The sequence below is a fragment of the Alkalibacterium olivapovliticus genome (assembly GCF_003003275.1).
GTDB classification, from domain to species: domain Bacteria; phylum Bacillota; class Bacilli; order Lactobacillales; family Carnobacteriaceae_A; genus Alkalibacterium; species Alkalibacterium olivapovliticum.
The window spans coordinates 1-57,671 of sequence record NZ_PVTO01000003.1 but is presented as its reverse complement, the minus strand read 5'-3'; the positions used below and the strand labels follow the sequence as shown (position 1 = coordinate 57,671).

The window sequence follows — 57,671 nt, the reverse complement described above, 5'->3', positions numbered from 1 at the left end:
TGAAGTAGTATCACGAGGAGCACACAGTATGATCATCTCAATGGAAGGCCTCGATCGTAAAGGAGACGCATACGTCCTTCCGAAGGTACATGATTTGATGACGCCGCTTATCAGTGTGATTCCAACTCAGCTTATCGCTTATTACACAGCTCTTCACCGTGGAAATGATGTCGACAAGCCAAGAAACTTAGCTAAATCCGTTACCGTTGAATAAATCCCTTTACTTCACTGTTCAATTTACTAGTGGGGCGTTGATTACCTTTTAAACAGGCGTGCTGGATGGCAACCCCATTCAGTACGCCTGTTCTTTTGGTGCACGAGTGAAGCGGCTGAAAGTTGACTCTCTTTTAAACTTTGCGTATTCTGAAAGAGACAGGAAAATTGGAAAGGAGCTTATCAATGGGATTATTTGATTTTTTTAAAGGCCAAAAGAATGAAGAGACGCATAATGACCCCGTCACCAACGAAAAGAGTGACCAGATTACAATTCAGTATGAAACTAAATTGACTGCTCGCGAGCTGAAAGCTGATAAAACCCAGATTACTGAAATCGTTGACAAGATGGTTGAAGAAGACCCCTTCAAACACTACTACAAAGGGAAAACACTTGAGGATATGACGCCACTTGCCCAGCGTTTGTATAAGTATGAAGCCATTACGACGGTTAACGTTGATTTTCATACAAAAGAGAAGGACCGTATCCTAGTTGTAGTTGAAGGGAAACCGGTGGGGTTCATTCCTGAAGATAAGGCAAGAACCATTCAGGAAAACCAGTCCCGTTTTCTATTGACAGCTTTTGTATACGTTACTGGCGGTCCCTATATAGAATACGATAAAGAACAGGACAAACCGGTTGCCGGTGAGTCCCCACTCGGGCTCGATATATTTATCCAGTTCACATAAATTCATAATGCATAAAAACTGACCTGCCTATCAGACATTATCTGAATAGGCAGGTCAGTTTTTCTACTGTAATGCTTTTCGTTTAAAAACGATACCGCCCACGATGCTAAACACTACGATCAGCAGGACCGTGATGATTAGTCCGCGATCAAATGCAGCATCTGAGCTGAGTGTCATCAACACTTCAATATTACGTGTACTTAACTGGAGTGGGCTCCATCTTTCGATAACAGGGAAAATGTTACCCATAAACAGCAAGGCGACGCTCCCGCCCACTACCAATAAAGGGGCAAATGTGCTCTTGAACAAGACTCCCGATACCATCAGCAAACTGATGAGCAGCAGGCCAAACAGATAGAAACTCCCCGCTGAAAGCAGCAGACCTTCTGTCGTTCCATTCGGAAAATAAAAAGCGGTGTAGCCTAAAGTAATCAGAAAACTGAACCAGTATAAAACTGTCCAGCTCAGCGCCAGTACGCTCAGCTTAGCTCCGTATATAGTGAGGCGGGGCAGACCTTTTGTCACCATATGCACCAATGTCCCCTTTTCATACTCTTTGGACATCACCGAACTGAAGACTAGTACAAAAGCTACAAGTGCAATCTGACTGATATTCGAATAAAACTGCAGCCATGAATCAACATAGGTTGGTTCTCCAACTATAATAGTGATATTCTCATCCATTACATTTTCCAAAAGTTCCGGCAGAAACTTCGCACTCAAAGGACTCAGTAAGCCAACAATGGCGAACACAATACCTAAAATAAAAAACTTATAGTTCCTCATATTTTCTTTCAGTTCTTTACTGACAAATGCGCTATAGCCCCTCATCTGATCGCCTCCAAAAAGACTTCTTCCATTGTCGCTTCTTTTCTCTCTACTTTTACCGGCACGACTTTAAGACGATTCATATTGTCAAGAAGAGCAGCCATTGCTGCTTTTGCATCAGCTGCAGAGCCTTCAACTGAGGATGTCGTCCTCACAACAGCTTTAAGTGTTTTATCTGTGATTAGGGATTCATACAGCATATCAGCATCTTCTTCTGATTCAAACAGGACACTCCACTTTTCAGAAGACATTTCTGCTTTCAGCTGCTTTACCGTTCCCTGTTTCACAATTCTGCCGTCATTCAAAATAGCCACTTCATCACAAATAGCTTCAACATCACTTAAAATGTGTGTTGAGAAAATAACAGTCGTCTGTTCTTTAACTTTCTGAAGAACGGATAACAGCTGTTGTCTGCCAATCGGGTCGAGTGCTGAAGTCGGTTCATCACAGATCAGTAGAAGCGGTTCATTGATCAGCGCCTGCGCAATGCCTAACCGCTGTTTCATTCCCCGTGAGTAATGTTTGATTCTTTTTTTATTGTCTTCCAGTCCCACCATTTCAAGCAGCTCCAGAACTTTTTTTCGGCCTCGCTTCTTCTCTAATCCGCTGATTTCCACACACAGTTCCATGTATTCACGTGCTGTCAGAAACGAATAAAACTCAGGAACATCCGGAAGATATCCTATATGCTGATTCGTTTTCGTATCCCCATATTGAACAACTTCTCCATTGATGCGGACATCTCCCTCATCCGCTTTAAGCAACCCAAGTGCGATGGTCATCGTTGTCGTTTTGCCTGCGCCATTTTTTCCGATGAACCCATAGACTGAGCCTTTTTCAACTGAAAACGTGACGTCTTCCAGAACCAGTTGAGTTCCGAATGTTTTCTTCAATTGGCTGATCTCGAGTACGGCCATTAGTCTTCTTTCCTTCCAAAAATAAGGTAAATGATGGGGCCGATGATATTGATGAAAACAATCACTAAGGCCCAGATGATCTTATCATTTTTTTCGATCTGGTCATTTTTTATTAGATGTAAAATAGCAGTCACCAGTAAAATAAGCTGAAGAATGAGTAAAGGGATAATAATGGGCAGGTATTCCATAAAATTGAGCGACATGTGTTCTCCTCCTTTAACAACTGTTTAGATAGTATAAGTTAACCATGTTTTTCACAAAATAACTAGGGTCTTAAGACCTATTCTGTCACTATTTTATTCTTTATTCTGTCGTAATCTTCAAGGGCCTAGTCTGGTGAGCACCTCAGACTAGGAGGTATTTAGGCAAATTGATTGAAATATAAGTGTATGAGGAACACAATGAACAAGTAAGTTAACACTTATTTAGGAGGAATACGAAATGAACTATGCTTATGAAGAAAAAAGCGCGTACGCATTCGAGGAAACCCTGACCAGATTGAAAAATGCTGTCAAAGAGCAGTCGTTCGGTATCTTATATGAAGTCAATCTTAAAAAGAAAATCAATGGAAAAGGACTCGATTTTGAACCTAATTTTACTGTGATGGACGTCTGCAGTCCGCAAATCGCCAAAGATGTACTGGACGAACAGATTGAAGCAGGATACTTCCTGCCTTGCAAAGTCGTAGTGTATGAAAAAGATGATGCAGTCTATGCCGGTTTATTGAAACCAACAGTCCTGATTGAGATGGTCAATAACGATTCTCTGAAAGAATCAGCTGAAAAAGTCGAAGAGATTCTGATTAAAGCCGTCAAAGAAGCCGTCTGATCGAATGAGTTGAATGAAAGAGGCTGAAGCTCCTATATCAAGGGAGTTTCAGCCTCTTTCTGTTCTAATTGATGAGTAAAATCGTCTTGAGGTGATTTTAACCTGCAGCTCAGACTTAGTTTTGATATGGGACGCCTCTATTCTCTTCTTTAGTTGCAGCTGAGCAGAATTCCACTCTCAGTTGAATCTAAAGAGACTGACTAAATTCAACTCAGATCGGACGGTACTCCGACTTGAGGATAGCTCGGCTATTGCACGCAGCTCATCTCTGCTCCACTTTTCAGTTCCACTTAGACCTTATGACTAAACTCAACTCAGATCGATTCCTTTTTCAGTCGAGTCTAAACTCACTTTAACCTCAAACTGGACAGCACCCTCATTGTGAGTTCCGCCATTAAAACAAATTTCTCCTTCGATTACACCGTTTACCTCAATTTGACTCTGAACAAGCCGCCCGATAACGGTTCTCCGTCTTTTTTAGCTGTGGTGATGTATAAGTATTCCAGATGTTCACCCCCAAGACAGCAGGACGTGACATTAGTTGCGGGCATCTTGATCTCCAGCTCTTTAGATCCCGTTTCCGGATTCCACTTGCAGACTTTACTGCCGCCATATTCAGCGACCCAGAGCTTGCCGTCTACATCAACGCACATACCGTCAGGAGAACTGTCATCCGTTATTTCAACGACGACTTTTTCATCAGACAGCGTCTTCGTATCACCGTCATAAGTAAACTGTCTCACTTTTTTGGTCGGGGTATCGATATGATAGATGGACTGTTCATCTTCAGTCCAGCCTATGCCATTTGCAATCGTCAGTCCGGTCAGCAGTTCTTTTGTTTCCTGCCTATCAATGACAAACAGCTTGGCTGCGCCATCTATGATTTCCGGATCACCCATCGTCCCGATCAGAAAATGGCCGTTCGGCAGCAGCTTACCGTCGTTGTAACGCATACGATCATCTGTATTGGGATGGGCTACAAAAGTCCGTTTTTTCGTCTCAGGATTAATACGGTAAATCCCACTTTTTTCTGCAGACAGCAGCATCCCCTCATTGTCTAATACAGCTGCGCCCACTGGTCCGTCTGTTTGGTAAGTAATGACTTCTGTGGTTTTCGGATTGATTCGGTAGATAATCTCATCTGGAATTGAGACACAATACATGAGCTGGTGAACACTGTCCCAGACGGGACCTTCCAGCAGTGCACTTCCAGCATAAAAAACCAGTTCAGGTTCATACATTTCTTTGTCATTTTCTTTCATGGCTAACTTCCTTTCATCTGTTACTATATAGCTTAACTATACATTACTGCCGATTTTTTTATCTAGTAAATCCACTCCAAAAAGCTATTGGATGAATGGCTTTCAGAATTCTCTCTTTATACATGAGGCTTAGCGCGGTATGATTAATCTGAAATCAAATACTACAGAGGTGACTATATGACTCAAAACAACCCTATTATAACGTACAAGGCAAATACGCCTATAGACTACGATGAACTCAATCTTTTATATGAGAGTGTTGAATGGACTGGTTACACGGATTTTCCAGACAAAATGAGAAAGCTGCTGGAAGGCTCTTCTTTTTACATTAGCGCCTGGCACACTAATCTTCTTGTCGGCCTTATCCGGGCTGTAGGGGATGAGGTATCGATCCTTTACATTCAGGACCTTCTGATCCGCCCTGACTACCAGCGAATGGGCATCGGTCGTCAACTGATGGAGGGCATGCTGAAGCAGCACACTCATATCAGACAGATCGTTTTGATGACTGACGATACTGAAAAAACAGCGGCCTTTTACCGGACTTTCAATTTTCAGACTACACAGGAAATGGGCGGTCTGGCTTTCACAAAAACGAATATGAATCGTTAACAAAACCGTTCTCAGTCAGATTTCCTACTCGACTGAGGACGTTTTTTTTCAACTGGCAGTTACGAACTGATTACTTAAATAGTGCTTTCGAGAGATTTCATTCACCAAGGAAAATGTTTTCCTTGAATCTCTTCTATCCACATAACCCTCAAAGCGTGTCTGATATCGTCTGAAAGTTTCTCATTTGAGGCTGAAAGATTCTGGTTTAACTGATGACTATTGCGTGCTCCCGGAATGATGGTCGACACTTCCGAAAAAGATAAAATATACTGAAGCGAAGCCTTGACCATCGAAGCATCAGGACCAATCAGTTCCTGTACTTTATTGACCAGGTAATATCGCTGCCGGATATCATCTCTGGACCATCTTTTTCTGACGCCTGAGAATGTGCTGTTCTCATCGTATTTCCCTGTCAGCCACCCCGAATCCAACGGGACTTTGACAATAAGTCCAATCCCCATGTCATGGGCTTTCCGCATGGCTTCAAGTGGCTCCTGATACAAGACATTGAACATCACTTCGATGACATCACTGTCAGTATGATTCACTATCTGTTGCACCTCACGACCTGTATCGAAAGAAGCGCCATAAGCTCTGATTTTTCCCTGCTGCTTTAATTTTCTCAACATTTCCAGCTGAGGAGACTGGTCATTTAGACAGTCAAAAGGAGGATTATGCAGAATCAGACTATCCAGGTAATCTGTATTGAGACGCTTTAGACTACCCTCAACTGACTTGATAAGCTTCTCTGGTTCAAAACTTTGAACATCATCTGCGCTGTGGCCGCATTTACTACTGATGACGACCTAATCTCTTTTGCCTTTCAGCGCTCTGCCGAGAAGCGTTTCACTTTTCCCCAGACCGTAATTGGGAGCTGTATCAAACAGGTTACAGCCTTTATCCATAGCCTCATTCACCAAGTCAACTGCCTCTTTATCTGACATCTCCCCCAGTCTTTATCATTCCCTAACTGCCATGCTCCAAATCCGATTTCAGAAACAGCTAGTCCAGTTTTTCCTAATACACGCTTTTCCATATAATTTTTCACTTCTCAGATAGTTTATCAGTAGTTTTAATGGTACCGTTTTATTTACTGTTAAATCAATTATACTGTTTTTTTCGTCAGTACACATTTTTCAACAACTAACTGTTCATCAAGAGCAGCTGAAGTACCTTTCAGCTGCTGATCGGCTTTTGCAGTAAAGAAAAATGTATGATACGGTTATATATGACGCTAAAAATCATGAAATTTTCATGAACTATTATTTTACCTATGGAGGAGATCTATTTATGAAGAAAGCAACACCTTTAAAACTTGTATCATTAGCATCAGTATCCCTGTTGATGGCCGCATGTGGAGATGACACTGCTCAGAATGGCGACGAAGCTGATTTGGGAGAACAGTTAAACTTTACTATCACAGGCATCGAACCTGGTGCGGGCATTACTGAGACATCTGAACGTGCTCTTGAAGAATATGAGAATCTGCAAGGCTGGGAGCTGGAAACAAGTTCTACCGCCGGCATGATGGGACAGATCGAATCAGCAATCAGCAACGAAGAACCAATTGTCGTAACTGGATGGACACCTCACTTCAAATTTGAAATGTACGATCTGAAATTCCTGGAAGATCCGGAAGGTGTTTACGGAGACAGTGAGTATGTACACACTATGTCCCGTATCGGTTTTGAAGAAGACCTGCCAGAAGCCTACGCTATATTAGATAATTTTTCCTGGGAAGTAGAGGATATGCAGGGAATCATGCTGGAAGCACAGGATATAGAGTTTGAAGAAGCAGCATCCAACTGGATCGAAGACAATCGCGATACTGTCGACAGCTGGACAGAAGGTGTGGCTGAGGTAGATGGTCAGTCCATCGAAATCGGGTCTTTCCCATGGGATTCCGAACGCGCCTCAGCTCAAGTCATGCTTCAGGTCTTGGAAGAACACGGGTTTGACGTCACACTGACTAATGTCAATCCATCTATCCTCTTTCAGGCATTAGCTCAGGGCGAAGTAGACGCAACTGTGGCTCCATGGCTCCCAACGACTCAAGGCGCGTTCTTCGAAGAATATGGTGAGAATATTGTCGATATGGGACCGAACATGGAAGGAACTGTTATCGGAATCGTTGTACCGGAATATATGGACATCGACTCGATCGAAGATCTTCCGGCAAACGAGTAAAGTAACTATTACAACTAGCTGTTTAGAGGTTGGTATAAACAATTAAGCTGATCGTTGAACTAGAAAAAGCGGAGTAGGATGGTACAACAGTACAGACCTACTCCGCTTTTTTCTGTCTTATAGTCCTTATTGGCTTCTTCTTTCACTGTAACGCGTTTCAATACTCCTTGGCGGTAAAAGTGAAATCGTAAAAAGAGTAAAGCTTTTCAGCTAGTGAAAGAACTTCACATACAAACCCTTGATGTGTTATTCAATCCTCTTTTTTCTTGATTGATCAGTAGGCAAACACGATTTAGTCAGAAAAGCCCCGGTTGGATACGTTTACTTAACCCTAAGACACATTCTGTTCCCCTAAACCCTTGGAATAGCTTCTCATTTATGTAATGATTATAGTTGTAGGTTAAAACTAAAAAAACGAAGGAGTTTTATTTTGACAAACGAAGACACTAGAAAACCGAGTTTTTTATTCGCTTTAACTATTTTACTTAGTATTGTATCCATCATATCAGTAGGGATCCTTTTATTTGATGCCCCTATTCAGATCTTGATGTTTATAGGGATGTTTATTCTTATCCCCTTCATGATGAAATTGGGTTACAGCTACACTAAGATACAGGACGTTATGTTTAAATCAATGGGACAGTCACTTGAATCTGTTCTGATATTGATCAATGTCGGTATACTGATTGGGACCTGGATCGCTTCAGGTACTGTCCCTGCCCTTGTTTATTACGGGATCAATCTGATATCCCCCCGTTTCTTTTTATTAACGACCTTACTGTTCACTTCAATAGTCGCTACAACGACCGGAACATCCTGGGGGGCGATCGGGACTGCCGGAGTAGCCATGATGGGTGTCGGTGAAACGATTGGTATCCCGTCAGGCATAACAGCCGGTGCTATTCTCAGTGGAGCTTACTTTGGAGATAAAATGTCTCCTCTGTCAGATACGACGAACTTGACACCAACTGTCACAGGTGCAACGTTGTTCGGCCACATCAAACATATGATGTATACAGCCGTTCCCTCTTTCATTATTACCGCTATTCTGTTCACTGTGATCGGACTGCAGTATAGCGTAGACAACATTGATTCAGCTCACGTCAATACACTGCTGGCTCAACTGTCTGGCAATTTCACTATCAATTTTATCACGCTGACTCCAATTCTATTGCTGATCGGACTCATGCTATTAAGAAAACCAGCTGTCGTTTCGATCTTTTCAGCAGCAATGTATGGTGGTCTTTTGGCAGTCATTTATCAGGGATATAGCGTTTCGGCTGTGTTCAACATCATGTATGAAGGCTATACAGCTGACTCAGGCAATCAGACAGTCAATGAATTACTCCAGCGTGGTGGATTAACGAGTATGCTTCCGCTGATCGTTCTTTTCCTTTTTGCATTAGGACTTGGTGGAATGCTTGCAGAATCCGGTGTGCTTGAAGCGATCATCAATTCATTTGCACATAAAATACAAACTAACTTTCAGCTGACACTGGTCACGATTATTTTTGGTTACTTTACGCTAGCTATTGGTGGTGCTATTTATTTCTCTGCTGTCATGACGGGTACGATCATGAAGCCACTGTATGACCGAATGAATCTCAAACCTGAAAATCTGTCCAGAACGATCGAAGCCACATCTACACTATCGGGGACACTCTTCCCATGGGTCGGTGCCGGAATGTTTGCAACGAGTACGCTCGGCATACCCGTCAGTGCATATCTGCCGTATACGTTCCTGGCATTTATTACGCCCATCATTACACTGATATATGCTGCTACCGGCTTTACTATGACAGAAAAAACAGCTGTCACTAAGCAGAAAAAACAGAAAGTCTCCGGGAAGGCTCATTTATCCAACGTTTAACTAAATCAGGTACAGTATCAGTCGGGATCACTCTCGGCTGATTTTTTTTAAATACAACTGATTCCGTCTCTAGACCCATTCAATAAACGGTCACTTATGCTACACTTATTCTTATAGAGGAGGTTAACCAAATGACCCATACATATGACCAACTTCAGCTGAAATGCGATCAGCTGATCAGAAAACAGCACAGTGCCAAAGAACGCCTGATGTCCAATGAAGCTGATTATCATCAGGCTCAGCATTTTTTCGAAAAAGAGAATGCTGATGTGGAGAAACTGGAAAAACAGTCCCTCTCGTCTTTTCTTTACAACCTGGTCGGTACTTACGACCGGAAACTGGACAAAGAGAAACGGGAACGCGTCGACGCCAAAGTCTACCTTGATCGGACAGCTGCATTATTTCTGGAATCACGCGAAGAGTTTAGTCAGCTTACAGAAGAAATCAATCGCATAAAGGAAGAGCTTATTGAACTTAAACGTCACCTGGTTGAGACTGATCCAGCCTTCCATGACAAGATATCCGTAGAAAAACAGAGACGTTTTAAATGGATAGAAGAAATTCGGGAAATCGATGAAGCGCTGGAAGCCGGTAAAAGTGTCCTGCGTGCAATTGATGCCGCTCTGGAAAAGCTGGACTCTGCCGATTCAATGGCTACCTGGGACTTGTTTACTGACAGTATGCTGATCGATTTCGTTAAGTATAATCACATCGATAAAGCTGAGCAAGAACTGGCCTTTCTGGAAGCATTGATCGACCGCTACCGCAAAGAATTGAAGGACGTTGATCTTGAAGCTGTTTTAGATTACGAGCAGCTTGGTAATATGCGCCGATTTTTTGATGTCTTCTTCGACAACATTTTCTCGGATTGGGATACAAAAGATACCATCAACCGTAATATGAACATGCTGGAAGACCTGTATGATGAAGTGAAAGCCATTCAAAAAAAATTGAACAGACGCAAAGCAGAACTGAACAGGCAAATCACAGACTCCAAGTTGTACTACTAAAGACTAAAACACATGCAGGACCGTCAACTGAGACAGTTCTGTATGTGTTTTTAGGTACAGCTTTTCTTAAGATGTGACCCCTCTCTGTTATATTAAACAGACTCTTCTTCGATGGACAAAATGATTTTTCCTATATTTTCATTTTCCTCCATTTGCCTATGCGCTTCCGGCAGATTTTTAAATGGAATCACTGAGTGAATGACCGGCTTAAGTTTTCCTTCATTGAAAAGAGGCAGCGCCCTTTTTGAAAACTCATGGGTCAATCTGGCTTTATAGTCATCACTTCTAGGGGTCAGTACCGTCCCTTTCAACGACAGTCGTTTCATCATCAGTTGACCAATCGATAAGGAGTCTATCTTAGCTCCTCCTAACGTACCGATCAATACCCATCTAGCATCCAGTGCACAACTTGCCAGATTCATATCCCAGTAGGAGGCTCCGACAAAATCCAGAATCACATCAACGCCTCTTCCTTCTGTCTGATCCTGCACAACTTGGTCAAAGGAGTCTTTCTTATAATTGACAACTGCAGAAGCACCGAGTGATTTTGCCCTATCCAGTTTTTCGGACTGTCCTGCTGTCGCAATGACCGTTGCATTACTGAGCTGACGAGCCAGCTGGATGGCAGCAGTTCCGACACCGCTTCCCGCTGCATGAATCAGGACAGTCTCTTTATCCTTCAATTCACCCAGCCAGTAAAGGGTCTGGTAAGCTGTCAGGAACACTTCTGGTATCGCCGCAGCTTCTTCAAAGGACAGGTTGTCGGGTATGACTATCGCCCGGTCTGCCGGCATCGAAACGAATTCAGCGTAGCCCCCGTGATTGACCAGTCCAGCCACACGAGTACCTTCAGACAGGTGAGGGCTATTAGAGTGATTATCCACTACAATTCCGCTGACTTCAACGCCTAAAATAGGGTAAGGTGCTTTAAGGTTTGTATTCTGCCTGGTCAAGGTATCTGTGCGGTTAATACCCGCTGCTTTTACTTTGATGCGGATCTCACCTTCTCGAACTGCGGGCATCTCTTTTTCTTTCATTTGAAGCTCTTCTCTGCCCCCAGGTTTTCTGATGGTCCATGCTTTCATCCTGATCTCCCTCTTAACGTTTTATTTTATCGTTCTTCCAGTATAAAGCCAAACGCCTATATTTTGAAACAATTCAGTTTTACTTGTCCAAATTTACTTTTGACTAATTTTTTTTCATTTAGTAACGATACTTCCCATTTGTTTCTTTAGCCCTGACTGCTTTCCTGACCTGTTCTCAAAAACAGAAGCGCCTGTTCTAATATTGACACTCCCTATGTATAAAAGGTATACTATTTGTATCATATCTCGAATTCGTATTAATATCGGGTAATTGCAGCAAAAAGGGAGAAGAATGTTTATGAAAAAAACGTTGGGTATTCATCACATCACATCTATTGTCGGCCATCCACAGGAGAACATTGATTTCTACGCTGGCGTACTGGGCTTGCGTCTGGTAAAAAAAACAGTCAATTTTGACGATCCGCAAACCTACCACTTATACTTTGGTAATAAGGATGCACTGCCGGGAACGATTATCACCTTTTTCCCCTGGGCAAACGCAAAAAAAGGACAGATTGGAAGTGGCCAAGTCGGTGTGACGACGTATGCCATTCCACCAGAAAGTATGAGCTTCTGGGAAAAACGCCTCACCGATAAAGCGGTCGATTTCGTTAAAACTATGCGCTTCGATGAAGAGGTTCTTCAATTCGAGGATGTACACGGACTGAAACTTGAGCTGGTTGAACGTGAAGCAGGCCCACTCAATTCCTGGTCAAATGACATCTCTGAAACAGTCGCTGTCAAAGGATTCGGCGGAGCAGTATTATACTCTCACGATCCAGAGGCGACAATTAGAACACTGACGGAGACGATGGGTCTAGCTAAGTGGAAGGAAGAAAATGGCGTCGTTAGACTGCACGGAGAAGGCGCCCTGGGCAATCTGATCGATATCCCTCTTGAAACGGCTCAGCCGGGCGAAATGGGTGTTGGTACAGTGCATCACATTGCCTGGCGTGCTGAAGATGAAAAGGACCATGCTGACTGGCAAGCTCATGTGGCAAAACATGGATATAACGTAACTGAAATCAAAGACAGACAATACTTTAAAGCTCTTTATTTCCGAGAAAAGGGGAAAATACTATTCGAAATCGCTTCGGATACCCCAGGCTTTACAGTCGATGAATCATTTGATCAAATGGGAACCGCATTAAAATTACCGGAACAGTATGAACAGCACAGAGACAGTCTTGAACGTGTCCTGCACCCGATCGTACTACCAAACTGACTAACCAAAGGAGAGCTATACTATGAACCATCTATTTAAAGAAGGATCTGATTTAAACAATACAACCTTGCTGCTGCTTCATGGAACAGGCGGAACTGAGCGAGATCTCCTTCCCCTAGCTGATGTAATAGATCCCGAGGCAAACGTCTTAAGTGTGCTGGGCAATATCAATGAAAACGGTATGGCTCGGTATTTCAAGCGTTTAGCTGCTGGTGTATTTGATGAAGAAGATCTGAAATTCAGAACGAAAGAACTAAATGATTACATTGACGAAGCTGCAAAGGAATATGGCTTCAACCGCGATAAAGTTGTGGCAGTCGGGTATTCTAATGGCGCAAATATAGCAGGTAGTCTGCTGTTTCATTTTAAAGACGCATTGGCTGGTGCTATTCTTCATCACCCAATGGTCCCATTGAGAGGACTGAATTTACCTGACTTGAAAGACACACCAGTATTTATTGGGGCTGGAACAAATGATCCGATCTGTCCTCCTGAAGAATCAACAGAACTTGAAACTCTTTTAAAAGGAGCTGGATCTGACGTCACCCTTCACTGGGAGAATCACGGTCACCAGCTTTCCTCGACAGAAGTACAAGCTGCATCAAAATGGTATACTGCACAAAAAAATCGCCTGAATTAACAGGCGATTTTTTTTATGCCCTTACATGACCTGTATCAGTCCACCATCTGCGACAAATTCTGTTCCTGTCGAATAACTGGATTCATCTGAAGCCAGATAGAGAACCAGATTGGTGATTTCTTCGGGTTCTGCGATTCGTTTCAATGGAATATCTTTTGCCATTTCCTGCACCATTTCTTTAATGCCTTCCTGCTCGGTCATTGGTGTGCGAATGACTCCGGGATGAACTGAATTCACTCGAATACCAAATTCAGCAAATTCTGCTGCTGCCGCTTTAGTCATCCCTCTGACAGCGAATTTAGAGGCCGTATAGGCAAGGTTGGCTGTCCCACCGACCATTCCTGCAACAGACGAAATATTGACGATCGATCCGTTTTCTGCTTTCTTCATTGATGGGAGGACATATTTCATTCCAAGAAATACGCCATCCTGATTGATGGCAATTGTTTGTCTGTATTCTTCAAGAGACGTTTCTGCAATACTGTTTTGTTTAACGATTCCTGCGTTATTGACTAAAATGCTGACAGGACCGAATGCTTCTTCTGACTTATTGACTAGGCTTTCCCAGCTGGATTCATCCGTCACATCGAACGCCACAAATAGCGCATTCTCACCCAAATCATCTGCGACTTTCTGCCCATTGGAAGATTCAAGGTCTGCTACGACCACCTTAGCCCCTTCCCTAATAAAAAACTCACCATGTTTGGTTCCCATTCCGCCTGCGCCACCTGTAATGATTGCCACTTTTCCGTCTAAACGACCCATATCGACAGCTCCTTTACAGTATTTTGCTTCTTACTTAAACCTAACAGGTCTGTTTTTTAAATACAAGTGTAAAGGCTTACAAACTCACCCATTCCCTTATTCTAGTTTCTATATGCTGTTAACACAGTCAGACCCGGCTCAATCTTCCTCTTTTGTCTCTCTTTTACGGTTGTACCTTTCCTGCTTTACCGCTGCTGATATGTAATGATAGCTAAATCCCACAATCCCCACCAGCAATCCAACATAACTTACTTGCATAAGGAATTCCCCAAAAGCTGTGTTTAGTAGCGTGTGAAATATAAACGTGATACCTGAGTAACTGATTCCTATGACCATAAATACTTTTTTACTCATTCAAATGCCCTCTTACTTCTATTGAACCTATCTTATCAGGCCTTTCAAACCTAGTAAAATAAATACCACAAATGACTAATTTACTTTAACGGGCATTAACCACTTGCAAAAAGTAAGTATTTTAAAGATAATGGATAGTGAGTTTAAACTAGACTAAAGGAGCTTTTATATGAGTAAAGTCATTATTTTACATGAAAATATGGACTGGACGAAACATTTAATCAAACGGCTAGAAGAGTTAGACGTCCCATATGAGGAATGGGATTTATCGGACGGGATTCTGGATATTCAAGACTTGCCTGAAGACGGTATCTACTATAACCGAATGAGTGCCTCTTCTCATACCAGAGGTCACCGCTATGCACCGGAGCTGACTGATCAGGTTCTAACATGGCTTGAACAGAAAGGTGCCCGCGTCATCAACGGGACAGGAGCGATCGAATTGGAAGTCAGTAAACTGAAACAGTACCTGGCTCTCCAGGCTGACGGGATCAAGACCCCTAAAACGATCGGAGCTGTCGGTGCAGAAAACATCATCAAAGCTGCCGAGAAACTGAATGAGTTTCCCTTTATCATCAAGCACAACCGTGCCGGTAAAGGATTAGGCGTTCGTCTTCTTTACACACTCGATGAACTGAAAGACTATGTGAACGGACCGGAATTCGAAGACTCGATCGACGGGCTCAGTCTAATCCAGCAGTACATTAAATCTGAAGATGGCCATATCGTGCGTTCTGAATTTATCGGTGGCGAGTACTTTTACGCGGTCAAAGTCGATTCCAGTGAAGGATTTGAACTCTGCCCGGCTGACGCCTGCCAAATCGGTCCGGACGGTGAGATGATAACTGAAGAAAGCAAATTCAAGATCATCGACCGGCTTCCTGAAGACCAGATCAGTCGCTATCTGACATTCATGAAACATCAGAACATTGATGTTGCTGCACTGGAGTTCATCATTGACGAAAAAGGCGAGGTCTACACCTATGACGTTAATACGAACACCAACTATAACGAGGACGCCGAAAAAGAAGCAGGCCAGTTTGCGATGCTTGAATTAGCTAAGTATTTAAAAGCAGAACTTAAAAAAATTGCAAAAGTAAACGTATAGTCACACTTTAAGGATGATATCAGGTAAACGTCAGGAGTTTCTCAGTGTAGACTGTTAACTTCTTACGTTTACATTTTTTCTAAAGAAGCAAAGGCCTATTTAAAGTCAACTCCTGCAGATTACCAGTTAATCTGCAGGAGTTTTCGATAATATGTCGTTAACTGCTTTAATTCAACATCATTTTCCGACCAGCATCACTCTTTATTTTATTCAAGAGGGGGCATTTTATCAGTTTCCTGATAAAATGGTCTGCATTCCGGTCGTTATCAACAATTAATCCCCTCGAGTTCTCTCGAGGGGATTTTTCTACTCTATTATATTTTCAGGATGACCTTTTAGATAAGCAACTGTATTGGTGAAGGCTATTTTAGCCCTTGCAACCATTGCTTCGTCCGTCAGATAAGCGACGTGTGGTGTAAGGATTGCATTCTTCGCTTCAAGAAGGGGGTAGTCTGCCGGTATTGGTGGCTCCATATCAAATACATCAATACCTGCACCGGCGATTTTTCCATCGTTCAGCAATCGTGCCAGCGCGTCATTATCAATGATCGGGCCTCTCGCACAATTGATCAGAACAGCCGAGTCTTTCAGTTTACTCAACTTATCAGCTGACAGAAAGCCTCTAGTCTCCTCATTTAATGGCAGATGAACCGAGACGATATCACTTTTAGACAATACGTCATCCAGTGAGTGATAGGTCAGACCGAGTTCTTTAGCTTCTTCTTTTTCAGTCCGGTTATACCCGATCAGTTCGGTACCAAAGGATTTGAACAGCTCTGCTGTCTTCAGTCCGATGTTTCCTGTTCCGATGATTCCGACAGTTTTTCCTCTGATCTCTCTGCCCTGAATCATGCCAGGAAATTCACTTAAACGGACATCCCTGTTGCCTTTTGAAATCGAGCGGTAGACATCGAGTGTCAGTCCAATCACTAGTTCCGCGACTGACTGATCGGAATAACCCGACGCATTTGCAATTTTAATGCCTTTTTCTCTGGCAGCTTCTCTCCCAACATGATCAATACCTGTAAAAGCGACGTTTATCAGCTTCGTGCGTTCCAGTTTCAAAACGACCTCTTTCGGATACGGGTTGTTGCCGATCATCACGATGTCAGCCTCTTTGCTTCTGTCGTAGAGTTCTTCTGGATCTGTTGTCTTTTCATCATAGTAGACAAATTCGTGCCCCATCTCTTTGATTGGCTGGGCTAATTCAAAAATCAATTCTTTCGGCACTCTCAAAGGTTCAATCAGTGAAACGTTCATTTAAACATCTTCCTTTCAACTTACAGATAATTATAGTAATTCTTTAGCTAATAATTCATAGGTTTTAAGCCTTTGAGCCTGCGTATGTGCGATACTGCAGATCATTGCCTCATGAAATCCGTAGACTTCCTGATCCTGTCTTAACTTATCCGCCACTTCTTTAGCGGTTCCCACTAAATGAATTTCACGGTTAGTCTATATAGCCTGCCTTTCGTCATCACTCAGTGGGTAATCTTCAGCTTCTTCGGGCGTCATCAGCGGTTCCATACGTCCCTGGTTTAATCTGATACGAGCGATATCCTGAGGCTTCGCCTGGAATTCTGCTTCTTCGGTCGTTTCAGCAACAGTCACTAGATACGCAACACTGATATCAGGTTCAGCCATAAATTCAGATGGGACAAAACTGCTTCTATATAAGTCGAACAGCTCTTTGCGCATAGCCCCTAACATGAAAAATTGCGCAAACGAATACCCCATTCCCATTCTGCCAGCCTGTATGGCACTATCCCCACTTGATCCCAAAAGCCATGCTTCTGGAAGTGTGACGTTTTCTGGAGAGGCTATAGTGTATCTGTATAACGAGTTGTCTGGAATGGTATTTTTTATCAAATCCAAGGCTACCTCCAGATTATCATACAGTTGATCGAAATTAGGTTTATTCCCTTGGGACAGAGCGTATATTGACCGCTGATCTCCTCCAGGTGCCCGTCCGACACCATAATCGATGCGTCCAGGAGCAAGTGCGCTAAGTGTCTTGAAGACTTCAGCCATTTTCAATGGAGAATAATGCATCATCATGGTACCGCCAGTCCCTAGTCTAATCCGACACGTTCTGGCCGCTAAATACGCTAGTATAATTTCAGGAGCAGAGCTGGCAAACGAATCACTTCCATGATGTTCTGCCATCCACATGCGAGAATACCCCAGTTCTTCTGCTACTTCAGCTAATTCTACGGCTTTTTCAATTGCGCTTTGAGGCGTACTGCCACTTGTTATGGGCGCCTGATCTAATACACTTAATCTCACTTTACATCCACCTTCCACATAATCGTAACTCTACTATACCATTTTACTAACTTTTAGAAAGTGAAAAAGCATTAATTTACTTTTCATGGTTTTTTTCGGCTTTCATTTAAACACTGAAAATGGTATTGAATCGGCTTACATCATCGCTCATTCGAAACAAATGCAGTATTTCACAATAGTATAGATGAATTCCTTCTATTTTATTACTAATTGTTTTTTAATGTAGTATAATGATTTGACCTACCTGAATAGGGAGGAAAAAACACGGTGTCCACACTGGACCACCATTCTCGGGGGAGAGTATTTATGAAAAAGTTAAGTGACATTAAGATTGGGCTGGTACCAAAGCTGCTCATAGCTATCGTACTCGGAGTACTGATAGGACAATTACCGTTTATACCAGATTTTTTACTGCGTATACCCGTAACCATTTCCAGCTTATTCAGCAGCCTGCTGGCGTTCATCATTCCACTAATGATTGTTGGGTATGTTGTTAAAGGAATTTCAGACCTGACACAAGGAGCAGGAAAACTATTAGGGTTAAATGCTGTCCTAGCTTATTCATCTACTTTGATTGGCGGATTTATTGCCTATATGGTTGCCTCCGCTGTATTTCCATTGTTTATCGATGCATCTGTCAGAGATACGGTTTCGACTGAGACGGCTGCATTGGAGCCTATATTCACATTACCGCTTGAGCCCTTATTCGGCGTCACATCTGCTATTATTTTTGCCTTCTTATTCGGCATTTATATCTCCTGGCTTCGTGAAGAAGGTAAAGGAGAAGTGATGTACGGCTTCTTCTCTGAATTCGGTGAAATCATCACCCTGATACTGAAAACAATTATTATACCCGGTTTGCCGATATACATTTTCGGGAATTTCCTGAACTTGAGTTATACAGGCACAGCATTCTCTTTATTGTCTGTATTCTGGCGTGTATTCCTGGTCGTTATTTCCCTCCAGCTGTTGCTGATTGTTATCATGTTTCTGATTGCCGGCTTCTACACTGGTAAAAGTCCACTATTTCTGTTGAAAAATCAGATTCCCGGCTACTTCACAGCTTTAGGTACACAATCATCTGCTGCCACTATTCCAGTGAATATGGAATGTGCAAAAAATAATGGTGTCTCTAAAGAAATCAGGGAATTTGTTATTCCTTTAAGTGCAACGATCCATTTGATGGGCAGTATCGTCACGATCGTCTCCTGTGTCACTGCTGTTCTGCTGATGTTTGACATGCCCCATGGATTTGGTATGATGTCAGGCTTTATTGCAACTCTGGGTGTTGCAATGGTCGCTGCACCCGGTGCACCAGGTGGCGCAATTATGAGTGCTCTGCCCTTTGTCTATATGGTAGGAATCGATCCGACAGGTACTTTGGGGAACTTGCTAATCACGCTCTATATCACTCAGGACAGTTTTGGTACAGCCGCTAATGTATCAGGTGACAACGCCCTAGCGCTGATCATAGACAAAGTCTACTCTTCGTATTTCCTGAAAGAGCCAGCACCCGATATTAAAGGAATTAAAGTTAAAGCAGCCGAGTGATCGATTACATCTCTATGCTGAAAATCCGAGCGGTTTGAGGCCGTCACCTCCAGTGATTCTCCTCGATCTGCTCAGATTTTCTCTCTTTTATGAAAGCGTTTTAATAAAACAGCTATATACATGATAAAATTTTCACTAACTCCTATTTGAATTATATTACTAATTATATTCTTCTATTGTATACTGATAGCAACAGCTTTTTTAATAGGAGGTGTCAGGAAGGTTCGTTAAGCAACAAACAAAATGTAAGGGATTGCATCAAGTCGGTTCGCAAAGGGGTAACCTATTTTCTGCACTAAGTTATGACTCACTATAAATAGAAGATATTGGAGGAGTTAGTATTGGAAACAAAGAAACCATTTAAGTTGGGGTTAGTCCCTAAATTGATTATTGCTATTATTCTGGGTGTCGCTGTCGGTCAGATGGCATTCATTCCAGATTTCATTCTTCGCATTCCCATCACGATTTCGAGCCTGTTCAGTAGTCTTTTAGCTTTTGTCATTCCACTTATGATCATTGGTTACGTCATTAAAGGCATTTCCGACATTACACAAGGCGCTGGTAAGTTGCTTGGCTTGAATGCGATTTTAGCCTATGGTTCAACCCTAGTTGCCGGATTTATTGCTTACCTGATCGCATCCACTGTATTCCCCCTGTTTATCGATGCATCTGTCAGGGATACAGTCCAGTCAGATACAGCAGCACTGGAGCCGATATTCACTTTACCGCTTGATCCTCTTTTAGGGGTAACCTCTGCTATCATATTCGCTTTCTTAATCGGCGTCTTTATTTCCTGGCTCAGATCTGAAGGTAAAGGTGATGTCATGTACGGCTTCTTTTCAGAATTCGGTGACATCATTACCATGATCCTGAAATCGATTATCATTCCAGGACTGCCGATCTATATCTTTGGTAATTTCCTGAACCTGAGCTACACAGGGACTGCATTTTCTTTATTGTCCGTATTCTGGAGAGTGTTCCTTGTTGTCATTGCCCTGCAGTTGCTCCTGGTCACCATGATGTTCCTTATGGCTGGATTCTACAGCGGGAAAAACCCGTTTGTATTGCTGAAACATCAGATTCCCGGCTACTTTACAGCCTTAGGCACACAGTCTTCTGCTGCAACAATTCCAGTCAATATGGAATGTGCCCGTAAGAATGGTGTCTCCAAAGAAATCAGAGAATTTGTTATCCCATTGAGTGCTACCATTCATTTGATGGGGAGTATCGTCACAATCACCTCTTGTGTGACCGCTGTTCTCCTCATGTTCGATATGCCCCATGGAATCGGAATGATGGCCGGATTCATCGCCACATTGGGCGTCGCTATGGTTGCTGCTCCCGGAGCACCGGGTGGAGCAATCATGAGTGCATTGCCATTTGTCTACCTTGTTGGGATCGATCCAACCGGCACATTAGGTAACCTGCTCATCACGCTTTACATCACTCAAGACAGCTTCGGTACTGCAGCCAATGTATCCGGTGATAATGCGATAGCGGTTGTCATCGACAAAGTTTATGCAACACATTTCCAGAAGGGTGCACCAGCAGTTGAGGAAACAATTATTGCAGACGTTCCTGAAATCTAACTGAATACAAAAAAACCAGACCTTCTTGAGCGCTCACTCAGGGGTCTGGTTTTTGCTGTAGTTATCTCTTCAAATCGTTTATCAATCGTTCAGAACTTTGCCTACCCGATCTTATCGCACCTTCCATAAAATACGGAAATTTCGGTGCGAGTTCTGTACTGGCAAAAACAACTTGCTCAAAGGGCTTGCCCAGGACTAATTCTGCATCTGAATTCCCGTCAGTGTGAACCATCGCGCCGTATCCTCCACCATAATAAGGAGAATCCACCCAGATGCTTTCTTCGACATCTTTATACTCTTCAGCAGTGTCACCAAACACTTCTGTTAAGCGGTCCAAAGCAAAATTTTCTCTTACCTGAGGCGGAACATTGACAAGATCTTTTGCTTTATCTCCGCCGATAAACATGGTCAGACGGTTCTCATCTTCCCCTTTAGAGGAATCCATGACATTGACTCCTTCATTGCCAACATAGATCACACCAAATACTTTCTTTTCTTTCCCGTTGACCTTATGGTGACTCCAGAAATTGTCTGCATAAACAAATGTCAATTTAATAACAGATCCGTCAAGGTAACTGTCCAGCGCTCTTCCAAAGTGGCTTTCCAGCTGATTATCGAGTTCAATGCGGGTGCCGACAGTTGGAGGAACGGCTAATACAACAGCTTTTGCAGTATATACATTATTGTTTTCCGTTCTGACTTCATACTTCCCACCAGATCTCATGACTGAAACTACTGGTTCACAGTAATGAATGGCTTCATCCAACTGTTTCTCAAGATGGGCAATTACATTATTTAAGGGACCGTTTGCCTGATACTTCAGTTCATTTTCGTGTGTCGTGATGCGACTGATCAGCTTGCCAGCAGATTTTGCATTGATATGTTCACTGTTGACGGTTGTCTCTGCCGCAATATAACTTTTCAGCATCCGCTTTTCCCACTTTGTATCAATCGACTGATCAAGGACTTCTGAGAGAGGCGCATCACTTGTAATAGACAGGTTGTCTAGCAGCTTCTCTCCTTCACTCTCTCTCAATTCAATGACCCGTTTGTTTTTTTCATTGATGACAATGGACTCTTCAGAAATATCGGTGTGTTCCAGTTCCATACCAGATTCCTTTATCAGTGAGACGATTCCAGTCATCTCACTATTAACAAACTGTGCCCCTTGTTCGTAGAATCGTTTGCCATCTTCAGAAATTTCAGTGTGTACTTTGCCTCCGGCACGTTCCGTCGCTTCCAGCACGACATAAGACAAGCCTTCGTCTTTTACTTTTAGAGCCGCAGATAACCCTGCAAGCCCCGCTCCAACAATCACCACATCAACTGGTTTGTTTTCTCTTGTACCCATATTCTTCCTCCTAACAATTTTCCCTTACTGCATGTCACTTCCGTTTTAAGACAGTACGTGTGATAAATTTTTCGATCTCTACAACTATAAATACAGTTACCCCTATTATAACAGGAAATATCCAGTATATCCCCTCAATTGGATAGAGTCCTAGAGCCTGAGAAAAAAAAGGGACATAGGTCACGACCAGCTGAAAGAACAGGAGTAAACCTGATACGATAAATGCCGCTTTATTTTCAAAAAAGTGCTTGTTTAAGCTGAAGTGCCGTTCATTTCTGACATTGAACAAGTGAAACAGTTGGGCAAAAACAATTGAATGCAGCGTCACAGTATTAACGTGTTCAATCGAATAACTGGCCAACAACTGACCGTTCATCCACATGATCAATCCTCCAATTAGGAGAGACACAAACACGATCCTGAAAATATAATAAGGACTCAATAATTTTTCGTTCGCTTTTCTAGGCGGCTTGTTCATCGCCCCGTCTTCCAGTGGTTCAAAAGCCAGCGCTAAAGTAACCGTTACAGCCGTAACCATATTCACGTACAGTATCTGAACAGGTGTCATAGGCATCTCCATGCCGATCAGCAAGGCAGCCATGACCAGAAAAGCTTCTGCACCATTGGTCGGGAGAATGAATAAGATAGTCTTCTTTAAATTATCATAGACCCGTCGCCCTTCTTTGACCGCATTGACAATCGTTGAAAAGTTATCATCGGCCAGTACCATTTCTGAAGCCTCTTTTGCTACTTCTGTTCCTTTGATGCCCATTGCGACTCCTATATCCGCTCGTTTAAGAGCTGGTGCATCATTGACTCCATCTCCTGTCATTGCACTGATGTGACCCCTTTCCTGCAGTGCTTCAACAAGTTGGAGTTTATTGTCAGGGCTTGTGCGTGCAAATACGTCTGATGTCATAGCGGCTTCTTTCAACTCAGCTCCGCTCATCGCATCCAGTTCGCGTCCTTCGATCACATCATCATGATCGGTGATCCTGAGTTGTTTAGCAATGGCCAATGCCGTTTCTTTATGATCTCCTGTGATCATCTTCACTTGTATCCCGGCCTGTCTGCAGGTTCTGACCGCTTCGATCACTTTTTCTCGAGGCGGATCGATGATACCTGTCAACCCAAGCATCGTCAGTCCCGACAAGACATCATCATGTTCGATTTCAGCTTTTTCCTGACTGACATCTTTAAATGCAGCCGCCAGCACACGTTCTCCTTTTCTGGACCGATTGATCATATGGTCTTCCCAGTACTGTCTTTCCTCTGAACCCTCATTTAAATCAGCCATTTCAAACAGCCGGTCTGGAGCTCCTTTAACAAAAATCGTTTTCTTACCCTTTATTTCAACTAATCCCGCCATGTATTTATATTCTGAATCAAACGGGATCTTCGACAAATTTTCCAGCCTGCTGATCGGTTTATCAGCTTTTTCAGCCAGGGTGATGAGACACCCTTCTGTCGGATCCCCTCTGACGATCCACTGGCCGTCCTTTTCCTGAATATCTGCTTCGTTGACGGTTCGCACGGCAGTCAGTAACTGGTGCAAGTCGTCGTGTTCCGAGACAGTTACTTCTTCATCATTATGCTGGATCGATCCTTCAGGAGCGTAGCCGGTTCCCGTTATGTTATAGCGGGCCTCTCTAGTGATCACAGACTTGACCGTCATTTCATTTTTGGTCAGTGTCCCAGTTTTATCTGTGCAGATGACAGTGACGGCTCCCAGCGTTTCCACTGACGGCAGTGTCCTCATGATGGCTTTCTTATCCGCCATCGTCTGCACGCCTAAAGCCAGGATGATGGTCAAAATAGCCGGCAGTCCTTCCGGAATAGCTGCAACAGTCAATCCGATCACTGACAGCAGCAGCTCCCCCCATTCATAATCATGTATGACTAGGCCAAAACCGAACAGTCCGGTCGCCAGCACTAGAATAACGATCGAGATTGTCTTGCCGAAAGTATCGATTTGTTTAAGGAGCGGTGTTTTTATATCTTCCACGTCACTTATCGACCGGTTGATCTGCCCCAGCTCTGTCTGTTCACCTGTTGCGATGACGATTCCTTTAGCCGAACCGGATGATACAGCAGTTCCGGAGAACAGAAGATTTGTCCGTTCTGCAAGAACCGTTTCTTCAGGCAATACTTCTGTCTGCTTTTCAACAGAGGTGGATTCGCCTGTCAGAGGAGACTCTTCTACATTTAAACGATCTGCCTGTACCAGTCGAATATCCGCCGGGACTTTGTCTCCCGCTTTAAGAAGAACGACATCACCTGGAACTAAATCTGCAGACTCGATGTCTTCCCTTTTTCCGTTCCTCAATACCGTTGCCTGAAGCGACAACATTTCTTTTATCCCTTCCAGTGCTTTCTCAGCTTTGTTTTCCTGAACATACCCGATCAGTGCATTGATCACTGCCACCAGCAGGATAACGACCGTATCCACATAATGGCCTAAAACCAATGTGACCACTGCCGCTGCCAGCAGGATGTAAATCAGAATATCATCGAAATGGCTGAAAAATTTAGCCAACTCCGATTTCTTTTCTTTTTCGGGCAACTGATTAGATCCATATTCTTGCAGTCTTTCATCAACTTCTTCTGTAGACAGGCCTTTGTTCAGATCTGTTTTCACTTCTCTGTTTACGTCTTCAACTGATACGTTAAACCATTTCTTTTCAGACATGATAACACCTTCCTGTTAATTCAGTATGGTTAAATCAGTGAATCTAAAACCGATGTTGTTTATTACAGAATACCATATCCATCACTTTTTCTCCTTTATCAAACGATGTTCTTTTTTGATAACTGACTGTAGGCGCTTCATAGTCAATGCTATTAATTGAAGTTTTTATTATGGAGGAGTAATCTTTATAGTAACTAGGTAATGATCAAAATCAGCTCATAGCAAACCAACAGGAGGAAATTAGATGGATTTAGGTATTAAAGGTAAAGTAGCGCTGATAACTGGAGCAGCCGCAGGAATTGGGAGAGAAACGGCCAAAGCACTGCTGGAAGAGGGCGTTACGCTCATTTTGACCGATATAAATGAAGAAGCATTGAAAGAAACGGTCCTTTCCCTGGACAACAGTGAGAAAATATACGCATTTACAGCAGATATTACCAGTGTGGAAGACTTGACTAAACTCCACGACTATATTAAAGAAGAGGTCGGTGAAATCGATATTCTGGTTCAGAATGCAGGAAAAGTTGGCCCTCAAGGTTTATTTCATGAAATCGATGATGAGGGGTGGGTCCAGACGATTGAAGAAGATTTGCTTGGACCAGTACGAGTCGTTAAAGAATTTCTACCCGATCTAAGAAACGGTGGATGGGGACGTATCGTGTTTGTCTCTTCTGAAAATGGCCTGCAGCCGTATAAAGACGAGCTGCCATATGACTGCTCCAAAGCAGCGATTCTAGCCTTCTCTAAAGGCCTCTCCCGTTCATATGCAACAGAAGGATTACTTGTCAACACTGTCTCCCCTGCGTTTATTGAAACACCGATGACGGACGGCATGATGGAAAAACGCTCTGAAGAACTGGGTGTGTCTTTTGAAGAAGCCATCGAATCGTTCCTGGATGAAGAGCGCCCGCATATTGAACTGAAAAGGCGTGGTAAAGTGGAGGAAGTCGCACCAGTCATTGCCTTTTTATGTTCAGATAAAGCGTCATTTATTAATGGATCTAACTACAGAGTCGATGCAGGATCAGTCGCAACGATATAAATAAACCTTAAAGGAGCATACAGATATGATGGAAGAAATAATTAAACACTATGATTATTTAATGGTTGGTGGCGGTATGGCCGCAGCCTATGCTGCAGAAGGCATTCGAGAAGTAGACAGCAGCGGAACGATTGGTCTGATCACGACTGATCGGGATGAACCTTACACACGTCCGGCTTTAACGAAAAAACTCTGGACAGACGAAGAGTTCACGGAAGATGAAGTGTCGTTAGAGACTTCTGAAAAAACTGGAGCAGATATTTTCCTCGAAGCTGAAGTCAAATCGATCGATACAGAGAATAAACTCGTTGAAACATCAGACGGCCGTCAATTCGGATATAAAAAGCTGCTGCTTTCAACTGGAGGCGAACCACAGCGAATCGAAGGTCCTGATGATGAACGCGTAGTCGCATTTCGTTCATGGAAAGACTACAGAGACCTTAGAGGTAAATATGCGGGAAAAGGAAAACATGTTTTAGTGGTAGGCGGAAGTTATATCGGAACCGAGCTGGCTGCAAATCTGGCACTCAATGATACGACAGTCACATTCATTTATCCGCAGGACCTGTTGAGCGGCAACCGATTCCCTGAAGAACTGGCTAAAGAATATGAGGAACGGTATAGGAGTAACGGTATTACGCTGATGAGCAGTACGCGCGCTGATTCTTACAGCATTGAAGATGATCAGGTCGTGTTGAAACTTGAGAATGGTGAAACTGTAACCGGCGATGCACTCGTTTTAGGTGTCGGCGTCAAGCCACGGCTGAGCCTGGCTGAAGAAGCAGGATTAGGGGTGGATGACGGTGTCACTGCAGATAAATATCTGAAGACATCTGATCCAGACATCTATGCGGCAGGCGACATCGTGTCCTACCCGGATCCGATACTGGGTCGGAACCGTATCGAACACGTAGACCATGCCCGCAAATCAGGAACCACTGCCGGAAAAAATATGGCAGGTGCTCAAGAACCCTATGACTACACACCTTACTTCTACTCAATGGTCTTCGACATATCATGGAAAGCAATCGGCACACTGGATCCGGAACTCGATTATTATATTGATGAAGTCGACGGCGGAAAAGTGGTCTATTATCTGAAAGACGATAAACCGGTCGGCATCATTACCTGGAATGTCGAACCCGATTTAGATGAAGTAAGAGCCGTTTTACAAAGTCCTCCCGCCTCTAGAGAAGGATTAAAAGGCTTGATCAGAGAAAAAGAAGAAGACTAAACTCTTTTAGTAAAGGAGATTGATAAAATGCCAACCTTTGCAGAAGGAAGTTATGACTCATTCGAACAAGTGATTCGTGCAGTGGATACACTAGTCATGCGCGGTCATGAAAAGGAAGATATGAAAATCGTCGTCGGTCAGTCGTCCGCTCTGGAGAAAATCAGCGACCCTTCAGGAATCAATGTGGTAGAGTACTCATCTGTATCCAGTAATGAAGAGTCCTCTGTACTGACTGAATATAAACAGCAGCTGAAACAAGGCGAGATTGTGTTACTTGTAAATGAAGCAGCAGATGAAGACAAAGAACAATCTGTAGATGCACAGCCTGACAAGGCTGACCGTGCAAACGAACGAAGTGCATCCGGGTCCATGACATCAACCGACAATTCTCAAGACGCAGAAATGATCGATGACCTGAAGAGCAGCGATACTGATGTTTCAGGCAACAGTAATAACGATGACTTAGGGGTTTCCAGTGATTTGAACGTGTCTACAGAAGATTCTGACGGAGGTCGACTAGACCGTTCGATTTAATAAAACAAATAATGAAAAGGAGACTGAATCAGAATATGATTCAGCCTCCTTTTTTATTTATCACAGGGATCAAAGTAATTCAGCTTAATTACTTCAATCATCTGCTCTATCCAGTTTCAAAAACATGGCATTGACAGCGACGATCACAGTTGAAAGTGACATTAAGACCGCTCCAACTGCAGGTGTGAGCGAAATGCCTATAGGTGTCAATATTCCGGCTGCAATCGGGATGGCAATAAAGTTATAGCCTGCTCCCCAGACCAGATTCTGTTTCATTTTCCGCGTAGTCTTCTCTGCAAGTTCAATAAAGGAGATAATGTCTCCGGGATCTGACTGAGTCAGGACGATATCTGCAGAATCCAATGCGACCTGTGTTCCTGCTCCGACAGCCACACCTACATCTGCGAGTGACAGGGATGGCGCATCGTTTACACCGTCTCCTACCATGATGACCGTCTTGTTCTGATTTTTCATTGATTCCACCAAGTCATATTTGTCCTGTGGAGACTGATTCGCTTTATACTCGATGCCTAATTCTTCCGCGACACCTTGAGCTGCTTTTTCATTGTCTCCAGTCGCCATAAGTGGTTGAATGCCTTTTGACTTAAGGACATCAATGAGCCTTTTGCTTGTCTGTTTAAGCTCATCTCCTAAAGAAACGGTACCGATCGCCCGTGCGTTCTCAGTCAACACACTGACTGTTGCCCCTTTAGGTATCTCAATATCAAGATCTTGTCCGTATGCTTTCTGACTGACCAGCTGGTATTTACGCCCGTTTGATTCGCCCTCGACTCCCGAACCTGATACTACTTCGATCGAATCAAATTCAGCTGGCTTTATCTCTTCTTGCTGTGCAAAACTAGTAATGGACTGGGCGATTGGATGACTTGATCCGCCTTCAATACCTGCCATTAACCCGATGATTTCTTCTTTTGAATAATCATCACTGAGCACATCAACGTTCAGTACTTTAAATTCTCCTGTTGTCAGGGTTCCTGTTTTATCTAGGATCATGATGTCTGACTTGACTGCAAGTTCCAGCGCTTCACGGTCTTTTACTAAGAGTCCACGGCTGGCTCCAAGGCTGGTGCTTCGTGCAATAACCAGCGGAATGGCTAATCCTAAAGCGTGTGGACAAGCGATTACCAAAGTGGTCACTGTGAATAGGACTGCTGTCTGTAAATCAACGATGGCCAACCAGATAATAAAAGCAATAAACGCAACCACTACTGCGATATAAAATAGTAACCCAGCTACTCTATGGGCAACATTTTCTGCTCGAGAGGGTTGATCCTGGGCCTGACCGATCAAAGTCTGAACTTGGGAAATAAAAGATTTGTCGCCCGTTTCCTTCACTTTTACGAATAATATCCCCTCACCATTTGTCGATCCTCCGATAGCCTCATCCCCCACCTTTTTTTCTGTAGGTTTGGATTCACCAGTCAGAAGTGCTTCGTTTACCCTTGAATTCCCTTTTTCTATAATACCATCTGCAGGAATATTCTCTCCAGCCTGTACACGAACGACATCTCCCACTTTCAAGTCAGAAACGGGACGTGTTTCGATCGAGTCATCTTCAAGCACCACATGTGCGTCCTTCGGCAACAATTCTGCCAATGATCGTTGGGCATCTCCCGCTTCTCCTACAGCTCTCATTTCAATCCAGTGTCCTAAAAGCATAATCAGAAGAAGTGAAGCAAATTCGAAGAAGAATTCCATGACATGCTGACCCGTAATGTAATGTGCAATGACTGCATACACACTGTAAAAATATGATACAGAAATCCCTAACGAGATAAGCGCCATCATGCCAGGTTCCTTTTTCCTGAATTCATCCACCGCTCCCTGATAAAATGGTCGGCCTCCATAAGCTAACAATATAGTCGACAATACCGCCACTAAAATATCAGAATATGGAAAAGTAAATTGCAGCGGCAATGTGATACCCATCATTGGTGACAGCAGAAGGATCACAATACCTAGAGGAAGAGATTTTAAAAATAGTTCCTTAAAATTTCCATGGTGATGATGCTCATGTCCGTTCCCTTCATGATCGTGTCCGTGGTGGTCATGATTCTCATTCTTCAATTGCTCTTCATGATGTGCGTGATGGATATGTTCACTATGCTCACTGTGCTGATTTTTATGGTCGTTTGTATGGTTCATTTTTATTCCTCCTTTTATTGTTTACATTTGTAATCGTAAGTATAACTATAAACTTTTTCCTTGTCAAACATTTCCCTTACTTTTTTATAGTTTTTTCGAAAAAAAAAGCGACTACCTATAAAACAGTTCCCTTGATTTAGAAATTGTCTCCAAATCACACAAGTGTCTGCTTATAGAAAGTCGTTTTTCACACGATTCATCCAGCTCTTTATTCATTCGGTACATTTTCCCGTGGACACCAATCGCTTTAAACTCATTATTTTTTTAATATTTGAGTCCACTACACTAGTTGATCCATTCCTTTTTCTTTATTGTATTACTTTCAGAGCAACGCAAAGAGCCACCTTAATGAAAGTGGCTCTTTATTCGACTCAATTATTTTGCTCCAGCCAGCATCAGTCGAATGCGGTTCAACTGGTTGACGATGGATAATCCCGGATCATAATCGACGGCTGTGATATTGGAATGCGGATACTGTCTGCGGAATTCTTTCAGCATCCCTTTTCCGACGATGTGATTCGGCAAACACCCGAACGGCTGCATGATCAGCACATTTGGCACATCATTTTCCAGAAACTGAACGATTTCACCTGTCAGATACCATCCTTCGCCTGTATGATTACCGATAGATGTTATAGCTTGGGCCCCATCAGCAATGTCATAAATCGAGTGGAATGGTGTAAACCGTTCGGACTCTTTCAGCTTCTGATTCATCGGTTTTTCGGCGATCTGAATGAGCTTGATCAGGAATTGAGATATGGATTTGCTCCATTTGGAAAACCCGAGCTCATCTGCCATATACTGTTTCGTGTAAAGATTGTAATTCATAAATCCGACAAGATCTGGAACAACTACTTCAGACCCTTCTTTTTCAAGCAGTCTGATTACATCATTATTCGCTGTCGGCGAGTACTTCACTAATATTTCCCCCACGATCCCTACTTTTGGTTTAGGCGTATCGACTATCTCGACCGCTTCAAAATCAGCGATGATCTGTTTCATATTCTTGTTAAATTCTCGCAGGCTACCGTTATGAACATTCGATTTCACTTTTTCTACCCAATACTGATGAAGGGCATCAACTGATCCTTCAACGACCTCATAAGGACGTGTGCGGTAAACGACTTTCTGGAACAGATCCCCATAAAGACTTCCAAGTGAAATCCGCATGATCAGAGGCAAGGTCAGTTTGAACCCTTCTTGTTTTTCTGTGCCTGTATTTCCGGCTGATATTGAAACGACTGGAATCTCCGGGAAGCCTGCATCACTTAATGCTTTTCTAAGCAAGGGAATGTAGTTGGTCGCTCGGCATCCACCACCCGTCTGCGTCATCATCACGGATGTATGGTCCAGATCATATTTCCCGCTCTTCAGTGCATCGACCAGTTGCCCGATCGTAATGATGGCCGGGAAGCAGGCATCGTTATTGACGTATTTCAATCCTTCATCAATTCCTTCTGCCCCAGTATCCTCGCTGATCTGGACAACATCGTATCCTGAGGCTCTGAACGCCTCGTCGATCAATCCAGTCTGGTGAATCGGCGACATCATGGGCAGTAAGAGTGTATGTTTTTTCTTCATTTCTTTTGTAAAGGTAATCGTCTCAGGTAAATCATATTTCTTCACCGGCTTGATATGCTGAAGATTCCTTTCCTTCATCGCAGCCTTAAGTGACCGTACTCGAATCCGAATGGCTCCCAGGTTAGATGTTTCATCGATTTTTAAAACAGTATGGATTTTCCCGTACTGTTCCAGAATGTCCTGAACCTGCTCAGTGGTCACAGCGTCCAGTCCGCAGCCGAAGGAATTGAGCTGGATCATTTCCAGATTCGAAAATTTCGTCACGACTCGTGCCGTCGCATATAGCCTTGAGTGATAGGACCACTGGTTCACCACTCGTAACTCTCCCACTTCATGCAGGTGGAACACGCTGTCTTCAGTCAGCACATGGAATCCTTCTTCAGACACCACATTAGCTATCCCGTGGTTGACTTCCGGATCCGTGTGATATGGACGACCGGATAAAACAATCCCCTGTTCGTTATGCATCTGCATATGCCTCAGCGCTTCTTCGCCCTTCATTTTCATCTTTTCCTTGAAAGCTTCCAACTCATTCATGCCTGAGTGATACGCATCTTTCACTTCTTCAAATGTAATGCCTCTATCTTTGAGAGTGTCAAATAGCGTATCGATCACATGCTCGTCGTTCAGCAGATTCAGATGCGGATGCAGATAATCGACTTTCCCGTCGCGAATGTCATCCACATTCACCGAAATCAAGTCGGGATAAGAAATAACAATTGGGCAGTTATACGAATTCACCGCTGTTTTCTCTTCCTTGCGCTGATAATTCACACACGGGAAGAATATCATATCCGCCTTTTTACGGATCAGCTGCTTGATGTGTCCATGTACCAGTTTAGCCGGGTAACAGACGGTATCATCCGGAATCGTATCGATGCCGTCTTCATATAGTTTCTGATTGGAACGCCCGGATAACTGGACACTGAATCCCAGCTGATTGAAAAATGTAAACCACAGTGGGTAATCCTCATACATATTGAGTACTCTCGGAATCCCGACTGTTCCTCTAGGCGCCTCTTTTTTCTTCAGCGGCTTGTAATCGAACAGGCGCTGATACTTAAACTCATATAAATTGATGCGCTCTTTTTTCTCTCGTCCCTTGAGATGCATATCCGCCCCTTTTTCGCAGCGGTTTCCCGTCACGAACCGACGTCCATCTTTAAAAATCGTCATGGTCAGAGCACATTTGTCCTCGCATAACGTGCACCGCGTGAATTTCTTTTCAGCTGTGAACTCTTCAAGATCTTTTATTGATAAAAGTGTCGAGTTATCACCTGCAGAGTAGTTTTCCAGAGCTATCAATGCACAGCCGTAAGCACCCATCAGACCGGCTAAATTGGGTCGTATCACTTCACGATTTGAGATTTTTTCAAACGACCGCAGCACTGATTCATTGTTGAATGTTCCACCCTGACAGACGATTTTATCCCCCAGCTGTTTCGGATCTTTTATTTTAATGACTTTGAACAAGGCGTTTTTGATGACAGACATGGACAGCCCGGCAGACAAATCTGCTACACTCGCGCCTTCTTTTTGCATCTGTCTGACTTTTGAATTCATAAACACAGTACATCTGGATCCCAAGTCCACAGGGTCTCTGGACGTCAAAGCAGCATCCGCAAAATCATAAACATTATAATTTAAAGACTTTGCCAGAGTTTCAATAAACGACCCGCACCCGCTCGAGCACGCTTCATTCAGCTTTATCGAGGACAGTACGCCATCTTTGACGGTCATAGCCTTCATGTCCTGGCCACCAATGTCTAAAATAAAATCGACGCCTGGCTGGAACCGTTCGGCTGCTTTGTAGTGACAGATCGTTTCCACTTCTCCCTGATCCACCTGCAGTGCATTTTTGATCAGAGCCTCTCCGTATCCAGTGGTAACCGTTCGCCCGATATAGACATCTTCCGGCATTTCACTGTATAGCTCTTTTAAAATACTGATCGTCTTGTTTAACGGATCCCCGTCGTTTGAATCATAATATTTCCAGAGGACATCTCCTTCCGGATTAATCAGTGTCACCTTAGTGGTAGTCGACCCTGCATCGATCCCCAGAAAAGCCACACCACTGTAACCACTTAATGGCTGCTCATCGATTTTTGCCGCAGCATGACGGGCTCTGAATTCATCTAATTCTTCATCATATTTGAAAAGCGGGGAGAGCCGAACTGACGGATTGAGGTTCATTGCGTTTTTTTCAGTCATTCGCTTGTATAGTTCATTAAATGAGGTAGGGGTCGTTTCTCGGGCATCAAATGCAGCTCCCATTGCCACAAAAAGTTGAGGGTCTTCAGGAAACAACGCATCGTCTGCTTTTACTTTTAATGTTTCAATAAACCGCTGGCGCAGCTCACTCAGGAAAAACAGCGGTCCTCCCAGAAAAGCGACCTTCCCTTTGATCTTGCGCCCGGAAGCCAGTCCCGCAATCGTCTGATTTACGACTGCCTGAAAAATCGATGCCGCAATATCTTCCCGTGCAACCCCGTCATTAATCAGTGGCTGTACATCTGTTTTGGCAAAGACCCCACACCTTGAAGCGATCGGGTATAGTTTCTTATACGATTTTGCCAGCTCATTCAGTCCGCTGGCATCTGTTTTCAAGAGGCAGGCCATCTGATCAATAAATGCGCCCGTCCCTCCAGCACAACTCCCATTCATCCGCTGTTCCATAGACTGACCGAAAAATGTGATTTTCGCATCTTCTCCACCCAGCTCAATTGCCACATCCGTTTCCGGAATCAGCTGCTCGACTGTTTTGGAACAGGCAATAACTTCCTGAATGAAGGCTATATCCAGCGCTTCTGCAATACCTATTCCACCTGACCCCGTGATTTTCATATATAAGGGCGAGTTGTGAAACTTAGAACTAGCTTCATTAATCAATTGCTTGACTGCCTGTTTGATATCTGAAAAATGACGTTCGTATTTTTTGAATAATACAGTATTGGAATCATCCAGTACGATCAGTTTTATCGTTGTTGATCCAACATCTATCCCCGCATATAACTGTTTCTCCTTCATATTATTTCTCCCCTTCAATCATCCCTGACCCTTTACTTAAACCGCTTACTTTTACTTTGATTAAAGTATAAAAGCTTGTTATACTATTAACAATCACTAAAACAAGTCAAATGTCGGATAACCAACAACTATCGGAAATTGTCGGATGGGAGGCAAACCATGTCTAAAAAACCGGACTTGCGTGTATTCAAAACACATCGTGCGATTTACTCTGCTTTTTTCACTCTGCTTAATCAAAAAGATTACACTGAAATAACCATTCAGGATATCGCAGACGAGGCTCTGATCAATCGATCGACTTTCTACGCTTATTTTCAGGATAAAGATGATCTGGTCGAACAAATTATTGAAAAGAAACTGGACTCGATCCGTAAGGTAATGGAAATATCCTTACTTAACAAACGAAATGAAGTAAAACTGATGCATATTCAGCTCGTTCTCACCCAACTTCTGAAACAGATAAAAGAGGACAAAGACACGTATGTCCTCATCCTCTCAATTATTGATAAACATATTCTCACAGATAAATTCAAAAAAATCGTCACTGATGCCTACCAAGACATCTTGAAGAATCTGCGCATCATGGAATCCGATATGGAAGTTCCCGTTGAGCTCATCATCGATTACAGTCTGGGCATTCTGTTCATGACCGTCAACTGGTGGCTGAAAAACGATTGTGAGTACCCGGAAGATCAGCTCGCTAAGCTTATTATGAAGCTAGTAGGAAATGCAAACCTGACTATCCTTGGGATATCAGTTATTTGATCAATTAAGCATTCTTTTACGCCAGTCAGATGATTTCTTACACTGACTGTCCACTACTTCAGTCTCTTTTTGACACTCACTCAGTATTTCTAGCAGAACATCGATAACTTCTCCTATCTTCGTTACACTCAGTGGGATTCACCTACTCACTGTCTACTAATCCAACATCTTGTGAACACTCTTAAAGAAAACCTAGTTGAGCTTACACAACCTGGGGTTACTTCTTTACACTCATCTTGATTTACTTGCTAACTATTCACTAGTTCACTATTTTGTTGACACTCAGATAAGTAAAAAACTGCACTGTCGATAAATCAGAACTGCCATGTTCTAAAAATACGACTTCAACACCAGAAGCGCTCTTCACACTGAGAATACTCGCCACGGACGAGTATTCTCGACTCAATATATATGGAAAACCAGCTGCCCGAGCAGCTGGTTTACTTATAGTCCAAAGATAACCGTTTAAGTTATTTCTACTTGTTTGATACTGTTTTTTTCATAATTTTCTGAAATAGTTTATCATCCGGCTCGATCGAACTTTCTTTGACTGCATCTTCTATTTCATTTTTACTTAACTGTCTGGATTCTGTGATAACTTCTCCGCCTGCTGATTTTCTGGAAAAAATAACCCCTCTACTCTTTAACAACCAGACTGCAAAAACACTCGCAAGGCCAATAAGCATCAAATAGATCCATTGATTACTATTCGGCATTGGATCTGACTCTTCTGCATCCATTGTAGTGACAGGTTGTCCCTCGGCTTCGATATGAACTCTGTCACCATATTCCGCTTCCAGTTGGTCAGCGTATTCGTCAGCAAATTCCGGCTCTACACCAACAGTCACGCGAATTTCATTACCACTTTCTCCAAAACCCGTGACTTCTCCGTCAACTACTCTAAATCCCATTCCAGCAGAATAGACAGGTGTTTCGTCATCCCGTACAAGTTCACCGACTTCCCCATGAACTGCCAATAACTCATTATAAGAATAAGTCGCTTCTTCAAAAGCAACATTATCTGATTCTGGTATCTGAGATAGGATTTCATCCTGGGCTACATCATCATTCTCAACTAATCCTATTATAAAGGTTTCCTGATCCTCATGCATAACCACGTACCCTACATTATCAGGATACCCATTCGTTTCCCAATTATTATAAAGCCCTTCGACCGTTCCATCATTTTCTTCAGTCTCATTCGCATAGACAGTCCCTGAGCCAGCAAATGCGATTAACAACGCAACCAATACAACACTTAATTTTTTCATTCTATTGTGCACCTCCAGATAAAACTTTTTGCATCTCGGTGATTGCTTTTCGATATCTCCACAAAACGGTTCCTAAAGGCTCGTCCATTATTCTGGCAATATCTTTAAATTTGAGCTCGGCATTCAAATGAAGTGTGACGATTTCACGTTCATTTTCATTCAATTCTTTTAATGCTGATTCGATATCTACTCTTGTACTGACCGACTTTTCCAGTGAAAAAGGGGGAGATTCTGTTTCTTCAGAAAGATACTCAGTTTCCTTTATCTTTCTTTTGTAATCAATGGCAAGGTTACGCGACACTTGGAAGATCCATGCACGAGATTTTTTCACTTTCGAGGGAGGCGGTGTTTGGGATATTTTCAAAAATACCTCCTGCATGACATCCTCAGCCATTGCCTGATCATATAAAACACGATAAATAATAGTATAAACCGGTGTTTTCAGCTGTTCATATATAATACGAAAGGCCTCTTCATTTCCTCTTCGATATTTTTCCAATTGAACGTTCAATTCATTATTGTCCACCGTTTCTCCTCCCTTCACTTACTATGACGTATTGTAACAGTATTTTATTGGTGGAAAGGTTCTTTTATATATAAAAAATTTCTATTTACACATTCTAACAATAACTCTGTTCGATAATGAATTAACGATAAACGATAATTAATTATTGCATATAATTAATTTTTATAATAAACTAGTAATAACAAATAAAGGAGTGGTATAAATGAACGTTGATCGTTTTAGAAAAGTCTGCAGCACTGCCTCTGTTTTGTTAAAAATAGTAACTGTCATTTCTGTACTATTCCTGTTATCTGCACTTTATGGTGTTTTCACTGGTCAGGACGTCTGGTTTGAATACAACATGCCCGACTTTCCTATTATCAACTCCGTAAGGGGATTTACGCACGAAGCTGATATGCAGCTGGCCGCTTTGATCGTTAGTCCTGTTTTAGTTTTAATCGCCTGCTATATTTTCTGGAAAGGAAGTCAACTATTTAAATATTTGGCAGATGGACACACGCCTTTTTCATATGACTTTGCTGAAACAGTCAAGAAACTAAGCTTAGTTCTGATTGTAACAGATGTTGTCTCTCCTTTGTTCTATTCTTTATTGGTCACCCTTATTATGGAAGGCGAATACTATTACATTATCGGAGTCGGTTCAAGTTTTATGCTCGGTCTGATTTTATATGCAGTGTCAGAAATTTTCAAATATGGGGTCGAACTGCAGACTCTGTCGGATGAAACCGTTTAAAGGAGGGCTTATTAATGGCTATTGTTGTAAGACTCGACCGAGTCATGGCAGATCGAAAAGTCCTTCTTAAAGATCTCGCTGACGAAGTCGGAATATCCAATGTGAATTTATCAAAACTCAAAACTGGAAAAGCTGCGGCTATTCGCTTTTCTACCCTGGAAGCCATATGTAGAGCCCTAAATTGCCAGCCAGGCGATATATTGGAATATGTGAGTGACGAAAGCTAAACTTGTCCAGCCTTGTCACCGCTACTTGCTTAAACAGATAGATTAAAGACCTTGTATTGTGTATACTATAGTTAAATATGGATTGTGACTAGTACGACTAGGCAAAACCTGAATAACTAATGGAAAGTGACCACTGTCATTTTCGATTAGCTGTTCAGGTTTTTATTTTTCAACCGGCAATGGTATTTGGAAATAGTCTATCTTCGTCAGTCACTTAAATAAAACCATAAGGAGGATTTAAATAAATGGATACTCATTATATCTTTTTAGATGTGGATGGAACATTAGTTACTTATGAAAATGAACTGCCAGTCAGTGCGGTAAAAGCAATTAAACAAGCTCAAAAAAATGGACATAAAGTCTATACAGTAACTGGACGAAGTAAAGCCGAAATGTATGAAGAGATTCTGTCGATCGGTTTTGACGGGTATATTGGTGGAAATGGAAGCTATATTGAAAGTGACGATAAAGTTGTTTCTGAAAGAACACTGACTTATGACGACTGCAGGAAAGTCGTTGACTGGCTGAACGAAAAAGAACTGGAATTTTATCTGGAAAGTAATGATGGACTTTATGGAAGTAAACACTTTGCTGAAAAAGCGGAAAAAACGATTCAAATCTATGCTCCACGCAAAGGAAATACCGATTCCGATATGATCACTGTAAAAGATGCTTTCCCAGATATGATTTTTTCAGATGAACTGTATCGGGATAAAATAAATAAAATCAGTTTCTTATTAAATAACCATGATGATTATCTGGAAGCCAGAGAAATGTTTAGTGAATTTAAAGTAGGAACTTGGGGCGGCGCTGGTGAAACAGCACTTTTTGGCGATGTCGCATTGAGCAATATCGACAAAAGTACTGCAATCAGTCTTCTGATGAAGCACATAAACGAAACAGGCAGCAAAACGATCGCTTTTGGAGATGCCAAGGTAGACATTCCAATGCTAGACCATTGCCAAATAGGAGTCGCCATGGGGAATGGCGGGCCGGAAATCAGAGAAATGGCTGATTATATTACCGATGATGTAACTGAAGACGGTCTATATAATGCGTTTAAGCATTTTGGGCTCATTTAATGATCACTGCATGACTAGTCATGTGTCCATCGAAATAACACCTGAGAATGCAGTCAAGACTGTCGTATTTCTCAGGTGTTATTTACAGATAATATGAAGTTACTGTTCAAACGAGTGTAATACATTATTTTTGATAAAATCAACGGCATCTGTCAAATTTTCTGCAATAGAATCTGGGCTTATATTTTTTGTAGTGCCCATTCCTTCTTTGCCCTCACCAGTTAAAACGAGTATCCCTTTTGCGCCAATTGCTTGGGCTAATCCCATGTCATTTTTCACTGAATCTCCCACGACGAAACTGCTCTTTAAATTAATATCAAACTCATTTTGTGCTCTAAAAACTAATTCGGGTTTAGGCTTCTTGCACGAACAATTATCTTTTCTCTGATGCGGACAGACATAGATTGCTTTAATTTCAACTTCCTCTTTAGTACTCTCATCCATTAAACGCTCACAACTCTCATCGAATTCTTTCATTGTTACTCGTCCATGAGCAATATGGCTTTGATTTGTGATGATGATATTAATGAATCCCAGATTATGCACAGTCTTTAAAGCGGGTAAAGCCTCATCATAAAATGTGAAATCTGGTATTAGGGTCTGTGAAGTGCCCCCTAACGTTCCTAACAAATCCCAAAACACTGCTTTTGTCATATGCTGTTCCTTTCAGAAATAAACAGACTATTTTTAAAAATGCTTTAAATCATCCCATATGTACACATATTCATCCAGCTTCTTTCCTTCTATTTCCAACTGTTTTTCTCCTAAATACTTTGCCCCCAACTTTTCATAAAAGTATTTTGCTGGGTTATCGGCAAGAACCCATACAAGCATCTGGTTGAATTTGTTATCTTTTAGCCAGTCCACTAATGTTTGAACCAATTTTCTCCCCAATCCATCTCTTTGATAGTTCTTAAGTATATAAATGGCATACAGTTCTCCACCGCAGTCAGGATACTCTTCACTATAGCGGTTTTCTCCACCAATAATGTATCCTACTATTTCGCTCTTGTCATTTTCAGCTACAAAGAATCTCTCCTTCCTTTGTTTATTAGTCAACCCTATTCTCAATTTTTTCTCTTGCTCTTCAATTGACATCTGATTGAGAAACTTGTCTGGTACTATTCCGTTATATGTAGTATGCCACCCTTTGACTTGGACTCTTGCGATTCCGTAAGCATCATTAATTGTCCCTTTCCTAATCTTTATCATCTTTCACTCTCCTAAAATTTCATCTACAACATTTTACGTTTAAGTTTTACTATTCTCAAATTCTGGAATACGAACTATTTACCTATTCTTATTTTACTTCAACCACATGTACACGCCTTTTGATCCATGATCCCCAACGTTTTTAAAGCCAAACTGCTCATATAACTGGTCTGCTGGTCCATCTGCGATGAGACTAATGTAGGCATATTTTGGTGCGTGTTCTTTTAAATAATCGGTTAGTTCAGTCAAAATTCGCTTTCCGTAACCTCTCCCTTGGTGTTCGGGTGATACAGCCACATCCGTGATTTGAAAAACCGTTCCACCATCTCCGATAATTCGACCAAATCCGATCAATTTCTTATCTTCATAGAGGGCTACTGAATGATAACTGTTCTTCAATCCAATAGTAGCGCCTTCCAGCGATTTCGTACTCAATCCTGCTCTTACTCTTAAATCAATAAACGCTTCTGGTTCTGGTGCGTTATAAGATAGTGTTATTTTCAGCATGTCTATTTTCCTTTACTATTTTAATTTCAGACTGATTTTTCCATAAATAAAAATTCATATACTGCTCCGTTTGTGTTCATTTTAAAACTATCTTTCTTTTCAAATCCAACTCGTTCGTATACTTTTATCGCTCGTTCATTGAAAGTAACAACAGCCAAAGTCACTATTTTACAAGTATAAAACTCTTTAATATAATTCACTATTGCCTCAACAAACTTCTCCCCTTAGCCCTTACTTGTCAAAGAAGGTTTCATTCCTAGACCTAAATCAACTGTTTTTTTATCAGAGTCATAGTCAACAGAAAAAAATCCTATTAATGCTTTATTTTCCAGTACTTCGAAATAACTATTTTCCCGCAACTCTGGTGTAACCAGCTCCTCATAATCTTCCTTATCTGCATCAGCGTCGTAAAAAGAATAAATTCCATCATATCGCCAGTTATTCGCAATATCCACTGCATTTTCTTGCGATAGCTGTTGTATTTTCATATCACTTCTCCTTTCAAACATAGTCACTCTTTTTTATATTATTTCTCAGCTTCGTTTCACAATGCATAGGTAGTGTGAATCCTTCGCCATGCCAATGAAGAACTGATAGACTTTCTTTAGAATTACTTTTACATAAGAACGGGAATTTTTGTTATGAATACGAGCTCCTATTTCTAACAATCCCGAGACATATCTCGCTACATTGATACTATACCTAATTCACACTTCCTTGTGCCTTTCTTAATTTTTATCATTTATAGATTTTTCCTTCATTAAATTTTGCACTCGTCCGTCAATAAAATTTTTATAATGAGCCAGTTCCTTTCTCTCAAAAATCGTTTTCTCATTTCCTTCATAATGCTTCTTTGCTTTTTCAATTGTTAATTGAAGTCTTTCAGGTAAGTTCTTTATTCCCCATTCGGCTGCTTCTAGCTTAGATGAGATTTTTTCATCTCTTACATAAAAGTAAACACGCAGCATATTCAGCACACAATATACGGGTTTGTTGTAAATCTCTTCTAGACACTCTTCATAATCACTGTTTATTGAATCAAAATAATCCACTTTAGGAATTTTGGGGAAAACTTGGCGGATAGGCTCTCCAGACAAGCAGATTCCTCTTTTATTGATTATAGTAAAGTGTGCTGTTAAATCACCATCTGTTTTAGGTGCTTTTTCAAAGTCATCCGTTGTCTCTTGGGACAATTTACCAGAAAAAATTTCTCTCCATTCTTCACTGTAGTGAAAATCATATGCACACGGATGGTGCCAGGGAGTTAATTGTTTTTTATGTAGAAAACTGATTTCAATAGGATAATACCTGTTAGAGTTTTCAAGAAAATACATTGCTAATCTCTCTTGAAGTTGTGAACTTATAGCGGTACTGGTCACTACTATTATATCAATGTCACTTTTCTTTGGATGGAACCCCCCCATCGCTAGTGAACCATGTAAATAAATACCAACCATATTCCCTTCAAGTAATTTTGGAATTTCTTTTTTTAGTTTACATACAAACCTCCGTACATTTTGCGGACAGGTTTTCCAGTCAGAACCAATTGATTTACTTTTTGTAACATTCTCATAAATTTGTGTGCTAATTTCTTCTAAGGAACGATTCTTACCAATGATTTCTTCTCCTTTAATGTCTAATCTATCATTTTCATTCCACCAGTGCTTCATATCTTCTGCAGTAAAATCTTCTTTGTTTTGCTTGTATTGATGACGTCTAATAGTTTCTTCAAAAGGCAGATCATAGTAATAAGAATATATTTCATCAAACAAGGGAATGACTTCATGAAACAGTTCTCCATACCATTCTTTTTTTAAAATCCCCTCCACTATTACGATCCTCTGATGTTTCGCTCCATACACTATCAGTTCTTTAATTAAATGAATAGCCGGATTATTTATTCCATCTTTTACTGCTAACATTTCTCTTCTAATCATGTCTTGAGGAATACGCATGGTATCTTTCCCAAATCTTCTTTGCAGATTTTCGGCAAGCGATGATTTTCCACTTCCAGAATTTCCTCGAATGATAATTAGCTTAGCCATCCTTTTCTCCTTTTAGTTGATAATTTCTAATATTGTTTCATCTATTAAATTTTTCATTCTGGACTATCCATTCTGCTGCTTCACTAATATTTTTTACTACTTTATCTGGTTCTATATCTTTCCAAAGATGACGGTGAGTAGTTAGTGATGATACCCCCCACCCAGTTTTGACTAATATCTTTTTTATACCAGCATTTTGTGCACACATCATATCCGACGATCCATTATCTCCTATAAAATAAGATTGCTGGAAATTTATACTCGGATAACGGGAATACGCTTCTTGGATCATGCCAATATCTGGCTTATGGCATTTACACTCTTCATTATAATGAGGACAGTAAAAGTAATCTTTAATTTCAGCTTTGTTTTCTTTTAAAACGGATAATAATTTATTAGTCTCTTTAATAAATTCTTCTTCCGTGAAGTATCCTCTTGAAATTCTACTTTGATTGGTAACAATCATTACTACGTAACCATTCTGATTCAATAGACGAATAGCTGGAATAGTTTGTTTAAATAACTGAAATTTATCGGGAGCAACGCCACCACCATTTCCTCCCATTGTTCCATCTCTATCAAGAAATATTACTTTCATACTATTAGCCAGCCTCCATTCTTTATAAATAAAATCCATATTTTAAAAGTAAGAATACTGTTTGTGAATAAGTGATTTCATTGGACTTTAGATTCTCAAGCATTTCCAACTGAGTCTTATTTTATGATACATATGAATGAGTTCCATATTACTCTAATATTTTCTTGTAAGCATCCCATGAATTCATGTGTTGAAATTTTAAAAATGAAAAAAGTACCTCGTACTGGTAATAGTCTGTTGTGTCAATTTCAGGTTCTAATAATGGGATGTCTTTCCTTTGTAAGTCGTTGATTACTGATTTAAACAGCTGTCTCAAGCATTCACTTTTTGCATCACTGCTGGCACCTGCCCATCCAAATTCAACTGACTGGTCTTCTGGTTTGAACAGCATGATGTAACTATCAATTTCACCCTCTTCTGAGAATCCAACTAAGCTGGCCATGACATCTACTGGATAAGATAGATATGTCTCTTTTTCTTCGCTTAAAGATCTTGATCCTCTTGGGTTATCGGTATGCCCAGCATCATACACTTTTGCTGTCAGCTCGAAAAAGGATTCAGATAAGTCTTCATCTTCAATTATTTCTTTCAAAGTCTTAGTATTGGGATGCCGTTTAATATTTCTGTACTTATTATTGAGCTGCTTTATTTCTATACTCGGCTCATATGTCTTGCGAAATAAGGAGAAGTCATTGACTTTGAGTAAGTTAGCTGTTTCTTGATCTTTACTATCGAGTGGATATTGCAGATGCCAGACTTTATCTTTAACAGCATGTGTATACAAATGATCAAGCAATTGTTCTGAATTTTCTGCGCAACCACTCCTACTTCGATCCATAAAGAAGCGAATATATTCAGCGTAAGGATGCCATTTATTATGCCAGCTCAAAGCTGCAGAGACGATTTCTTTATTCTCACTGACGGCTACGGCTTGGCTGATACTGGTATCTTCAAGCATCTTCATTATTTGTTTCTCACTTTCTTTTAAACCGTCGGATAAATAGTTTAAATCCTCTATTATTAAGTTTCTGATTTCGGTCATTTGGTCCTCTCCTTTTGAAGAGTATCTGTACAATACAGCTTTTATTGGAAAACACTTTTCATGTAGGTGCATTCTCAAACAATACTCTTGTTTCTACAGCATTTTTTCAATAGAGTTACATTAGGATATAACCCGTTCAAAACGCTATCAATTATAATCCATAATAGTCTTTTATCTCTTTTGAGGCAATAACTGTTCCTTTTACATTGATCGATTTAACAGTCTGCTTCATTATCTCTAAAGAAACTTCCTGATCTATCCACAGCAGTCCAATATACTTCATTTCCATCAACTTATTGTCTTTTAAATATGCTTCAAAATCTGATTTATGATATTTTGCGATCCCTAAAACAAACGATTGACTCACAATCTTTTCTTCTAAATATTTATCATTTTTGTTCAATTCATTTCTGATAGATGTTCGAATAAAATCACTTCGGTTACTGAAAAATCCATTTTCAATAAGCAAATCAATTTTACCTAAATCCACATGATTCACGTTAATTGTTAATTTCTCCGTTTGTTCATTTACCTTTTTTGACATAGTAATCTTCCTTTCTGTTTATCCCACTCTATAATTTTATTAACAAAAGCATATATAGCTACTTGCGTTCGATGATGTAAGTGCAGCTTTTTAAAAACCATCTGTATATGAGATTTCACTGTTTCCAAAGAAATAAAACACTCTTCAGCTATTTCTTTGTTTGTATACCCTTTTGCAACTAAATAGAACACTTCACGTTAACGCTCGCTCAAACTATTGAACAATAACTTTTCATACATGAGTTACCTCCTTTTCATTTAATTGAAGGGTCAAAATCATCTGATTAACAGCATTATACCATCCACACAGATGGTATCAAGAGTGTGCAGACTATTTCATACTTTAGTAGGATGATCAAATATATATACATACATAACAAATAGACCTTACTGCATCTTTATATCAGTAAGGTCTATTTACATTGAAACTGAATAAGGAGAGGCAGTGATTAGTGCCCAAAAAAGATTTGCTAATAGTGTACTAAGTAGGTTTTTCAAAAAAGCAGACACAATTGATTTTTCATAATGATGACTAAAATTAATTTCTGCTGCCTACTCTTCCCCGCCTCGGAATTCCTTCGCATGCTCCTGAAAAAATTTGTGATAAGTTCTGACATTTTCCAGTTCAGTCCACTGCCTTATACGCACTGGATCAGCATCTAAATCATAAATCTTTGCTCCTTTTATCGAAAGAAAAAAAGGGGAGTGAGTCGAAATGATAAACTGGCAGTTGAAGAAGCGGGCTGAATCCTCAATATACTGTTTCAGCTCAAGTTGTCTTTCAGGAGACAGGCTGTTTTCCGGCTCATCCAAAATGTATAATCCGTTCTCTTCTATTTTTTCTACAAAATATCGAAACGCACTTTCTCCATTGGACTGTTCTCTAACATTATTCATCAAGTGCGACTTCACAAATTTAGATTGGGTTTTACTTCTCGTTTCGTTCATCTTTTTTAAACGATCATAATCATCAAGTGACTTTAACTGAAAGCTGGCATACTTTGTGTCAAGGTAATCATCGAACAATTCTTCCCTCTTCTCATCCACTGATTCATTCACCGAACGCAGTGTCAGCACAAAATCGAACACATCATTACTTGTAATAATCCGCTTGAAATCTGGTTCCTCCCAATTTTTCTCAACACTGCAATAGTTAAGATACTCTGGGAAAAACGACGATTTATTGTACAGGGAATCTCGCTCTGCTTCAATTTTTTCCGCAATTACATTCAAAGCCGTTGTCTTACCAGATCCGTTTCCTCCATATAAAACAGTAATCGGTTCAAAATCGATTCGGTCGAACTGACGCTTTGATAATATCTGAAATGGATAGAAACTGGTATAGACCGTTCGCTTGATGTCTATAAAAACTGCAAATTCTGCATCAGTGTCGGGAAAAGTAATTGAGTTTAGATACATAATCATTACTCCTTGTAAATTCTTAGTCTTCTCAACATGCATTTATAGTTTTACGTTTGACTCTCTCTAATACACACCATATTGGCTTAAAAGTGTCGCAACGAGTAATCCAAGAGTTATAAAGGCCATCACTAATGCAAATACAAATGTTAATTTACTGTTCATATGATAGACGCGGTATAATGATACAACCAAGGTGTTTATTAGTGTAATTGTCATTAACTCTCCTATAGGTTCATCAAAATATATCCTTAGAAACATAAATGCTATGATTATAATGTTAGACACTATGTAGCCTAGTTTGAATGCATTGTGTTCTATTATTGTATTTTCATTGTTCTTATTAAATATCATGCGTTTATTCATTTTTCTCCTCCCTTTCTTTATTCATAATAGAGGTAACAAAAGATAAAATGAAGAGCGGATTTGATATTCACTTATATAATTCTGTTCGGATAGATATGTACTTTTGAGTTGGACTTGATTTATAATAAAAAAATAAAAAAGGAGTAGTGAAAATGAACAAACTGATCGAACGACTGGACAAGGCGTTTAGTTTAACCGAAGATCTTGTCAATGGATTAACTATTCAGGAGTTAGCCTTAACGCTTGGCGACTTGCCCTCTAATATCATAGGAGAACAAGTCTGGTGCATCGTCGGTGCAAGAGAAAGTTATCTTCAAGCGATTATCCATAATGAATGGATCGGGTTTTCATGCTCGCTTAATGATTTATCCTCACATTCAAGTGTGATGGACAGTCTTGAAACGAGTTCACGTTCGCTGATGGAAAACATTCAGTCCGTTGAACTAAACGATACTCAAACAGACTTTTTATTTACTCTGCTGGAACATGAAGTCATGCATCACGGGCAACTGATTCGCTATATGTACGGAAACAAATTAACGTTTCCTGAAAGCTGGACTAAACGGTATACTGTCTGATTCTATACAAATCTATTAGGAATTGTGAAGAATTAAACCAGTGACTCTACTTGCCATCGATCTGATCTTTTCAGCTGTCCTTGCTATTGACGATTCAGAGTTTCGGCAAACTGAATAATGGCTTCTTTTCGTATGTTCGAAACGTCCTGATCCGTTTTTGCTGCTTTTTTGATGATTATACGCTCAATAAAGTTCATATCACTAAAATCATATGCTCCGCCAAACCATTCCTTGGCTACGGCTTTTTCCTGAAGTTCTTCAGGGTAATTAACAGCAAGCTCTTCTTTTACGGTATGTTCTTCCTGCATGCTGCAGATAAACAGACCCAGCGTTTTCTCTAGCAGTTCAGGCTCATTATTGGTGGCAAACCTGTCCACTTCCTTTAAAATCTGGCCGACATAAATTGGGCTGCCTAAAACGACTGTATCGTAAGGACTTAAATCAACATCAAAAAACTCCTTTAAATTCAGCCGGTCAACCTTTCCGTCAAGGTGTTCAGCCAGCATTCTTGCACAGGCTTCCGTACACCCGTGTTTGCTGCTGTATGCAATGAGAGTCTTCATCTTAATCGCTCCTTAATTATAATTTCGCTGATCAAATGGATGCTATAGCCTGATTATACTCTTTTGAGAGACACATAGGCAAAGACTACTCTGTCAGCCCCGCTTATCCTTCTCAATTTTTCTTATTTCAGTAACAGGGAATACAATGGTAGGTATCCAGACGACAAAAAAGGTCAAAATATCCATCATGACAATGTCTACTGGAGTAAACGCAGCCATATAGCGTTGCGAGTAATATGGCAATAAAGCCATATCACAATGTCCAGAACCTCACTTTAATCTCCACTCTGTCCCCATCATTGACTGCCAGCTTATTGCTCTTCTCCAATCCATTTCTGACCTGTAAAACCGATCCGTCTCGGTCAATTTCAATGTATTCAGTTTCACCGTTTTTTATTTTGCCTATTTGTTCTCCGTTCAGCTTCACTTTAAATTTTCCAAGACTCTGTGTGTATTGTTTTAATCTGGTTATTTCGACTGACATTTAAATAGCTCCTTATTTGGTTTTGCACCGTCATTCAGTCAACGAATTCATTTTAATATATCACTATATATATTATACTTAATGTCACTCACTTTTCAATCTACTCTATAAAAATAGCCTCCCAGAAAGCTGGGAGGCTACCTTATCATCTATTGAATACTGAAGTCCAAGTCAGGTCCGACTGGAACGATGCCTGTCGGGTTGATATTTTTGTGACTGCGGAAATAGTGTTCTTTGATGTGTCTGAAGTGGATCGTGTCCGAAATACCCGGGACATTATATAGCTCTCTGGTAAAACGCCATAGATTTGTATAATCGCTCAGACGTCTGATATTACATTTGAAGTGAGTGTAGTAGACACTGTCAAAACGAACGAGTGTCGTAAACAAGCGCCAGTCTGCTTCAGTTATCAAATCACCAGTAAGATACTGATTTGTTTCAAGTCGTTCTTCCAGCTCGTCTAAAGCTTCAAATAATTTGGTTACTTCTTCTTCATAGACCTCTTGTTTAGTCGCAAATCCTGCTTTATAAACCCCATTATTGACTGCGTCATATATGCGGTCATTTATTTTATTGATGTCTTCTCTTAATGCTTCCGGATAGTAATCTCCTTCTTTTGCCCCAACTTCGTCAAAAGCCGAATTTAATATCCGCATGATTTCGGATGATTCATTATTGACTATTTTGTTCTGTTTCAAATCATATAAAACAGGGACAGTAACTCGTCCACTGTACTCAGGTTCAACATGAGTGTACACTTCATACAGAAAATCAGCATCGTTTACAGGGTCTGGAACCACGTCTGCTTCCGGTTCGAACGTCCATCCGTTTTCCGCCATCAACGGATGGACAACAGATACGGAAATCATGTCTTCCAGTCCTTTTAGTTGTCGCATGATCATCGCACGGTTTGCCCACGGGCATGCATTGGCAACATACAGATGATAGCGCCCCGGTTCTGCTTTAAATCCGCCTTCGCCGCTTGGTCCTGCACTTCCGTCTGCTGTTACCCAGTTTCTGAACTGAGATTCTTCACGGATAAACCGTCCGTCATTTTTTTCTGTGTCATACCATTTGTCGTGCCACTTTCCGTCTACTAGTAATCCCATAATGTCCTCCTTGTTAGTTAAACTTTCAGTCTGCCATTACCTCAATCAGATTGCCTTCCGGGTCCTTGATCACAGCCTCATAATAACCGTCACCAGTGGTTCTGGGACCATTCAGCAGCTCAAATCCGTCATTTGTCAGACGCGAAACCAGGTCATCCACCTGCGATTGACTGCCGGCGGCCAGTGCCAGATGCGCATAGCCGAAACTTTCGCTGTTCGGTCTGGAAATATCCTCCCGTTTCATCAATTCCAGGCGACTCCCAGACTCAAACGTGAGAAAATAGGATGTAAACTTCTTTGATGAATTATGATACCGTTCACCACTCCTTACATCAAAGTACTTCTCGTAAAAGTCTTTCATTTTTTCTAAATCTCTGGTCCACAATCCGATATGTTCGATTCTCACTTATATCCCTCACTATCTGTTTACTCGTCTTTTATCATTATAAAGAATTTATTTCACATTAACTAGTCATATGCAGGAAGGACACCTTCCAGTTGGAAAGTGTCCTGATTGTTTACTTGTCTTATTAACTCTTTACAGGTTCTTATTCCGTCTGGTCAGTCGTCTTCGGATAAACCAGATCAGCCAGATCACCAGGCCAATGACCACAATAAAGGGAAGAGCATAAACCAGGAATACCGTAATGTCCTGAAGGATATAGTAGAATGCGTATATCGAATCAGCAAAGGCTTCCTGTACACGTCTGAAGAATGAGACACCTTCTCCGCGCTCACTGGCAATTCTCGGGCGTTCTGTAACGCTCATCCGAACGACAGTATAATCGATCAGATCATCGTAATAATCCAGCTGAGACTGAAGGCTTTCCCGTTCTGCAATGGTTTCACTCAAACTGTCTTCGATCTGGATGATTTCTTCGATCGTGTCAGCCAGTTCCAGCAGTTCATTCAGACGATCTTCTTTATTAGCAAGAACTGCCACTCGGGCTTCAGTGTCTCTATAAAACTGAGTGACATCCTCAGTCCCCATCTGTTCACTGGTCTTGTAAGCGTCCATTCCTTCAAGATCACGGAGGAATGCGTTCAGTCGGTCCGTGGGCACGCGTAAAGTATAATCGACCACACGGTACTGTCTTGATGTGCCGCCCGCGCCAGTGTAACTCGACTCATAAGAGTATTCAATAAATGCATCATGAGTTTCTACAGTTGCACGTACGTAATCAGTCGTGCGCGTAAAGTCCAGTGTCTCATATTCCTGACTGACTGTCCGGATCACTTTTTCACCGATCAGCCGCTCCCCGGAAACTGCCGACTCTTCTTCGACCATGTCCATATCACCGGCTGAAGAGTCATCCATCGAATAACTGGCACCATCACTCGTATCCCTGTCTTCATATGACGAATCCCCTGTCCCTACACACGCTGTTAAGAGGAACACCCCAATCAACCCTGTCATCAATCGTATCATTTTCATCATCTCACACCCCGTAACCGTTATCTTTGTTTAGTTTCAGTCTACTCCTTTGAATGTGAAAAAGATACTTAATAGTGATGATTCCATTTAACTATATTAAAAAAACCGCCCTTTTACAGGCAGTTTCTTTATTTACTCAATTTCCGTTTACTTACACTTCGAATCGCTCCACCAGCTGATTCAGTTCTTCTGCCAGACGGGCCAGTTCTTCTGAACTCGCAGACACTTCCTGCATGGTGCTCGTCGACTGCTGCGCCGATGCTGATGTCTGTTCTATTCCTGCAGCTGACTGCTCCGATATAGAGGCGATTTCTTCTACGCTCTCACTCATCTTGATCGTTTGAGCTTTATTGTCTACTAGTTTCTCTGTTATCGAGCGGATCGTTTGTTCCATTTGCTCGACAGATGATGATATGCTGTTAAACGTTTTACCGGTCTGCTGAATTTGAGTGGTTCCTTTTTGCACTTCTTCGTATCCACTCTCAAGCGCACCTGCCATGCTGGACGATTCTCTCTGCATCTGCTTCACAATATCAGTGATCTCAACAACTGATCCCGATACTTGTTCAGATAGCTTTCTGACTTCTTCAGCAACTACAGCGAACCCTTTTCCTTGTTCTCCAGCCCGTGCTGCTTCGATTGCTGCATTCAGTGCCAATAGATTGGTTTGTTCTGCAATCCCTTCAATCACTGTGACCAATGAAGAAACCTCACTGGATTTGGCATCCGGTCCTTTCATACCTTCAACTGACTGCTTCACTATCTGATCGATCGTCTGCATCTGAGTGACTGAAGAATCCATCATCGTCTGTCCTTCATCTGTTAACTGACGGACTTTACTCGAGGTCGTATAGACACGTTCACTGTCATTGACTGACTGTTCGATCGTCTGAACGAATGCGCTCATGCTTTCAGACAAGTCACTCGTATAGTTCGCCTGAGATTCTGATCCTGAAGCGAGCTCCTGCATCGTGATCGCAATCTGATCTGCTCCCTGAACAACTTCATTAGTCGATTGTGTCAGTTCTTCACTTGAACTCAAAACATGGTTAGTTGCATTCGAAACCGACGAAATGATGTGCTTCAGTTCATCCTGCATCTTATTCGTAGCCTGTTCAAGTAGACCGATTTCATCTTTCCGCTTTGTTTTCAAAACCTCTCCTGTCAAGTTTCCTTCAGATACCTCGTTTAATTTCCGGGAAATAACACCAAGTGGCTTACCGATCACTCTTCCCATCAGTAGTCCTACTGCAACTGCAAATATAGTTGACCAAAGCATGGCAAACATAATCATCCGACGCAAATTGATATAAACTGTCTGATTCTGTTCGAATGCATCAGCTGACAAGCCCTCTGTCATATCCAGCAGTTCAGTCAGATACATATTGGCTGCTCCGTACCAGGCTCCCCCTTGACGGATTCCATTCATCGCTTCCGTGAAATCCTGTTCTTCTAGAGATATTCCCGTTTCAAGCAGAACTTCATAGTAGTTCAGCCAGCTTCTATTCAATTCTTCTACTAATAAAGCTTCATCTTCCGCAAGGTTCCTGTCGCTGTATATCATAAGCAGTTCATTGATTCGCTCGATATTTTCAAGCGCCGGTTCACCTCTTGAAGGATCCGCATTGATGACGCCTGTTAACATATGTACACGGGTGTTCTCCATCAGCTGTGCAATTTCCGATAAGACAATCGTCGGCTGCACGCGTTCCGTGTAAAGCTCATCTGAATTGGAATCCATTACCCCTAACCCGAAAAGAGACAATCCTCCCAGGATCAGTACGATGAAAGCTAAAATCAAATAAGAACCCAGCAATTTAGTCGTAATTTTCACTATCTTTCCTCCAATAATTATGTGTAGTATCCTCTTTTTTATATAAAAGAGAGTGACTACTCTATTATCGGAGTATTTCTGAAGTTATTAACCCATGTAAGAACATATTCGTCAAAGCACCCTATAAGTATACGTTTTCACCCCTTTCATTTACACTTATCCAGTCTCTTATTTCTATAAAGAAACAAACTGTATTCAGTTGACTAATCCGGTCAATAAATATACAGTAATATTACAGCTACCTGGTAATAAACAATGCCACAAACCACACACATGCCCCCTATATAATTAGTTGATAAGGAGAATCACTTTGAAAAAGAAAAAACGGTTCCTGATGGCATTAAGTGCATTAGCTATACTTCTGCTCATTACGGGTTTTGCTGTCTTTATGCTTGATAACAGAACTGAAGAAACTGATCAGGAAGAAGAAATTGTCCCTCCACAGGAAATAAACACTATCCTCATTCTCGGTGACTCCATAGGCTCTGGTGTTGGCGATGAAGAAGGGGCCGGTATTGGAGAACGGTACCTCGAGCTGCTCGATCGAGATGATGAAGATGAAGAGACGCTTACAAACCTGTCTGTATCAGGATACGATAGCAGCCAGCTTGTAGAGCTGATTGAAAGTGAAGAACATGACGCCACTATTTCAGAGGCAGACCTCATTATTATATCCATTGGCGGAAATGACTTGAATCGTCTGGCATTTCAACGAAACTTGGATTTACCGGTTGCCTTCGAAGACACACTCAACACCTATGTAGACAATCTGGACGTCATTGTCAGAGAATTACGCACTATCAATCCCGAGGCTCAAGCAGCCCTCATAGGCTTATACAATCCGTATAACAGTATAGTTCCTGAATTAAATAGTTACCTTCTTGAATGGAATGATGAAACCCGCTCAGTTGTAGAATCAGATCCTGGATTTTCCTACATCCCAACACATGACTTATTTGAGGATCATCTGGATGACTATCTGTATATAGATTACTTTCACCCAAATGATGAAGGGTACCAGGCTATAGCAGAACAACTGTATACTATTTTGAATTAATAGTATACAGTACGGCGAAGTATAAAATCTGTATAAAAGGAGTCTATTTATGTTTACACTGGGAAGAAAAATTGACCTGGGTTACAGACCGAACCAGATTATCGTCATAGTGACACTTCTCTCTGCCCTATCAGGATGGCTCTATACATCAGAGTTACTGTCCGGGCTAGCTATCGGAGGCGGCGTCTTTTCAACATGGGCCCTTTCAAGAGAACTGGATCCAAGACATGAGTTCTCTGCCTTTGTCGCGTCTGCCTTTTCTCTGATCATGATCGTTTATTACGACTCTATTCAATTATTAGTCATTGCTTGGCTGCTCCTGCTCCTTCGGATGACGAACGGCATCACGGGTAAAAAACTGACGATAATCGATGTCTTGTCTGTACTGGCACTGACTGCCACCCTTACGTTCAGCGAAGAAACCAGTTTGTACCTCATTACTTTTATTTTAAGCATGCTCTATTTCATCATCAGTCGTGAACGGATGGCCTTAACTTTATCAGCTGGTGCTGTTGGATTGGTGCTGCTCATTACACAGACTATCTTTCAGCAAACAAACACTTTTATGTCAGTCGCTGGTTTAACTCCTCTAACCCTATTTGCGATTTCCGCGGTTTCTTTTTCTTTTATCGTTTTCTGGTTCATTTCAGAAGACTAATGCGAAGATGATGAAGGAAATAAAGTTAATAGACTCAGACTGTTCACTACACAAGTCCTGTTCAACCTGAGCATGATCCTCCTGCTGGTCTTTGGCGAAATCAGCCTCACGAATATGATTATTTACTTGTCTGTTATAATAGGCCTGACTCTCTACTTTGTCTTTTATAAACTGGTTAAAAAATCTGATGCCATGGAGGAAAAAATATGAACACCACTAATATGGATAAACAGAACAGCCACCTGGACTTAGAAAACGAACAGGTTCAGACGATTCTTGCCCTTTATATTAACCATAATGAAGTCCCCTATATTTCACCAAAGCGCGACTTGAATGCCTGGTTAAATCAAGTTGAGATTGGATCAGAATCCCTTGTGCCTAAACGGAATACCGTCCGTCTGGATGACGACCTGCTTCCCGGACACATTATACTGCTGTGGCGGATCAATTTTGGAACCTTTACAAATCAAAGTGTTTTCCCAAAATACTTCGAGTATGACTACGGGATCAATGCCAAGCAAGCTCTGGAAGAAGTGCAGGCAAAAGGCTACGCAAGACAGTTTACCGCCATGGAATCACTTACTCACCTCAATGCTGCTCGTCTGAAAACACTCCTCAAAAGAAAAAACGTCGCAGGCTTATCCAAACTGAAAAAAGCTGAACTAATGGAAAAAGCAAAGGACAGATTTACTGAGGAAGAACTTTCTGCCTTATTTAAGTTGAGAGGATTTGAACTGACTGAATCCGGGAAGCTTTTGCTTGAGAAGTATGATGACATTGTTGACAAGCACCCGAAGAAGAAGTATTAATCAGTGACTAAAACAGAAGACGCTCATCAGATGCCTCTAGGTAAGGTCTGATAGAGCGTCTTTTTTTAGTCTACGAGATACCCTAAGTCAGATACGAAATCATAAACGTGATGGGAGTCACTTATAGTTGAGAACCTATTTGTTTCCTCATCATACTCAAGAACTGTCATTTTACCGTACTCGTCTGAATAAGATATATTGTTTACCATAAGAATAGTGTTTTCACTTAGTTGGGTGATGTCAACCTGTAGAGGTTCTGCATACATGGAATCATCCCTTTCCTCAGGATAGACATAACTGGGTTGTTCATTTGAAGCAAGGTTAAATAGAATAAACAACAATATGACGCCATTTATTATCAGTAAAGACTTCGTTGACCATTTTTGCAATGCATCCACTTCCCTTTTGCTAATTTTTCTTTAATTATACACCATTTATTAATAGTATGAGATTTTTTTAATACTATATTAGTAAGAACTCTATATTAAGCCCTTATAAAGCTGCTCTTGAAATCACTAACTTATTGTAAGGCTTTTGATTTGGAATCTGCTTCTCTTTTTTGCATAATGGTAAATACAGGAGGAGATACACTTGACTAAACAAACCTTATATTACAATGGTGCTTGGCAAGATGCGCACTCTACAGATTACGATGAAGTGATTAATCCGACTACCGAGGACGTTATTGGTAAAGTCGTGAACGCTAATGAAGAAGACGTAAACAAAGCAGTCGCATCAGCTAAAGCGGCTTTTAAAGAATGGAACGCACTTGCTCCAGCAAAAAGAGCGGACTATTTACAAAAAGTATTAAACGGTATTTCTGACCGCAAAGAAGAACTCATCGACTTGATGATTAAAGAACTGGGAACCTCACGACAATTCTCAGAAGGGACTCAAGTCACTATTTCAGAAGCTGAAATGCAGGGCACATTAGATGGCATTGAAGATTACCCATTTGAAGAAGAAATAGATGGCGCTACAGTGATCAAAGAAGGATACGGCGTTGTGGCTTGTATAACACCATGGAACTTCCCTCTTAATCAGATTCAGCGTAAAATCACACCTGCTTTACTGGCAGGAAATACTGTTGTTGTGAAACCTGCTAACTTAACACCACTAACTGCTATGATGTTCACAGAAATCATACACGATGCTGGATTGCCTGCAGGTGTATTTAACCTCATCACAGGTAATGGAAGCGAAACGGGAGATTATCTGACCAGCCACGAAGATGTGTCCGTCATTTCCTTTACAGGCTCAACAGGTGTTGGTAAAAGCTTATACGACAAAGCTAAAACAACCGTTAAACAACTTGTACTGGAACTAGGCGGCAAGTCTCCAATGGTTTACCTTAAAGGTGGAGATTTAAAATTGGCTGTTAAAAATGCAGCTGATACAGTGCTTGATAACCAGGGACAAACGTGTTCTGCTTTGACGCGATTATTCGTGCCTAAAGATGAACTGGAACGCACTAAAGAAGTCATCAAAGACTACTATAAAGACGTTAAAGTCGGCGATCCAAACGATGCAGACACGACAGTCGGCCCAATGGTTTCAGAAGACCAGCTGCAGACTGTACTGGATTACATCGAAAAAGGAAAAGAAGAAGGCGCGGAAATTCTTCTGGGCGGAAACAAACTGGACCGCACAGGTTATTACGTTGAACCAACGGTCTTCGTTAACGTAACAAATGACATGACCATTGCACAGGAAGAAATTTTTGGCCCTGTACTGGTTGTCCTCACTTATGATTCCGTTGAAGAAGCCATCGAACTGGCAAACGATTCAGACTACGGCTTATCTGGAGGCGTTGTTGGACCGGAAGACGAAGCACTGAAAGTTGCCCGTCAAATAAGAACAGGTAACGTACTGGTCAACGACGGTGAACTGGCCCCTAAAGCGCCATTCGGAGGATACAAACAATCCGGACGCGGACGTGAAAAAGGCATTTATGGTATCGATGATTATGTGGAGATTAAAGCGATATTTAAATAAGAAAGTATTGTATTATGTGAATCTCTACCCGAAAACTAGACACTCAAAAAAGAGTGTTTTGGTTTTCGGGTTATTTTTTTAGAGTTTTTTCGTTATACTTTTATAGACTAGTTTTAAGTGGAGGTTTTTCTGATGAGCAAAAAAATATATACAAAACAAGAAATAGAAA

The 57,671-nt window shown here is 41.4% G+C and carries 61 protein-coding genes and 2 pseudogenes (1 of these 63 running past the window's edge); 25 read left to right on the top strand and 38 right to left on the bottom strand.

Annotation, left to right across the window (positions count from 1 at the left end; all coding sequences use genetic code 11):
- Together glmS and CLV38_RS02255 are read left to right on the top strand one after the other, a co-directional pair.
- Positions 1-214: the 3' end of a glutamine--fructose-6-phosphate transaminase (isomerizing) gene (glmS, locus tag CLV38_RS02260; RefSeq protein ID WP_106190970.1), read on the top strand. It extends 1,595 nt beyond the left edge of the window; the window shows 214 of its 1,809 coding nt (coding positions 1,596-1,809); the start codon falls outside the window, past its left edge; the stop codon is at positions 212-214.
- A gap of 185 nt (positions 215-399) precedes the next feature.
- Positions 400-903 (top strand): hypothetical protein, encoded by a 504-nt coding sequence (locus CLV38_RS02255; RefSeq protein WP_106190968.1) that lies wholly within the window; start codon positions 400-402, stop codon positions 901-903.
- Between the two features lie 63 nt (positions 904-966).
- Here CLV38_RS02255 and CLV38_RS02250 read toward each other — a convergent pair whose 3' ends face one another.
- The 3 genes from CLV38_RS02250 to CLV38_RS02240 are packed head-to-tail and all read right to left on the bottom strand — an operon-like array spanning position 967 to position 2,851.
- Positions 967-1,734: an ABC transporter permease subunit gene (locus CLV38_RS02250; protein ID WP_106190964.1), complete on the bottom strand. Its 768-nt coding sequence runs from the start codon at positions 1,732-1,734 to the stop codon at positions 967-969.
- Positions 1,731-2,648 (bottom strand): ABC transporter ATP-binding protein, encoded by a 918-nt coding sequence (locus CLV38_RS02245; protein WP_106190962.1) that lies wholly within the window; start codon positions 2,646-2,648, stop codon positions 1,731-1,733. The genes CLV38_RS02250 and CLV38_RS02245 overlap by 4 nt, the downstream gene beginning before the upstream one ends.
- Complete coding sequence (locus CLV38_RS02240) at positions 2,648-2,851, bottom strand: PLD nuclease N-terminal domain-containing protein (RefSeq protein WP_106190959.1); 204 nt, start codon at positions 2,849-2,851, stop codon at positions 2,648-2,650. Before CLV38_RS02240 ends, CLV38_RS02245 begins: the two co-directional genes overlap by 1 nt.
- Positions 2,852-3,089: 238 nt before the next feature.
- On the opposite strand from CLV38_RS02240, the gene CLV38_RS02235 reads away from it, so the two are divergent.
- The gene (locus tag CLV38_RS02235) at positions 3,090-3,476 is read left to right on the top strand and encodes a DUF302 domain-containing protein (protein ID WP_106190956.1); all 387 of its coding nucleotides are present in this window, start codon (positions 3,090-3,092) and stop codon (positions 3,474-3,476) included.
- A 425-nt stretch (positions 3,477-3,901) separates the two neighbouring features.
- Here CLV38_RS02235 and CLV38_RS02230 read toward each other — a convergent pair whose 3' ends face one another.
- Positions 3,902-4,738 (bottom strand): SMP-30/gluconolactonase/LRE family protein, encoded by an 837-nt coding sequence (locus CLV38_RS02230; RefSeq protein ID WP_106190954.1) that lies wholly within the window; start codon positions 4,736-4,738, stop codon positions 3,902-3,904.
- A 177-nt stretch (positions 4,739-4,915) separates the two neighbouring features.
- On the opposite strand from CLV38_RS02230, the gene CLV38_RS02225 reads away from it, so the two are divergent.
- Positions 4,916-5,350, top strand: a complete 435-nt coding sequence (locus tag CLV38_RS02225) for a GNAT family N-acetyltransferase (RefSeq protein WP_106190951.1) — start codon at positions 4,916-4,918, stop codon at positions 5,348-5,350.
- 101 nt (positions 5,351-5,451) lie between these two features.
- On the opposite strand, the pseudogene CLV38_RS02220 reads toward CLV38_RS02225, so the two are convergent.
- Together CLV38_RS02220 and CLV38_RS14020 are read right to left on the bottom strand one after the other, a co-directional pair.
- Positions 5,452-6,255 (bottom strand): annotated as a pseudogene (locus tag CLV38_RS02220) (aldo/keto reductase).
- 8 nt (positions 6,256-6,263) lie between these two features.
- Positions 6,264-6,386: a hypothetical protein gene (locus CLV38_RS14020; protein ID WP_281260032.1), complete on the bottom strand. Its 123-nt coding sequence runs from the start codon at positions 6,384-6,386 to the stop codon at positions 6,264-6,266.
- 254 nt (positions 6,387-6,640) lie between these two features.
- Here CLV38_RS14020 and CLV38_RS02215 point away from each other — a divergent pair, with 254 nt between their 5' ends.
- From CLV38_RS02215 to CLV38_RS02205, 3 genes are all read left to right on the top strand, one after another.
- Positions 6,641-7,537, top strand: a complete 897-nt coding sequence (locus CLV38_RS02215; protein WP_106190948.1) for a glycine betaine ABC transporter substrate-binding protein — start codon at positions 6,641-6,643, stop codon at positions 7,535-7,537.
- Positions 7,538-7,967: 430 nt separating this feature from the next.
- Positions 7,968-9,407 (top strand): Na+/H+ antiporter NhaC, encoded by a 1,440-nt coding sequence (nhaC, locus tag CLV38_RS02210; RefSeq protein WP_106190946.1) that lies wholly within the window; start codon positions 7,968-7,970, stop codon positions 9,405-9,407.
- 131 nt (positions 9,408-9,538) lie between these two features.
- Positions 9,539-10,417, top strand: a complete 879-nt coding sequence (locus CLV38_RS02205; protein WP_106190943.1) for a hypothetical protein — start codon at positions 9,539-9,541, stop codon at positions 10,415-10,417.
- Positions 10,418-10,509: 92 nt separating this feature from the next.
- On the opposite strand, the gene CLV38_RS02200 is transcribed toward CLV38_RS02205, so the two are convergent.
- On the bottom strand, positions 10,510-11,502 hold the full coding sequence (locus CLV38_RS02200; protein ID WP_106190941.1) for an NAD(P)H-quinone oxidoreductase: 993 nt from the start codon (positions 11,500-11,502) through the stop codon (positions 10,510-10,512).
- A gap of 298 nt (positions 11,503-11,800) precedes the next feature.
- On the opposite strand from CLV38_RS02200, the gene CLV38_RS02195 reads away from it, so the two are divergent.
- Positions 11,801-12,727, top strand: coding sequence for a ring-cleaving dioxygenase (locus CLV38_RS02195; RefSeq protein ID WP_106190938.1), 927 nt, complete (start codon positions 11,801-11,803; stop codon positions 12,725-12,727).
- A 22-nt stretch (positions 12,728-12,749) separates the two neighbouring features.
- A complete protein-coding gene (locus tag CLV38_RS02190; RefSeq protein WP_106190935.1) occupies positions 12,750-13,367 on the top strand; it encodes an alpha/beta hydrolase in 618 nt (205 codons plus the stop codon).
- Positions 13,368-13,388: 21 nt separating this feature from the next.
- On the opposite strand, the gene CLV38_RS02185 is transcribed toward CLV38_RS02190, so the two are convergent.
- Complete coding sequence (locus CLV38_RS02185; protein ID WP_106190932.1) at positions 13,389-14,132, bottom strand: glucose 1-dehydrogenase; 744 nt, start codon at positions 14,130-14,132, stop codon at positions 13,389-13,391.
- 138 nt (positions 14,133-14,270) lie between these two features.
- Complete coding sequence (locus tag CLV38_RS02180; RefSeq protein WP_106190929.1) at positions 14,271-14,486, bottom strand: hypothetical protein; 216 nt, start codon at positions 14,484-14,486, stop codon at positions 14,271-14,273.
- A gap of 169 nt (positions 14,487-14,655) precedes the next feature.
- Here CLV38_RS02180 and CLV38_RS02175 point away from each other — a divergent pair, with 169 nt between their 5' ends.
- A complete protein-coding gene (locus tag CLV38_RS02175) occupies positions 14,656-15,594 on the top strand; it encodes an ATP-grasp domain-containing protein (RefSeq protein ID WP_106190926.1) in 939 nt (312 codons plus the stop codon).
- Between the two features lie 151 nt (positions 15,595-15,745).
- Positions 15,746-15,871, top strand: a complete 126-nt coding sequence (locus tag CLV38_RS14015) for a hypothetical protein (protein ID WP_281260031.1) — start codon at positions 15,746-15,748, stop codon at positions 15,869-15,871.
- A 29-nt stretch (positions 15,872-15,900) separates the two neighbouring features.
- Here the strand turns inward: CLV38_RS14015 and CLV38_RS02170 are convergent, their stop codons facing one another.
- The 3 genes from CLV38_RS02170 to CLV38_RS02165 are packed head-to-tail and all read right to left on the bottom strand — an operon-like array spanning position 15,901 to position 17,880.
- Positions 15,901-16,854 (bottom strand): 2-hydroxyacid dehydrogenase, encoded by a 954-nt coding sequence (locus tag CLV38_RS02170; protein ID WP_106190924.1) that lies wholly within the window; start codon positions 16,852-16,854, stop codon positions 15,901-15,903.
- Positions 16,855-16,884: 30 nt separating this feature from the next.
- Positions 16,885-17,028: a hypothetical protein gene (locus CLV38_RS13920; protein ID WP_245920517.1), complete on the bottom strand. Its 144-nt coding sequence runs from the start codon at positions 17,026-17,028 to the stop codon at positions 16,885-16,887.
- Between the two features lie 21 nt (positions 17,029-17,049).
- A complete protein-coding gene (locus tag CLV38_RS02165) occupies positions 17,050-17,880 on the bottom strand; it encodes an MsnO8 family LLM class oxidoreductase (RefSeq protein ID WP_245920516.1) in 831 nt (276 codons plus the stop codon).
- A 306-nt stretch (positions 17,881-18,186) separates the two neighbouring features.
- On the opposite strand from CLV38_RS02165, the gene CLV38_RS02160 reads away from it, so the two are divergent.
- Both CLV38_RS02160 and CLV38_RS02155 read left to right on the top strand, forming a co-directional pair.
- Complete coding sequence (locus CLV38_RS02160) at positions 18,187-19,431, top strand: dicarboxylate/amino acid:cation symporter (protein ID WP_106190921.1); 1,245 nt, start codon at positions 18,187-18,189, stop codon at positions 19,429-19,431.
- A 341-nt stretch (positions 19,432-19,772) separates the two neighbouring features.
- Positions 19,773-21,020 (top strand): dicarboxylate/amino acid:cation symporter, encoded by a 1,248-nt coding sequence (locus CLV38_RS02155; RefSeq protein ID WP_106190919.1) that lies wholly within the window; start codon positions 19,773-19,775, stop codon positions 21,018-21,020.
- A gap of 61 nt (positions 21,021-21,081) precedes the next feature.
- Here CLV38_RS02155 and CLV38_RS02150 read toward each other — a convergent pair whose 3' ends face one another.
- Together CLV38_RS02150 and CLV38_RS02145 are read right to left on the bottom strand one after the other, a co-directional pair.
- Complete coding sequence (locus tag CLV38_RS02150) at positions 21,082-22,371, bottom strand: flavin monoamine oxidase family protein (RefSeq protein WP_106190917.1); 1,290 nt, start codon at positions 22,369-22,371, stop codon at positions 21,082-21,084.
- A gap of 34 nt (positions 22,372-22,405) precedes the next feature.
- Complete coding sequence (locus CLV38_RS02145) at positions 22,406-25,060, bottom strand: cation-transporting P-type ATPase (protein WP_106190914.1); 2,655 nt, start codon at positions 25,058-25,060, stop codon at positions 22,406-22,408.
- 244 nt (positions 25,061-25,304) lie between these two features.
- On the opposite strand from CLV38_RS02145, the gene CLV38_RS02140 reads away from it, so the two are divergent.
- Genes CLV38_RS02140 through CLV38_RS02130 form a run of 3 tightly spaced genes read left to right on the top strand, consistent with a single transcriptional unit; the run spans position 25,305 to position 27,870 of the window.
- The gene (locus tag CLV38_RS02140; protein WP_106190912.1) at positions 25,305-26,102 is read left to right on the top strand and encodes an SDR family NAD(P)-dependent oxidoreductase; all 798 of its coding nucleotides are present in this window, start codon (positions 25,305-25,307) and stop codon (positions 26,100-26,102) included.
- A 25-nt stretch (positions 26,103-26,127) separates the two neighbouring features.
- The gene (locus tag CLV38_RS02135) at positions 26,128-27,336 is read left to right on the top strand and encodes an NAD(P)/FAD-dependent oxidoreductase (protein ID WP_245920515.1); all 1,209 of its coding nucleotides are present in this window, start codon (positions 26,128-26,130) and stop codon (positions 27,334-27,336) included.
- A gap of 27 nt (positions 27,337-27,363) precedes the next feature.
- On the top strand, positions 27,364-27,870 hold the full coding sequence (locus CLV38_RS02130) for a general stress protein (protein WP_106190909.1): 507 nt from the start codon (positions 27,364-27,366) through the stop codon (positions 27,868-27,870).
- A gap of 93 nt (positions 27,871-27,963) precedes the next feature.
- Here the strand turns inward: CLV38_RS02130 and CLV38_RS02125 are convergent, their stop codons facing one another.
- Entirely contained in the window at positions 27,964-30,036 is a 2,073-nt protein-coding gene (locus tag CLV38_RS02125; protein WP_106190906.1) for a heavy metal translocating P-type ATPase, read from the bottom strand.
- Between the two features lie 375 nt (positions 30,037-30,411).
- On the bottom strand, positions 30,412-34,644 hold the full coding sequence (locus CLV38_RS02120) for a 2-hydroxyacyl-CoA dehydratase (protein ID WP_106190903.1): 4,233 nt from the start codon (positions 34,642-34,644) through the stop codon (positions 30,412-30,414).
- A 159-nt stretch (positions 34,645-34,803) separates the two neighbouring features.
- Here CLV38_RS02120 and CLV38_RS02115 point away from each other — a divergent pair, with 159 nt between their 5' ends.
- Complete coding sequence (locus CLV38_RS02115; protein WP_106190900.1) at positions 34,804-35,409, top strand: TetR/AcrR family transcriptional regulator; 606 nt, start codon at positions 34,804-34,806, stop codon at positions 35,407-35,409.
- Positions 35,410-35,885: 476 nt separating this feature from the next.
- Here the strand turns inward: CLV38_RS02115 and CLV38_RS02110 are convergent, their stop codons facing one another.
- Positions 35,886-36,680 carry a hypothetical protein gene (locus CLV38_RS02110; RefSeq protein WP_106190898.1) on the bottom strand — a complete coding sequence of 265 codons (795 nt, stop codon included), beginning with the start codon at positions 36,678-36,680 and terminating at the stop codon, positions 35,886-35,888.
- A 1-nt stretch (position 36,681) separates the two neighbouring features.
- Entirely contained in the window at positions 36,682-37,206 is a 525-nt protein-coding gene (locus tag CLV38_RS02105; RefSeq protein WP_170068784.1) for an RNA polymerase sigma factor, read from the bottom strand.
- Between the two features lie 202 nt (positions 37,207-37,408).
- Between CLV38_RS02105 and CLV38_RS02100 the strand changes: the two genes are divergently transcribed.
- The 3 genes from CLV38_RS02100 to CLV38_RS02090 all read left to right on the top strand — a co-directional run bounded on the left by CLV38_RS02100 (position 37,409) and on the right by CLV38_RS02090 (position 39,248).
- Complete coding sequence (locus CLV38_RS02100; protein WP_106190892.1) at positions 37,409-37,939, top strand: DUF2975 domain-containing protein; 531 nt, start codon at positions 37,409-37,411, stop codon at positions 37,937-37,939.
- Between the two features lie 14 nt (positions 37,940-37,953).
- A complete protein-coding gene (locus tag CLV38_RS02095) occupies positions 37,954-38,166 on the top strand; it encodes a helix-turn-helix domain-containing protein (RefSeq protein ID WP_106190889.1) in 213 nt (70 codons plus the stop codon).
- Positions 38,167-38,411: 245 nt separating this feature from the next.
- Positions 38,412-39,248: an HAD family hydrolase gene (locus CLV38_RS02090; RefSeq protein WP_106190886.1), complete on the top strand. Its 837-nt coding sequence runs from the start codon at positions 38,412-38,414 to the stop codon at positions 39,246-39,248.
- A gap of 99 nt (positions 39,249-39,347) precedes the next feature.
- Here the strand turns inward: CLV38_RS02090 and CLV38_RS02085 are convergent, their stop codons facing one another.
- The 12 genes and pseudogenes from CLV38_RS02085 to CLV38_RS14170 all read right to left on the bottom strand — a co-directional run bounded on the left by CLV38_RS02085 (position 39,348) and on the right by CLV38_RS14170 (position 46,968).
- Complete coding sequence (locus CLV38_RS02085) at positions 39,348-39,902, bottom strand: D-glycero-alpha-D-manno-heptose-1,7-bisphosphate 7-phosphatase (RefSeq protein ID WP_106190884.1); 555 nt, start codon at positions 39,900-39,902, stop codon at positions 39,348-39,350.
- Between the two features lie 33 nt (positions 39,903-39,935).
- Positions 39,936-40,460 carry a GNAT family N-acetyltransferase gene (locus tag CLV38_RS02080; RefSeq protein WP_211295393.1) on the bottom strand — a complete coding sequence of 175 codons (525 nt, stop codon included), beginning with the start codon at positions 40,458-40,460 and terminating at the stop codon, positions 39,936-39,938.
- A gap of 93 nt (positions 40,461-40,553) precedes the next feature.
- A complete protein-coding gene (locus CLV38_RS02075; RefSeq protein ID WP_106190881.1) occupies positions 40,554-40,967 on the bottom strand; it encodes a GNAT family N-acetyltransferase in 414 nt (137 codons plus the stop codon).
- Between the two features lie 26 nt (positions 40,968-40,993).
- Positions 40,994-41,176 (bottom strand): annotated as a pseudogene (locus tag CLV38_RS14180) (GNAT family N-acetyltransferase); the annotation flags it as partial.
- A 15-nt stretch (positions 41,177-41,191) separates the two neighbouring features.
- Positions 41,192-41,455, bottom strand: a complete 264-nt coding sequence (locus tag CLV38_RS13820) for a hypothetical protein (RefSeq protein WP_211295392.1) — start codon at positions 41,453-41,455, stop codon at positions 41,192-41,194.
- A 240-nt stretch (positions 41,456-41,695) separates the two neighbouring features.
- Positions 41,696-43,012 carry an aminoglycoside adenylyltransferase domain-containing protein gene (locus tag CLV38_RS02065; protein ID WP_106190879.1) on the bottom strand — a complete coding sequence of 439 codons (1,317 nt, stop codon included), beginning with the start codon at positions 43,010-43,012 and terminating at the stop codon, positions 41,696-41,698.
- 37 nt (positions 43,013-43,049) lie between these two features.
- Positions 43,050-43,610, bottom strand: coding sequence for a D-glycero-alpha-D-manno-heptose-1,7-bisphosphate 7-phosphatase (locus CLV38_RS02060; protein ID WP_106190876.1), 561 nt, complete (start codon positions 43,608-43,610; stop codon positions 43,050-43,052).
- 148 nt (positions 43,611-43,758) lie between these two features.
- Entirely contained in the window at positions 43,759-44,652 is an 894-nt protein-coding gene (locus CLV38_RS02055) for a hypothetical protein (RefSeq protein WP_106190873.1), read from the bottom strand.
- Positions 44,653-44,803: 151 nt separating this feature from the next.
- Positions 44,804-45,196, bottom strand: a complete 393-nt coding sequence (locus CLV38_RS02050) for a CopG family transcriptional regulator (RefSeq protein WP_106190871.1) — start codon at positions 45,194-45,196, stop codon at positions 44,804-44,806.
- The gene (locus CLV38_RS14175; protein ID WP_106190868.1) at positions 45,181-45,387 is read right to left on the bottom strand and encodes a response regulator transcription factor; all 207 of its coding nucleotides are present in this window, start codon (positions 45,385-45,387) and stop codon (positions 45,181-45,183) included. The genes CLV38_RS02050 and CLV38_RS14175 overlap by 16 nt, the downstream gene beginning before the upstream one ends.
- A gap of 360 nt (positions 45,388-45,747) precedes the next feature.
- The gene (locus CLV38_RS02040; RefSeq protein ID WP_211295391.1) at positions 45,748-46,614 is read right to left on the bottom strand and encodes an AAA family ATPase; all 867 of its coding nucleotides are present in this window, start codon (positions 46,612-46,614) and stop codon (positions 45,748-45,750) included.
- Between the two features lie 66 nt (positions 46,615-46,680).
- Positions 46,681-46,968 (bottom strand): DUF6442 family protein, encoded by a 288-nt coding sequence (locus CLV38_RS14170; RefSeq protein WP_425427761.1) that lies wholly within the window; start codon positions 46,966-46,968, stop codon positions 46,681-46,683.
- Between the two features lie 164 nt (positions 46,969-47,132).
- Between CLV38_RS14170 and CLV38_RS02030 the strand changes: the two genes are divergently transcribed.
- Positions 47,133-47,558, top strand: a complete 426-nt coding sequence (locus CLV38_RS02030) for a hypothetical protein (protein WP_106190862.1) — start codon at positions 47,133-47,135, stop codon at positions 47,556-47,558.
- A gap of 83 nt (positions 47,559-47,641) precedes the next feature.
- On the opposite strand, the gene CLV38_RS02025 is transcribed toward CLV38_RS02030, so the two are convergent.
- The 7 genes from CLV38_RS02025 to CLV38_RS02000 form a co-directional block, all read right to left on the bottom strand.
- Entirely contained in the window at positions 47,642-48,121 is a 480-nt protein-coding gene (locus tag CLV38_RS02025) for a flavodoxin domain-containing protein (RefSeq protein WP_106190859.1), read from the bottom strand.
- A 93-nt stretch (positions 48,122-48,214) separates the two neighbouring features.
- The gene (locus CLV38_RS13680; protein ID WP_170068782.1) at positions 48,215-48,373 is read right to left on the bottom strand and encodes a hypothetical protein; all 159 of its coding nucleotides are present in this window, start codon (positions 48,371-48,373) and stop codon (positions 48,215-48,217) included.
- 1 nt (position 48,374) lies between these two features.
- A complete protein-coding gene (locus tag CLV38_RS02020) occupies positions 48,375-48,605 on the bottom strand; it encodes a hypothetical protein (protein WP_106190856.1) in 231 nt (76 codons plus the stop codon).
- A gap of 149 nt (positions 48,606-48,754) precedes the next feature.
- Positions 48,755-49,714, bottom strand: coding sequence for a glutathione S-transferase family protein (locus tag CLV38_RS02015; protein ID WP_106190853.1), 960 nt, complete (start codon positions 49,712-49,714; stop codon positions 48,755-48,757).
- 25 nt (positions 49,715-49,739) lie between these two features.
- Positions 49,740-50,120, bottom strand: a complete 381-nt coding sequence (locus CLV38_RS02010) for a VOC family protein (RefSeq protein ID WP_106190851.1) — start codon at positions 50,118-50,120, stop codon at positions 49,740-49,742.
- 132 nt (positions 50,121-50,252) lie between these two features.
- Positions 50,253-51,152 carry a DUF4349 domain-containing protein gene (locus CLV38_RS02005; RefSeq protein ID WP_106190848.1) on the bottom strand — a complete coding sequence of 300 codons (900 nt, stop codon included), beginning with the start codon at positions 51,150-51,152 and terminating at the stop codon, positions 50,253-50,255.
- 148 nt (positions 51,153-51,300) lie between these two features.
- Positions 51,301-52,983 (bottom strand): methyl-accepting chemotaxis protein, encoded by a 1,683-nt coding sequence (locus CLV38_RS02000; protein ID WP_106190846.1) that lies wholly within the window; start codon positions 52,981-52,983, stop codon positions 51,301-51,303.
- A 310-nt stretch (positions 52,984-53,293) separates the two neighbouring features.
- On the opposite strand from CLV38_RS02000, the gene CLV38_RS01995 reads away from it, so the two are divergent.
- The 3 genes from CLV38_RS01995 to CLV38_RS01985 all read left to right on the top strand — a co-directional run bounded on the left by CLV38_RS01995 (position 53,294) and on the right by CLV38_RS01985 (position 55,507).
- The gene (locus CLV38_RS01995) at positions 53,294-54,040 is read left to right on the top strand and encodes a GDSL-type esterase/lipase family protein (protein ID WP_106190843.1); all 747 of its coding nucleotides are present in this window, start codon (positions 53,294-53,296) and stop codon (positions 54,038-54,040) included.
- Between the two features lie 49 nt (positions 54,041-54,089).
- A complete protein-coding gene (locus tag CLV38_RS01990; protein ID WP_106190840.1) occupies positions 54,090-54,698 on the top strand; it encodes a hypothetical protein in 609 nt (202 codons plus the stop codon).
- A 206-nt stretch (positions 54,699-54,904) separates the two neighbouring features.
- Positions 54,905-55,507, top strand: a complete 603-nt coding sequence (locus CLV38_RS01985; RefSeq protein WP_106190837.1) for a hypothetical protein — start codon at positions 54,905-54,907, stop codon at positions 55,505-55,507.
- A 65-nt stretch (positions 55,508-55,572) separates the two neighbouring features.
- On the opposite strand, the gene CLV38_RS01980 is transcribed toward CLV38_RS01985, so the two are convergent.
- The gene (locus CLV38_RS01980) at positions 55,573-55,896 is read right to left on the bottom strand and encodes a hypothetical protein (protein WP_106190835.1); all 324 of its coding nucleotides are present in this window, start codon (positions 55,894-55,896) and stop codon (positions 55,573-55,575) included.
- Between the two features lie 202 nt (positions 55,897-56,098).
- Between CLV38_RS01980 and CLV38_RS01975 the strand changes: the two genes are divergently transcribed.
- The gene (locus CLV38_RS01975; RefSeq protein ID WP_106190832.1) at positions 56,099-57,502 is read left to right on the top strand and encodes an aldehyde dehydrogenase family protein; all 1,404 of its coding nucleotides are present in this window, start codon (positions 56,099-56,101) and stop codon (positions 57,500-57,502) included.
- Positions 57,503-57,671: the final 169 nt, after the last annotated feature.

Coding starts and splice junctions, on each gene's coding strand:
- CLV38_RS02255 (WP_106190968.1), top strand. CDS start 400: ATGGGATTATTTGATTTTTTTAAAGGCCAAAAGAATGAAGAGACGCAT.
- CLV38_RS02250 (WP_106190964.1), bottom strand. CDS start 1,734: ATGAGGGGCTATAGCGCATTTGTCAGTAAAGAACTGAAAGAAAATATG.
- CLV38_RS02245 (WP_106190962.1), bottom strand. CDS start 2,648: ATGGCCGTACTCGAGATCAGCCAATTGAAGAAAACATTCGGAACTCAA.
- CLV38_RS02240 (WP_106190959.1), bottom strand. CDS start 2,851: ATGTCGCTCAATTTTATGGAATACCTGCCCATTATTATCCCTTTACTC.
- CLV38_RS02235 (WP_106190956.1), top strand. CDS start 3,090: ATGAACTATGCTTATGAAGAAAAAAGCGCGTACGCATTCGAGGAAACC.
- CLV38_RS02230 (WP_106190954.1), bottom strand. CDS start 4,738: ATGAAAGAAAATGACAAAGAAATGTATGAACCTGAACTGGTTTTTTAT.
- CLV38_RS02225 (WP_106190951.1), top strand. CDS start 4,916: ATGACTCAAAACAACCCTATTATAACGTACAAGGCAAATACGCCTATA.
- CLV38_RS14020 (WP_281260032.1), bottom strand. CDS start 6,386: ATGGAAAAGCGTGTATTAGGAAAAACTGGACTAGCTGTTTCTGAAATC.
- CLV38_RS02215 (WP_106190948.1), top strand. CDS start 6,641: ATGAAGAAAGCAACACCTTTAAAACTTGTATCATTAGCATCAGTATCC.
- CLV38_RS02205 (WP_106190943.1), top strand. CDS start 9,539: ATGACCCATACATATGACCAACTTCAGCTGAAATGCGATCAGCTGATC.
- CLV38_RS02200 (WP_106190941.1), bottom strand. CDS start 11,502: ATGAAAGCATGGACCATCAGAAAACCTGGGGGCAGAGAAGAGCTTCAA.
- CLV38_RS02195 (WP_106190938.1), top strand. CDS start 11,801: ATGAAAAAAACGTTGGGTATTCATCACATCACATCTATTGTCGGCCAT.
- CLV38_RS02190 (WP_106190935.1), top strand. CDS start 12,750: ATGAACCATCTATTTAAAGAAGGATCTGATTTAAACAATACAACCTTG.
- CLV38_RS02185 (WP_106190932.1), bottom strand. CDS start 14,132: ATGGGTCGTTTAGACGGAAAAGTGGCAATCATTACAGGTGGCGCAGGC.
- CLV38_RS02180 (WP_106190929.1), bottom strand. CDS start 14,486: ATGAGTAAAAAAGTATTTATGGTCATAGGAATCAGTTACTCAGGTATC.
- CLV38_RS02175 (WP_106190926.1), top strand. CDS start 14,656: ATGAGTAAAGTCATTATTTTACATGAAAATATGGACTGGACGAAACAT.
- CLV38_RS14015 (WP_281260031.1), top strand. CDS start 15,746: ATGTCGTTAACTGCTTTAATTCAACATCATTTTCCGACCAGCATCACT.
- CLV38_RS02170 (WP_106190924.1), bottom strand. CDS start 16,854: ATGAACGTTTCACTGATTGAACCTTTGAGAGTGCCGAAAGAATTGATT.
- CLV38_RS02160 (WP_106190921.1), top strand. CDS start 18,187: ATGAAAAAGTTAAGTGACATTAAGATTGGGCTGGTACCAAAGCTGCTC.
- CLV38_RS02150 (WP_106190917.1), bottom strand. CDS start 22,371: ATGGGTACAAGAGAAAACAAACCAGTTGATGTGGTGATTGTTGGAGCG.
- CLV38_RS02145 (WP_106190914.1), bottom strand. CDS start 25,060: ATGTCTGAAAAGAAATGGTTTAACGTATCAGTTGAAGACGTAAACAGA.
- CLV38_RS02140 (WP_106190912.1), top strand. CDS start 25,305: ATGGATTTAGGTATTAAAGGTAAAGTAGCGCTGATAACTGGAGCAGCC.
- CLV38_RS02135 (WP_245920515.1), top strand. CDS start 26,128: ATGATGGAAGAAATAATTAAACACTATGATTATTTAATGGTTGGTGGC.
- CLV38_RS02130 (WP_106190909.1), top strand. CDS start 27,364: ATGCCAACCTTTGCAGAAGGAAGTTATGACTCATTCGAACAAGTGATT.
- CLV38_RS02125 (WP_106190906.1), bottom strand. CDS start 30,036: ATGAACCATACAAACGACCATAAAAATCAGCACAGTGAGCATAGTGAA.
- CLV38_RS02120 (WP_106190903.1), bottom strand. CDS start 34,644: ATGAAGGAGAAACAGTTATATGCGGGGATAGATGTTGGATCAACAACG.
- CLV38_RS02115 (WP_106190900.1), top strand. CDS start 34,804: ATGTCTAAAAAACCGGACTTGCGTGTATTCAAAACACATCGTGCGATT.
- CLV38_RS02110 (WP_106190898.1), bottom strand. CDS start 36,680: ATGAAAAAATTAAGTGTTGTATTGGTTGCGTTGTTAATCGCATTTGCT.
- CLV38_RS02100 (WP_106190892.1), top strand. CDS start 37,409: ATGAACGTTGATCGTTTTAGAAAAGTCTGCAGCACTGCCTCTGTTTTG.
- CLV38_RS02095 (WP_106190889.1), top strand. CDS start 37,954: ATGGCTATTGTTGTAAGACTCGACCGAGTCATGGCAGATCGAAAAGTC.
- CLV38_RS02090 (WP_106190886.1), top strand. CDS start 38,412: ATGGATACTCATTATATCTTTTTAGATGTGGATGGAACATTAGTTACT.
- CLV38_RS02085 (WP_106190884.1), bottom strand. CDS start 39,902: ATGACAAAAGCAGTGTTTTGGGATTTGTTAGGAACGTTAGGGGGCACT.
- CLV38_RS02080 (WP_211295393.1), bottom strand. CDS start 40,460: ATGATAAAGATTAGGAAAGGGACAATTAATGATGCTTACGGAATCGCA.
- CLV38_RS02075 (WP_106190881.1), bottom strand. CDS start 40,967: ATGCTGAAAATAACACTATCTTATAACGCACCAGAACCAGAAGCGTTT.
- CLV38_RS13820 (WP_211295392.1), bottom strand. CDS start 41,455: ATGAAAATACAACAGCTATCGCAAGAAAATGCAGTGGATATTGCGAAT.
- CLV38_RS02065 (WP_106190879.1), bottom strand. CDS start 43,012: ATGGCTAAGCTAATTATCATTCGAGGAAATTCTGGAAGTGGAAAATCA.
- CLV38_RS02060 (WP_106190876.1), bottom strand. CDS start 43,610: ATGAAAGTAATATTTCTTGATAGAGATGGAACAATGGGAGGAAATGGT.
- CLV38_RS02055 (WP_106190873.1), bottom strand. CDS start 44,652: ATGACCGAAATCAGAAACTTAATAATAGAGGATTTAAACTATTTATCC.
- CLV38_RS02050 (WP_106190871.1), bottom strand. CDS start 45,196: ATGTCAAAAAAGGTAAATGAACAAACGGAGAAATTAACAATTAACGTG.
- CLV38_RS02040 (WP_211295391.1), bottom strand. CDS start 46,614: ATGTATCTAAACTCAATTACTTTTCCCGACACTGATGCAGAATTTGCA.
- CLV38_RS14170 (WP_425427761.1), bottom strand. CDS start 46,968: ATGATATTTAATAAGAACAATGAAAATACAATAATAGAACACAATGCA.
- CLV38_RS02030 (WP_106190862.1), top strand. CDS start 47,133: ATGAACAAACTGATCGAACGACTGGACAAGGCGTTTAGTTTAACCGAA.
- CLV38_RS02025 (WP_106190859.1), bottom strand. CDS start 48,121: ATGAAGACTCTCATTGCATACAGCAGCAAACACGGGTGTACGGAAGCC.
- CLV38_RS13680 (WP_170068782.1), bottom strand. CDS start 48,373: ATGGCTTTATTGCCATATTACTCGCAACGCTATATGGCTGCGTTTACT.
- CLV38_RS02020 (WP_106190856.1), bottom strand. CDS start 48,605: ATGTCAGTCGAAATAACCAGATTAAAACAATACACACAGAGTCTTGGA.
- CLV38_RS02015 (WP_106190853.1), bottom strand. CDS start 49,714: ATGGGATTACTAGTAGACGGAAAGTGGCACGACAAATGGTATGACACA.
- CLV38_RS02005 (WP_106190848.1), bottom strand. CDS start 51,152: ATGATGAAAATGATACGATTGATGACAGGGTTGATTGGGGTGTTCCTC.
- CLV38_RS01990 (WP_106190840.1), top strand. CDS start 54,090: ATGTTTACACTGGGAAGAAAAATTGACCTGGGTTACAGACCGAACCAG.
- CLV38_RS01985 (WP_106190837.1), top strand. CDS start 54,905: ATGAACACCACTAATATGGATAAACAGAACAGCCACCTGGACTTAGAA.